Origin of the sequence: Deinococcus hopiensis KR-140 (genome assembly GCF_900176165.1) — a bacterium.
Classification (GTDB): domain Bacteria; phylum Deinococcota; class Deinococci; order Deinococcales; family Deinococcaceae; genus Deinococcus; species Deinococcus hopiensis.
The window spans coordinates 1,168,578-1,223,285 of sequence record NZ_FWWU01000009.1; the positions used below are offsets into that span (position 1 = coordinate 1,168,578).

Here is a 54,708-nt window from a genome sequence, read left to right on the forward strand (position 1 = left end):
TGTTGATCAGCGTGCTGGCGATCACGGCTCCGGGCGGTCCCATTCCCACCAGCACGAACGAGTACAGGCTCATCACGCGTCCGCGCAGAGCGTCGGGGATGGTGAGCTGCACGGTACTGTTGGCGCTGACGAGCAGCGACAGCATTCCGAAACCGCAGCCTACCAGCACGGGCGCGGCCAGGAGCGGCCCCGGCGTGAAGGCCAGCAGCACCGTCGCCGCGAGCAGCACCACGGCCCCCAAGCGCAGGTTCCGCACCGGGTTGGGCTTGCTCGCCTGCCACAGCGCTCCCGCCATCGCGCCCACCCCAAAGGCCGCAGACAGGGCCCCGAAGGCGGCCTCGCGCGCCCCAAACACCACACGGGCGTAATACGGAATGATCACGTTAAAGTTGATCACGGTCAGGCTCAGCAGTCCCACCAGCAGCATCACGTTCCGCACGGCAGGAGTGACCCGGACGTAGCGCAGCCCCTCGCGCACGTCTTCGCCCATGCTCCCGCGGGGAGCGTGCTCGCGGACCGGAAAGGGCAGCGTAGCGATCACGAACAGCACCGCGGAGAAAGACGCCACATTCAGGTAGAAGGGCAAGGCCAGGCGCGCGATATCGTCCGCGTCGCCCCGCGCGAGCAGGGCCACACCCAGGGCGGCCACCACGCCGAACAGGGCCTGGCCCACCGTGCGCGACACATTGAACGACAGGCTGTTGAGGGCCACCGCGTTGGGCACGTCGCTGCGAGGCACAAAGTCCACGACCATGCTCTGCCGAGCAGGCATGTCAAAGGCGTTGGCGGTGCCGCTGACAAAGGCGAGCGCCATCACAAGCGGCAGGGTCACCACGCCGAGGTGCGTGGTGATGGCGAGGGCGGTGGCCGTACACAGCAGCGTGACCTGCGTGGTGAGCAGCACCTGGCGCCGGGGGACCCGGTCGATCACCGCTCCCGCGAACAGCGACAGCAGCAGGCTGGGCAGAAACTGCGCCACCGTGACCGAACCGAGCGCGGCGCTGCTGCCCCCCGACAGCTCCAGCACGAGGTACTGCTGCGCCGTCGCCTGCATCCACGAGCCGACGAGCGACAGCAGTTGTGACAGCCAGTAGCGGCGGTAGTGGGGATGGTGCAGCGCGCGGAACGTCCGCTCCCGCCACACCGAGGCGCGCTCAAACACGCGCCCAGCATATGCCCGTCCTGTTCCTCACGCGCGCACTGTCCCGCACGCTGGAACAGCGGCGTGAGTCGCTCGGGTGATGGATGAAGTTGGGGCCCGCTTTCCAGGGCGGCCCTCTCCAGCGGATGAAGGGTGGCCTGGCGCTGAGGGTGAACTCCCCGCAGAACGGCAGCGGAGCACGGAAAGCCAAAAACCTGTCCGAGCAGGAGTTCTCGCGTCCTCAGTGCCATGAGGGCTTGGCAAATGTGATCTTCATATGTTAAGGTGCGCGTGCTTCAGTTTCTTTGGTGGACCCTCATGGTCTGCCCATCGTGCCTTTTTCACTCTGGGCACCTTCGCGTCGGGTCCCGTGTCCCGGCGCTTCCGCCCCACTGTATTTCGCGCCCTGTGAGTCTGCCTCATGTCCTTGTTTTCCCGCTCCGCTCTGCTTCCCGCCCTCCTGGTTCTCGCCGGGACGCTCTCGACGGCGCAGGCGGCCGGTAACCCAGGAACCCCAGGCTCAGGAAGCGCGACGCTCCCTGGGCTTTCTGCTTCTGCCGCCGGAACGGTGACGGTCCGGGCCGGAGATACGGCCTACAGCCTGGCACGGACCAATGGGCTGACCGTGGACGCCCTGCTGGCGCTCAACGGCCTGGGCGCGCCGGATCTGCAGGTGGGACAGGTGCTGCGCGTGGCCGAGGACAGCACCTACGCGGTGCAGCGTGGCGACACCCTGTATTCCCTGTCGCGGCGCTACGGCCTGACGGTGGACCGGCTGCTGGCCCTCAACGGCCTCGCGCCGGATGTGGTGCTGGAAGTGGGGCAGGTGCTGAAGGTGCCCGGCGCGCCTGCGACCTCGCCCGTCCCCCGGGTGGCGGTGGCCCCGGCTCCCGCTCCCACAGTCTTTGCCGCCACATCCCCCAGTGCCCCCGCATCCGCTCCGGCTGCCCCCGCTCCCGCAGCCACCACTTCCCTGCCAAGCAATTGGAAGGATGCGGCGATGTCGATGCTGGGCATTCCCTACGTCTTCGGGGGCACAGCCACCACCGGCCTGGACTGCAGCGGCTTCGTGCTGCAGGTCTTCTCGCCGCTGGGGGTGCAACTGCCGCGCCGCAGCGCCGATCAGGCGCAGGCAGGCACGCCGGTGGCCCTGGGCGACCTGCAGCCGGGGGACCTGGTGTTTTTCGACACCGTGGGACGGGGGGAGGTCACGCACGTGGGCATCTACCTGGGAGACAACCAATTTGTGAACGCCAACTCCTACAAGGGCAAGGTGGCCGTGGATCACCTGCAGGGCGACGCGTACTGGGCTCCGCGCCTCCTGGGGGCCCGGCGCGTGTTGCCGCCTACCGTATACGGGATGGGCCGGTAAGGCGCCCCTGGTTCTCCACGAGGCGAGCAGCGCAGCTCCTTCAAGGAGCTGCGCTGCTTTTTTAAGGCTTACTCGTCCGAGACGTTCTCGGTGTCCAGCAGGGTGCGGTACTCGTCGATATGTTCGCCCTCGCCCAGTTCGCGGGCGATCTTCTCGATGGCGAGGCGTACGACCTCGCTCTTGCTGATCAGACGCTCGGGGCTGGAGAGCTCATAGGCCGTGCGGGTCAGCAGGGCGTCTTGCTCCTCGCTGATCACCACCTGGAGGCGTTTGCGTTCCTTCTTCGGCATCCCTCTCCCTCTCCCGGCGCGCCCCGCTGGGGGCACCACTGATCTCGCGGGGCAGCGTAGCACGTCACTTGAGTGGCCTCAACATGATGGGAGGCGCACTCCTGTGCAGTTCCTTTCGGGGCGGTGGGCCTTCACGCGGCACTTAGCCGCCTGACCCGGTGCGTAGACGTACGGTGAGCAACGTGTGTAACATGCGTCGAGCTTTGCGCCCGATTTACTCGGCGCGGCTAAACTTCACCCTCCCACACGCCCTCAGGGCGTGACCGAAAGGACCACCATGCAACCAACCCCGCTGCACATCAAAGGAGGCCGGGCGCTGTCCGGCGAGATCGCCGTTCAGCCCAGCAAGAACGCCGCTCTGCCGATTATCGTCGCCAGCCTCCTGAGCAGCGAGCCCGTGACCCTGCATGGGGTTCCCCGCCTCAGCGACGTGCAGACCATCCTGGACCTCGCGCAGCATATCGGGACGCGGCACACCTGGGTGGGACCGCACAGCCTGATTCTGCATACGCCCGAGGTCCTGCATACGGACGCCCCCTACGCCCTGGTCAGCAAGATGCGCGCGAGCTTCATCATCATGGGCGCGCTGCTGGCCCGCGCGGGCGCGGCCACCGTCTCCATGCCCGGCGGCTGCGCGTGGGGGCCGCGCCCAGTGGACCAGCACGTCAAGGCGTTTCGCGCCCTGGGCGTGGAGGTCTCCGAGGACGGCGGCAATTTTGATGCCCGGCGCGCGAGCAGCCTGAACGGGCGCTTCGTGTTCGAGCTGCTGACCGTAGGCGGCACCCAGAACGCGATTCTGGCGGCGGTGCTCGGCGATGGCACAGTCACGCTGGAAAACGCCAGCATCGATACCGACGTGGTGGACCTGATCAATTTTCTGAACAGCCTGGGCGCCGATATCGAGGGCACGGGGACCAATACCCTGACCATCCGTGGTGTGCCCGCGCTGCACGGGGGCGAGTACACGGTCATTCCGGACCGCATCGAGGCCGGGACCTTTATGATCGCCGCCGCGGCCACCCGCAGCCGCATCACCCTGACGAACGTGCGCCCCGATCACCTCCGCGCGCTGAGCAGCAAGCTGATGGAGATGGGCGTGGACATTCTCGAAACGGATGACCGCCTGGTCGTGGACGCCGAAGGCCGTGAGTTGAAGCCGGTGAACCTGACCACCCAGAGCTTCCCCGGCTTTCCCACAGACCTGCAGCCCCAGATGAGCGCCCTGCTCGCCACGGTACCGGGCACCAGCGTGGTGCAGGACCCGGTGTATCCGGACCGCTTGACCCACGTGGCCGAGCTGCACCGCATGGGCGCAAACATCACCGTCAGCGGCTACACCCAGGTGATCCAGGGCGGCCCACTGCACGCCGCTCCCGTCAAAGCGGCCGACCTGCGTGCGGGAGCGGCCCTGTTTATCGCCGCCCTGACCACGCCGGGTGAAACCGTCATCGACGGCGTACAGTACCTCAACCGGGGCTATGAGAACCTGGCTGAGCGGCTGCGCTCCGTCGGCGCGAACGCTGTGCAGCCCCTACCGATGCTGGCGAGCGCGATGGACTGAGGTCGGTGGGGCGGCGCGTCCGGTCTCCTGCTGGCATCTGCGGGCGGAGGTCGGACGCGACATTTTTGGGGCACGTGTGAATGTTGGGCGGTGTTGCTGCCCGGAGAAGAGGGGCCAAAACGCCTCATACGGGTTCCGGATAAATCGTTTGCAACAGGGGATCAAGCAGTCTGCTTTTACCGGCCCCCTCCAGCACTGAAGAGTTCTGGGGCATTTTTCAAACCAGTACCTGCGCGGTAGCGTCGCCGCGCCCAGTTCTTCGCGCTGCTCGCAGAGCAGCGCCCCTTGAAGGAGGTGTTGTCCTTGAGCCGCTATAGCCGGATCACGGCCTACCACCTTCTGGACCGAGACCGGGAACGGGGGCTCGCTGCGTTGCGGGACGGTCGAGAGAAGAACCGTGGTGCCCCAACCCTCTTGACCGCGGAGGAACAACAGCGTCTGTCGGCTCAAATCCATCAGGATTTCGAGCAGGGGATGGTGGGGGAAGGCAAGCGACTGCAAGCCTGGACCTGACAGGAATTCAGCAAGGACGTCTACCTGGGGCGGACCTACGAACTTATGCGTGCCGCTGGCTTTTTACCGCAGAAGTCCCGCCCAGGGCACGTCAAGGGCGATGAGGAAGCCAAGGAGGCATTCTGAACAAAGCGTTAGCGGAGCTTCTCCATCCGCGTGTCTTGCTCTGGGCGATGGACGAACATCGTCTGGGCTTGCTGCCCCCGGCTCCGTACCGTCTGGGCACCCACCGGGCAGCCCCAGGTCCGTCCCGTTCACCCTCGGTACGGGTGGCTCTGCATCTGCGCCTTCGTCTACCCCAAGCGTGGGGAAAGCCGGTTCTGGCGGATGCCGGTCTTGAATAAGGAGGCGTATCCGCTGGTGATGAGCACCTTTGCCAAGCGTGTGGACGCGGGTGAGGACCACCACGTCCTGGTCGTACAGGACGGGGGAAGGTGGCTGTCCCTGCACTGCAGGGACAGCCACCAGGCATCGAAACGGTGACCTTGCCCCCTACGTCCCGGAGCGGCAACCCGCCCTGCGGCGCTGGGCGTTGACCAATTCCACGGCGGCCAATCGCTAGCTTCGACACCTTGCAGGACTTCACCCAGATCCTTGCTCAACGGTGTGCTTGGCTGGAGATCCAACCCGGTCTTCTCTCGCGGCACACCCTCTTCCTGTGGTGGCCTGCGTTAACAAATTACTCCGAGTCCGTATGATACGGCTCATCCCCTACCTCCGCTCCGGTGATTCCACGCCTCTCCGTCACTGTTTTTCCTGCTCGCTCCGCTCGGGTGAACCCGTTGTGAAATAACGGATTCACCCGACTCCGTATTACTCGCCCACCGGGTATGTGTTCGGCAGCTCGCCGGGTTCTCCTTTCCCTGGCGCTGCGTCCAGGGGCACCAGGGCGCCCGTCTCGTCGAAGTGGAGCGCGGCGTCGTACATGTCGCTGAAGTGGGTGTGGACGTAGTGGCTCCAGCGCTCGGTTTCGGGGCGGTAGATTACGCCGATAAAGCGCTGGAGTTGTTCTTCGCGCAGGGCCTCGGCCACCCCTGGCTCGCGCAGGTCCAGCCAGAAGTCGCCTCCCACCCCGTGCAGCAGGTCCTCCACGCTGCCGGGCATCCCCGGGCGCACCCGCTTGGTTTTCGCGGGACTGTCCCAGTCGTCGGAGGCCGTTACCGTGCCGTGGTGGGTGGTCTGGCCCAGGATGAAGGTCTCTTGCGTCCAGCGTTCGCGCGTCAACTGCCCCAGGTTCAACTCGCCGCGCAGCCAGCCCATCTCGCTCGCGCGGGCGTCACCGAGGTGCGAGTTGTGGGCCCAGACCACCACTTTGGGCGTCTTGCCCTGGCCCTCACTGTGTTCGGCGAGCGCTCCCAACGTCTCGGCCATATGGGAATCGCGAATATTCCACGATTCGTCACGGCCCCGGAACATGGAGCGGTAGTAGTTCTCGGCGTTTTTCGCCAGGCGGGCGTTCTGCTCCGCGAAGAAGTGCTCGTCTTCGGCAAGCGGGCCGTGCGCGAGTTCCGGCTCGCGTCGTTGGAGTTCGAGGAGTTGCTGCACGGCCTCGTCCTCACACGGCTCCCAGCGGCCGTACTCGGTAGCGTAGCCGTACGCCTGGGGGTTGTCGCCGAAATGATCAAAGCACGCGTAGCGCTTGCGGGCACGTTCCGCCGCTGCCGGGTCCACGCCTTCCAGGTACTTCACGACGGCGGCCATCGAGCGGTGCAGCGAGTAGAGGTCCAGGCCGTAGAAGCCCACCGCCTGCCCGGGGTGCCGTTCGTTGTGCTCGCGCAGCCACTCCACGAACTGCTGCACGTCCTCGTTGCGCCACATCCATCTGGGGTAGCGCTGAAAATCATTTAGGGCCTCTATGGCGCTGCCGTCCTCGCCCTGGCCGCGCACGTAGCGGTTGACGCGGTAGGCATCGGGCCAGTCGGCCTCCACGGCCACGGCGGTAAAGCCCTTTTCCTCAATCAGCCGCCGGGTGATGCGGGCGCGCTCGCGGTAGAACTCGTGGGTGCCGTGCGACGCCTCGCCAATGAGGACAAAACGGGCGTCGCCGATGCGGTCTAGCAGTGCGTCGTAGTCGGCTGAAGCTCCGGTCAGGGGATGGGCGGACCGGCGCAGGGTCTGGAGGGGTTCGGCTTCGTGCTCGGGCATGGGATCACTCCTTGTGGGCAGAGGCGCGGGTCAGTAGCCCACGCACCTCCGCGTCGGTGGTCTGGCGAAAGTCGGCGTAGAACTGGCCCACGGCCATGAAGTCGGATGGGGTGGTGAGGCAGACGACGTGATCTGCTTCCGCTTCCAGCACGCGGCAGACTTCTCGAGGCGCGACGGGCACGGCCACCACGACGCGGGAGGGAGAGAGGGCCTGCAGCGCCTTTAAACCGGCCCGCAGCGTTGCGCCCGTCGCCACACCGTCGTCGATCAGCAGAACGGTTCGGCCCCGCACCGCGGCGGCCTCGCGTCCCTCGCGGTAGGCCGCCTCGCGCCGGGACAGCTCGGCCTGTTCCCTCGCTTCCACAGCGGCAATGGCTTGCGGGGTTACGCGCAGCCGCCGGACGAGGTCCTCGTTCAGCACCCGTATCCCACCCGGCGCGAGGGCCCCCATCGCCACCTCCTCGTGTCCGGGCAGGCCCAGCTTGCGGACCAGAAACACGTCCAACGGAGCCTTGAGGGTCTGGGCCACCGGAAAGGCCACCGGCACGCCGCCGCGCGGCAGGGCCAGCACGGTGGTGTCGGGCCAGGGGCCGAGCGCGAGCAGATGATCTGCGAGCCGCCGCCCGGCCTCCTGCCGGTTCTGGAAGCCATCTGGAGTCATGGGGCACCTCCCCCCGATTGTGGGAGGAGGTGCCCCGCGCTGCCATCCACCTTCACTTTAGGGGGTTCTGGGAAGGCGCTCATGGCGGGCGGTGTCAGGCCAGCCGCACCAGGCAACTCCTTGCAAACGCGGCCGCTTCGGTCGGGTGGGTGGAACGCCCCATGGTCACGGCGCGGCTGGCCCGGTGGAAGGCGAGCAGGAGCCCGAACAGGGCTGCGCTATGTCCACAGTTCAACGCGGCAGCACTGGCCACCCCCTCCGCCACCTCCCAGCCGTGAAAGTAGGCGATGCTCGCCAGATCCCACGCGGGCGGGCCGATGGCCGCGTCCCCGAAATCGAGCAGCGCAGATAAGCGGCCCTCCTGCCAGCGGAACTGCTCGCGGTGCAGGTCGGTATGGCAAAGGGCCGTTTCGCCGCAAATCACGCCCTCCAACCCGTCCCGCAACCTGGCAATGGGTAGGGCAAGTTCGGGAGCGGTGCCAATCAGTGGGTGTCTCTCCAGCGGTGTCTCTCCCAAAGGCCAGGCGTCCTGAAGCCTCGTTCGCAGTCCGTTCCCAGGCGTCTGCGCCTGACCCACGAAAGCGTCTGCGCGGTCTTCCAGCAGGCCGAAGCCCGAGTGGGGAAGGCGGTGGAGCGCGCCCAACGCCCACCCCAGGTCCGCCCAGCCTGCGGGAGAAGGGCCGCCCGCATCGCCCAGCGCGAGGGTGTCCACGCTGTAGGCCCGTCCGTTCGGCAGCACGCCGACCTCTACCCCTTCGGCCGAGGGGGCCCCCGCTGCACCCAGGGCGGCGCGAATGGCCGCGTCCACCTGAAAACGGACCTCCTTCCCGAGAGGGGGGGCGGAGAGGCGAACCACCCGCCGCCCATCGGTGTACGCCACGCAGGTGGCCCCCGCTGCCAGAAACTGTGCTGGGGAGCTGAGGATACGCTGGGCCAGGAGGAGGTCTGCGGCTGTTTCCGTTCGTGTCATCGGGGTCTCTTGCCCCTACTGCGGAGCCATGTTGACGCGGGTTGGAGGTTTGGATTCGGGCAAGTCCACCCTGGCTCCCCGGTTGCAGGAAGTGCGCCCGCATCCCGGGTTGTGGACACCCTGGTGGAGGCGCTGCTGCCCGCCCTGCACCGTTCGGGCGAAGGCCGCGGCTTCGGGCCGGGGGGTGAGGTCAGCACAGGCGACGTGTTCCGCCAGCTGAACGTGGCCTGGAGCTTTGGCGAAGGTCTGCGCCGGGGTCGGGGTCATCGTGGATGAGGTCTTTGCGGTGGGGGCCGCGCCGCAGGTCCGCTGTAATCCGGATGTGGCCGTGGGCCGCAAGGCCACCCGCGTGAGCGGCGCGGCGAGGGCGCAGGTGGACGGCGTGCGCGAAGGCAGGAGGTACGCGCAGGTGGAGGGTGCGCCCGGCAGATTCGGGCCCGGGTCACCTGACCCTCAGCGGCAGGAGGCCGCGGCGCTGGCGTAGCTCACGCACGAATGATGAACGGGGCCGAGAGGTCATTGTTGTCCACCACCACACCTGCGCGGCGCTGCGGTTGAGCTTCCGCGAAGTACAGGCGGTTGCCTTCCACGTAGCGTCGGTTGGCTTCGGCTTGCGGATCGGGAGACCCGTAGCCTGGCCCACGCGCCGCCCCGCGTGGCACCGACACCTCAAAATCCACCTGCAAGAACACCGAGTCGTCCCACACGTCCTGCAACTCGGGGCGGTGCAGAAACAGGCCGTCGAGAAGCAGGACGCTGTCTGGACTGGCGGTCTGCTCGGGCAGGTGAAGGGGAGAATCGGTCACATGATCGAAGGTGGCCGTCCTGTAGCGCCCGCTGCCTCCCGGCCCCAGCGGGTCCAGCAGGGCGGAGCGCAGAGCCGCATAGTCGTAGGAGTCGCGGTAGAAGCCTTCCGGGTGAGATCGGCCCCGGCGATAGCGCGCCTCCCGCGGGGCGTGAAAGCCGTCCACGGAGGCGCGAATGACCGTTCGGCCACACTCCCCCAAGGCTGCGCCCAGCTCGTCTGCAAAGGTGGTTTTTCCCGCTCCGTCCACGCCGTCTATCGCCACGCGCAAGACAGGGCGGGCAGGCTGGGCGCCCAACCGTTCCGCCAGCGCGCGCAGCAGCGCGATCCGAACGCTCAAAGCTTCAGGTCACCCTTTTCGGTCACGTTCAGGCCCTGGGCCACCTCGCGGGAAGCGGTCTGCCGCTCGCGGTCCAGGTACTTCTGGGCGTGGCCCACCTCACGGTCGAGCACCTGAATGGTTTCCTTGAAGCGGTCCAGCGCCTGGTTGCGGTAGGTGCTGATGGCGTCCAGCGCCCCATACACCTCGCGGAAGGCCGCCTGAATGACCTGGGGGTCCACCGTGGCGCTGCCGGCCTGGCGCTGAATCTCGGTGGACTGCTGGCGCAGCAGGCTGGCGGTGGACCCGATCATCTTGCCGGTGGTGTCGTTCAGGGCCGTCACTTGGCCCAGCACCGCCTGCTGGGTCCCCAGCGCCTGCGCCACCATAATGGCCGTTCGCAGCGCCGAGACGGTGGTGGTGGTGGCCCGGTCCACGCCCTTGATGAGTTCGAGGTTGTTGCGCCGCACAAGATCCAGCGCGAGGTAACCCTGAATGCTCACGGCGAGCTGGGTGAGCAGGTCCGTTACGCGCTGGCGCACGGCGAACAGCAGTTCCTCGCGGACGATGCGGGCCTTGTCGGGGTCCGAGGACTCCAGTTCGTACAGCCGCTGGGTCAGGGCCTCGTCCACGGCCTTGCCCACGTGTGCGTACTGGCGGATCTTCTGCATCGTCTCCCAGAGGTGGACCTTCTCGGTCTCGATGCTGGCGTTGTCGCGCCGCAGTTCGTCCTGGCCGCGGTACAGGGCCTCCAGAATGGCGTTGAGGTGGCTCTGGGCGCTCTGGTAGCGGTCCATCACATTCTGGGCCTTGCGTCCGCCGGGCAGTTTGCCCAGAAAGCCGCGTACGGTGGGCGTGCGGCTGGGGTCGAGTTCCTCGACGGTGTGGCGCAGGTCCGTCAGACCCCTCAGGATGTTGCTGCCCTCGGCCAGCGCTCCGGCCTTGGTGGCCTTCAGGGGGCGTTCGAGCATCCGGCTGGACACCTGCGCCGCCGCGCGCTGCTCGTGGGTGCCCAGCTCATGCACCGCGTCGAGCTTGCGCTTGAAGGTGGGGGTGTGGGTGCCGTTGTTCAGCACGTCCTCCACAAAGGCGCGCGCCATCGCGTCCAGCCGTACGCGGTCTTCCGGGGTCAGCGGCACCATCTCGGGCGCTTCCTGGCTCTGAACGGTGGGCACAGCCTCGGGGGCCTTAAGCAGCGTATCGGGGGGCGTCAGGGGGCCGGGCTTGTCTGCGCTCATGCTCCACAGTACGCGCTCCGGGGGGAAGAGGTTGCATCCGTCAAAAGGCGGAGGGCCGGTGCGGAGGCCGCACAAAAGCCCCCCGCTGGAATGCGGGGGACTGCGTGGGGAGAACAGGGCAAGGGGGCCGGCTGAGCGCTCCTACTGCGTCAGCCGCACCGTCACCGCTGCTGGGCGAATGCTCACCTTGCGGTCCCAGAAGGCGGCGCGCAGGGTGTAGGTTCCGGCGGGCAGCACGTTGCCGTTCTCGTCCTTGCCGTCCCAGCGCACCCCAAGCACGTCCGTCGTCTCGCCTGGTCCGGCCTGGGTTTCGACAATCTGCTGGGTGCAGATGGTGTTCGTGACGGCGGGACGGACGATCTTGCCGGAAGCGTCCAGCACCTCGAACTTCAGGTCACAGGCCCCGTGTTGCAGCTTGATGTCGGTCTGCCCCGTGTTCGTGAGTTGCAGGGTCCAGGTTGCCGCCTCACCGCCTGCCCTGAGCGTTGTGGGCCCGCGCAGGGTGGCCCGGTGCGCCTGCCCCAGCGTGGGGCCAACGGGCAGGGTGGAGGGGCTGGGCTTCACCGAGGGGGGCGTTGCCGTGGTCGGGGTGGTGGCCGGAGGTTTGGGCGTGGGAGCGGGGGCGGGGCCCGGAGTGCTGGGGCGCGGCGTTGGTACCGAGACGCCGGGCGGCAGGGCGGGGATGTCCCTTACGTCGATGGCCGAGGCGAACAGGCCCCCGGTGAGGGCCAGGGTCAGCAGGAGTCTGGGTGTCATACCTCCCAGCCTCGCGTCCCGCGCCTGACGCTGCATGAGGCGCAGTGGGACCGGGCCGTATACTCCCTTTCATTATGGAGACTGCCCCCGTTCACCCCACCATCAGCGAGGCCGAAGTCCAACACCTCGCGCACCTGGCTCGCCTGCAGCTCACCCCCGAGGAGCGCGAGACGATGCGCGAAGACCTGAGCAGCATCCTGGGGTACTTTCAGCAGCTCAGCGCCGTGGAGACGGGAGGATTGGAGGAAATGCAGCGTCCTGTCGCCCTCGTTAACGTTCTGCGCGACGATCAACCCAGCCAACCCTTCCCCCCTGAAGTGTTGGCTGCCCTCGCGCCCGAGATGCAAGACGGCTTCGTGAAGGTGCCGCGCACGGTGGAGGCCGACTGATGCTCGATTTGAAGTTCATCCGCGAGAACCCGGACGCCGTGCGGCGCGCCATTGAGGTCAAGGGCGTGAGCCTGGACTTGGGCGACTTGCTGCAGATTGACCGCGAACTCGTGGAACTGCGGCAGAAGGTAGAAGCGTTGCAGGCCGAGCGCAACGCCAACGCCAAGCTGGTCCCCAAGGCCACGCCCACCGAGCGGACGGCCCTGATCCAGAAGGGCAAGGACCTTGCCGAGGAGATCAAGGTCCTGGAACCCACCCTGCGCGCCCACGAGGACGCGCTGAAGCAGCTGTTGTTGCGCGTTCCCAATGTTCCGCATCCGGAAGTGCCTGTCGGCAAGGACGACGCCGAGAACGTGGAGCTGCGCCGCGAGGGCCGGCCGCCCGCCTTCGCCTTCACGCCGCTGGACCACGTGGAACTGCTGGAGCGCCAGGGCTGGGCGGACCCCGAGCGGGTGGCGCGGGTGTCGGGCAGCCGCTCGTACCTCCTCAAGGGCGAGGCGGCGCTGCTGGAGATGGCCGTGCAGATGTTCGCGATGGAGTTTCTGACTGCGCGCGGCTTCACGCCCCTGACCACCACCGCCCTCGCCCGCCCCGAAGCCTTCGTGGGCTCAGGCCACTTTCCCGGCGGCGAGGATCAGGTCTACAAGATCGAGGGCGATGAATTGATGCTGGCGGGCACAGCGGAAGTGCCGGTAAACAGCCTCTACGCGGGCGAGCAATTGGCGCTGGACCAGCTGCCCATCACGTATGCCGCCCTCAGCGCCGCCTTCCGCAGCGAGGCCGGCTCGGCAGGCCGGGACGTCCGCGGCCTGATTCGCGTCCACGAGTTCCGCAAGGTGGAGCAGTACGTGCTGTGCCGCGCCGATGAGGGGGAAGCCCTGCGCTGGTTCAGTACCCTGCTGAAAAACGCCGAGGACCTGCTGCGCGCCCTGGAACTGCCCTACCGCGTGGTCCAGAACTGTACGGGCGACATGGGTGCGGGCAAGGTACTCATGTACGACATCGAAACCTGGGTGCCCAGCGAGGGGCTGTACCGCGAGACGCACTCCTGCTCGTACCTGGGCGACTGGCAGGCCCGCCGCACCGGCCTGCGCTACCGCGACGAACACGGCAAGCTGGTGTTTGCCCACACGCTGAACAACACGGGCATCGCCACGCCGCGAATCCTCGTTCCACTGCTTGAAAACCACCAGCAGGCCAACGGCACCGTGCGCGTCCCCGCCGCCCTGCGCCCCTACCTGGGTGGCCGCGAGGTGCTGGGGCGGCCCGTACGGGAGGGCGTGACGGCGTAGGGACAAGCGGCTCACGCAAAGCGGAAATATATGCCGGTGGCCCCCTCTCCTGGGGAGAGCGGCGCAGCGGAGAAGGCCCAGCTCAAGATAGGGGTAAGGGGGCGTACCAACGGCGAAATCCCCAACTGGTGCGCCCCCACAGAAGTCGTCCGGGACGCAGCTACGGCGTGAAAAGCCTTCCAGATGCGCGCTTCTCAGCGTTCGCAGCGGCTGGCATGAACCTCATGGCACCGCTTGCGTCTCCACCCCAAGGCCCCGTCCTCTGGCCCCACCACTGGCGCACCGTGGAGCGGTTGCGGGAGCGGTTTGGTGAGGACGCCCGTTTTTCGGCGCTGATCGTCGGCGGCTCGCTTGCCAAGGAGTACGGGCGGGAGGATTCGGACGTGGACGTGGTGTTTATCGCCACACCTGAGGAAGCGCGGCGACGGGAAGCCGCGCAGGACTTCGGCTATTTCGATCAGGCCGATTGCGACTACGCGGGCGGCCATGTGGACAGTAAGGTGGTGGACCTGGCGTTCCTGCGGGACGGGGCAGCGGGCCGGCGCGGGCGGCCTTCGTCGGCGCGTTTCCCGTCTTCTCGCACCTGACGGAGTTACCCGAACTGCTGGAGCGCGTCGCCGCCTACCCGCAGCAGGAACGGGCGGAGAAGATGCGCGACTTTTACAGTCAGCTCCTGATCATGAACTGGTACATCGGAGAGGGCGAAAAGCGGCAGGACCTGTACCTGCTCCGGCACGTCAGCGCCGAGCTGGCCCTGTACGCTGGCCGGCTCTTTCTGGCGCACAACCGCATCCTCTACCCGTACCACAAGTGGTTGATGCGCCGTTTGCAGGAGGCCTCCGACAAACCCGAGGGGCTGGTGGACGCCATCGGTCAGGTGCTGGCCTCGCCCTCGCGGCAAACGGCCCAGGCGCTGCTGGACTGCGTGAACGCCTTTCAGAACTGGGACATCGCCTTTGGCGACGCCACCCGTTCCTTCCTGCAAAACCGGGAGTGGAACTGGCGGACCTTGCGGACGCCGCTGGAAGACCGTTGGCGCATTGGTCAAAGGGAGGACTTCCTTTTGACCGGGCCCGGCGAGCGAACTTGGATGGGCCTTGGGGAGAATGGCGCCCGGGAAGTGGTGGCCCGGCACCGCAGCGGCGTGCCCCGCCGTGACACCCAGGACGGGCTCCTGCGGCGCGACGGCGCCGTCGCTGGACCTGGCGTCCTGCTGGCCCGGATCGCCGGCGTCCGCATCAGCCGCATCGTGGACGATCTGCGGACCTGGCCTGACGCGGGGAGCAACGCCCTGGTCCCGGACGTGCTGGCCGTCAACCGCTCCCCAGCCACTGGAGCCGAGGCGCAGACTGGAGCCGAGATGGGCCGGGTGCCGGACCTGGGGACTTTGCGGCCGCTGCCTGTCTTGCTGGCCGTGTTCAACCGCCTACAACCCCTCCCCGTCCACCCGCCGCGCCAGTCCGTAAGGAATGAGGTGTGGGCGGCCCGTGTCGGGATCGGTGAGCAGGTGTGCCCGCAGACCGAACACGTCGCGCAGGAGTTCCGGCGTCATCAGCTTGGCCGGGTCTCCCTGGGCGTACACGCGCCCATTCGCCACGGCCACCAGTTCGTCGCTGTAGCGCACAGCCTGGTTGAGGTCGTGCAGGACCATCACCACCGTCTTGCCCTGCTCGCGGTTCAGGCGCTGAACGAGGTGCAGCACCTCCAGCTGGTGGCTGAGGTCCAGGTACGTGGTGGGTTCGTCCAGCAGCAGCACAGGTGTGTCCTGCGCCAGGCTCATGGCGATCCAGGCCCGCTGCCGCTGTCCGCCGCTCAGGGCTTCCAGAGGCCGCGACGCGAAGGCGGTCATGCCGGTCTGCGCCAGGGCCCAGGCCACCCGCTCGCGGTCGTGCCCACCCCGCGCGGCCAGCAGGCCCTGATGTGGGTGGCGGCCAAACCACACCAGCCCTTCCACGGTCAGGCCCTCGGGCGCGGTGGGGCCCTGCGGCAGAATGGCGAGTTTACGCGCCACTTCCCGCGCGGGCAGGCGGTGGAGATCCCCGCCGTCCAGCAGCACCGAACCTCCGCTGGGCGCGAGTAGCCGTGAGAGGGCGCGCAGCAGCGTGCTCTTGCCGCAGCCGTTGGCTCCCACGAGCGTGGTGATGCGCCCCGCCGCCACGCTGAGGTTGAGGTCCTGAAGCGTGGTGTGCGGGCCGTAGCCCAGCGTCAGCGCCCGGGTTTGCAGGGAGGGGTGGGTCATGTCGCCTTTCTTCGGTTGGGGAGACACCTCATCCCGCCTTCGCGCTGCGGCGCAACAGGAACAGGAAGTATGGCGCGCCCAGCAGCGTGGTGATCAGGCCCGCCGGAATCTCCAGCGGGGGCAGGGCGGCGCGGCCCACGGTGTCGGCCAGCAGGACCAGCAGCGCGCCCAGCAGTCCGGCGGTGGGCAGCATGAGGAGGTGCCGGGGCCCTACGAGCAGCCGCGCGAGGTGCGGCGCGACGAGGCCCACGAAACCCAGGATGCCGCAGGCACTCACGGCGGCGGCGGCCAAACCCACGGCGACGGTAAGGGCCACGTACCGGGCCAGGGGCACCCTTACGCCGAGCGCGGTGGCCGAATCCTCGCCCAGAGCCAGCAAATCCAGGCGGTGGGCGAGAAGCAGCGTGGCGGGCAGCCCGGCAGCGGCCCACGGCCACAGCCGTCCGAGCCGGTCCCAGTCGGCTCCGTACACTGTGCCCGTCAGAAAGGTCAGTGCAGCCCCCACCCCGTCAGGCGCACGCACGAGCAGGAGTTGCTGCGCGGCTCCCAGAGCGGCAGCCACCGCGATGCCCAGCAGGGCGAGGCGCACGGGCGGAAGGCGCGCACCGTCCCGTGCGAGCGTCAGCACCGTCAGAAAGGCGAGCCACGCTCCCGCGAACGCGCCCCACGGCAGCGCCCAGGCGGGTGAACCCGGAAAGGCGAGCAGCAGCAAGGTTACCGCCAGCCCCGCGCCCGCCCCCACGCCCACCAGGTCCGGGCTGGCGAGCGGATTGCGCGCCACGCCCTGAAGCAGGGCTCCGCTCACGGCAAACATGGCCCCGCCGAGAAGCGACGCGAGCACGCGCGGCAGCCGCAGCTCCAATACGAGTTGCCGGGTCAGGGCGTCGCCTCCGGTGAGTCCGGCCCACAGTTGGGCGGGCGGTGTGGCGACGGCCCCCAACCCCAGTGCCAGAAAGCCGAGGCCGAGCGCCAGAACCAGCAGGGCGAGGGGCACGGCCAGGGCGGGCCGGGCGCGTTGGGCCGGGAGGTGCGTCATGGGCGGAAAGCGTAGTCTCTCGCCGGTGCCTTGTCCCCCAGCAGCCCGCTCTCGATTGCCTGGGCGAAGATGCGCCGCAGCGCGATGGGCCCGCGAGAACGGGTCCACAGGTCCCGGTCAAACTCGTACACGCGGCCCCGGTTCACGGCATTCAGCCCCCGCCACAGCGGGCTTTGCGCCCACTTGCGCGTCAGGGACACCTCGTTCGCGCCCGTCAGCACCACCAGCGTGCCGGGGTTGAGGGCCACCAGCCCCTCCAGGCCGAGCTCGTACTGCGTGTTGCCGCCCTGCGGCTGGGCGAGGTTCCTGCGGCCCAGTTTGCCCAGCAGGCTGCCAATAAAGGAGTCGGTGGTGTGGACGGTGAAGCTGTCCTCCGTGGCCACGGCCACCACCAGCCCCGGTGCGTTTTTCTTCGTAAAGGCGGTGGCCTTCGCCACCAGTCCCGCCTGCTCGCCGAGCAGTTGCCGCGCCCGCGCCTCCCGCCCCGTCAACTTGCCGATGTCCAGCACCTGCGCCAGCACGTCGTCGTAACTGCCCCGGCGGTTCTGGTACACGGCGGTGGGGGCGATGCGGCCCAAAGCGGGCAAAGCCGCCTTCTGCCCCAGGGCGTCGGCCAGGATCAGATCGGGCTTCAGCGTCAGGATGGTTTCGAGGTTGGGCTGTGCCCGGGAGCCGACGGGCTTGACATCGGTCACGAGCGGCTTCAGGTACGCGGGTGCTCCCCGGTCCCCGCCCTGCGTGGTGAGGGCGGCTCCAGTGGCGGTCAGGCCCAGCGCTTCCAGCGTGTCGAGGTACGAGTATTCCAGCGCAATCACCCGCTTGGCAGGCTGTGGCAGCGTCAGCGGTCCGTTCTCCGTCTGGACGGTGATGGGGGCGGCCTGCGCGGAGAGGCCACCGAGGGTGAGGGTCAGGAGGAGGGAAGAGATAGAGATTTTGTTCATCGAGATTCCTTAAAAAGAGGTGTTTTGCAGGCGGCTGAAAACTGGCGACCCTACGCCCTTTGCCGCCGCGCCAGCGCGATAAAAAACGGTGTCCCCAGCGCGGCGATCAGGATCCCCACAGGCGTCTCGGCGGGTTTGTCGATCAGCCGGGCCGCCACGTCCGCGAACGTCAGCAGTGCCCCGCCCAGCAGCGCGGAAAGCGGCAGCGTGAGGCGGTGGTCTCGCCCCAGCAGTCCACGCGTGAGGTGCGGCACCACGAGGCCGACGTACCCGATGGGGCCTGTGAGAGAGACGGCCGCGGCGGCGAGCAGCACGCCCAGCCCACTGACGAGCAGCGTGTCTCGCCGGGTGTTCACGCCCAGGCCCCGCGCCACGTCCTCACCCAGCGCGAGGACGTTGACCCGCCGGGCGAGCACGAAGGCGGCCATCAGGCCGGCCATGATCCACGGCGCGGCCTGCCCCACCTGCAGCCAGGTACGGCCCGCGACGCTGCCCGCGAGGGCGAAGACCGCTCCCTGCGCGCGTTCCTCCCACAGCAGCTGAATGCCGCGCGTCAGGGCGGCGCACAGGGCCGCAACGGCCACTCCGGCAAGGGCCAGGCGAATGGGCGTCAGCCCCGTGCGGGACGCGAAGGCCAGCGTCAATCCCGCCGCGCCCAGACCACCGGCAAAGGCGAGGGGCACGCCCAGCCCGCTGAACCCCGGCAGGAACACCACCGTGGCAAGCAGCGCGAGGGCGGCGCCCGCCTCCACGCCCAGGATGCCGGGGTCTGCGAGCGGATTGCGCGTGACGCCCTGCAGCAGCGCTCCGCTGACCCCCAGGGCCGCACCGGCCAGCAGCGCCGCCACCGTGCGCGGACCGCGCAGGGTCCAGACCACCAGACTGTCACTGCTGTTCCCGGGATGCAGCAGCAGCGACAGCGCGCGTACCGGGTTGAGATTCAGCGCTCCGAAGGCCAGTGAGGCGAGTCCGGCGAGAAGCAGCAGCGTCAGGCCCACCGCGTACCACAGCAGGGTGGGGCGGGGGCTTTCAGCGGGCAGCGCGGTCATCCGTTCTCCAGGAAGCGAACCGAATACTGGGGAGCGGCACTCGTACCGGGCTTGTGGCTGCTGCCCCGGGTCTGGAGATGGTGGGTGATTTCCACCTCTGCGGTGAGGGTGCCCGGCGTGCCGTCCGGCCCCACGAAATCGAGCTGCACGGTGGCCCGGTCCTCCTCGCGTTGCTGCGTCTGCGCCGCCTTTGGGGTGTCCAGCCACCACCACCCCGAGCGGGCGAACGCCTCCGCCTCCGCCACCTGCGCCAGGGGCTCCAGGGCAGACCAGCCCCGGTAGTGGGGGGCGAGGACGCGGTGATCGCCCTCGCGCCTCATCAGCCTGCCGGTCAATTCTGGGGTCATGTGCGCCCAGGTCCGCCCGGCGGGGAGTTCCTGCACCGTCGGAGCAAAGCGGTGCCCCCCGAAGTGTGAGGTGCGCCATACGCGTTTTCCTTCCGGTGTGCTGCTTAAGGCCGCCTCCAGGGGCACCCCGAACTTGCCGCACGCCGCGTCTACCCGTCCGTGGGTGCAGACGTGCCAGTCGGACCCGCTGGGCGTCTGTGCGCGGCGCTCCTCCAGTTCGGGATGGGGAGTATCCAGCAGCGCCGCCTCCATCAGGGCGAACAGCTCTTCGCCGTGCAGCTGGTAATCGGCGCGGTCATAGCTGGCAAAGGCCCCGTGTGGCCGGGTGTAGACGCGCACCCGGCGCAGCCCGCCTTCCCCCCGTTCCAGGCGTGTAGACGTGAACATCAGCAGGCCGTAGCCCAGTCCCGAGGCGCGAACGTGCTCGCCCAGGCGGCCCATCACCTCACGTTGGCGGGCGCTCCAGCCCGCCGGGTCACGCATCCGGTCCCACTCGCGGGGCGTGGCCTCCAGGGCAAAGCAGGTGTTCCAGCGGTGGGCCGTGCCCTGTGGACGCTCGCCGGGAACGGGCACGCCCTCCGAACACAGGGACAGCCGGGAGACAGGAGCGGGAGCCGTCACAGGGGTGGGCGGGCCATGGAGAAGAGGAGGGGGCGAAGGAGCAGACGGCACGACATCACTTCAGCATCCTGACTAACCTGAGTAAGGAAGTCAAGATTAAGGTGTCCAGTGACGGTGGGAATGCTGTCCTCCCTTCCCACCCCTGCTACCCTCTCTTCATGACGCGGCCTCCCACTTCATCCCGGACCGACAAGGGCGTGCGCGGCCATGAACTGGACCTGCACGTAACTTTTGCCCAGCCCCTGCCGCGTGAGGTGGCCCTCGCCGTTCTGCGCTCCGCCGAGGGATTTACCGTGGACCTCTATGCTCCGCATGCGGCGGCGGGCAGCCCTGTTCCCTCGGCCCGCCTGACCGGTCCTCTGCGCGACGCTGAGACGCTGCGCGCCGTCCTGGGCGGCTGGCTGTCGGGCCAGGTCCGCACGGTGGAGGTGGGCCTGCACGGGTTCCTGCGCTCGTCTACGGGCCAGACCGATTGGATGCCCTGGCGGCGCAATCAGGTTCTGTCGCGTGCTCAGGTTGGCGACGTGCGGTTCGAGGAGGGCGTGAAGTACGTGCTGGAGTGAGGGCGGCTCGCCGTCAAAGGGCCCAGCGGTTTTGGACCTGGGCAGAGCGCAGAACTCTTCAGCACCTGCTGCCTGCGGCGCCGCTTCCAGGTCACGCGCAGAGGGGCAGCACCAGGGCGCGGGCCTTGCTCGCCTCACCGGGGGGACGCAGCACGAGGACTTCGAGGTGAACGTCGGGGCGCAGCAGGTAGGGCAGCCAGGTGACGTGCAGGGTGCTCAGCGCTTCCTGGGCGTGGGCGAGGACGTCCAAGACGCACAGGCCGCGCAGCACGAGGACGGCCCGTTCGCCGCCCCCCGCCACCCACACGTCGGCCGTGCCCAATTGGTCCACCCCCCGGTGATCCCGGTACTCGAACTCGTGCGCCCGCTTCAGTAACTGCATTCCTGTTCACTCCCCCGAATCCTGACCCTGCCCCCCGCCCAGATGGTGGGAGCCCACGGCCAAATTGTCTCTACACTTTCAGAGTACGGGCGCGGCGGGTGGCCTTTGTCCCGACGCTGCATCTGCTTGCTCTGGCCCTGCCTGGGGGTTGCCTCACGGTGTTGCGGGCGGCCGTCCCTAGAATGGCGGCGTGAGCAGCGGCGGCCTCAAGGACATGCTCCTGGAGTATCAGGGCTACGTGCTGGCCTACCGCCTCAGAACGGCAGTGGGAGGCCGCGTGACGCCGCCCGGTTCTCTCCTCGCGCTGCCCGAGTACGCGGCGCGCCGGCTCAGGCGGCAAGACCTCGCTGGCCATTTGATTCGCGAGGGCCTGGCACCGGGACGAATGCGCGACCTCGACGCCCTGACGGACGAACTGATGTTCGGGTTCTGGCTCAATCCGGCCCAGGTGGCCGAGTTCCTGCGCGCGGCGTTGCGTCAGGGGGGGCATCCCGCGCTGGGCAGCCTCGAAGCCTTTGCAGCCCTCCTGACCCCCGCGGAGCGTGCGCGCCTGGGCGAGGTGGGGGTCAGGCAGGTCTGCGTTCACCATCTCACTTGCCTGTCGCTGGCCGCGCCGCTGCTGGACCCCGACGCCCTCGGGCGCGTGTGGGAGCGGGTGGAAGCCACCACACCGCCCCTGTTCGTGGACGAACTCGCCCGGGCAGGGCAGGTCTAGGACCATGGGGGATGCTGCCCCGGATGGGAGAGCAACTGGGCCGAGCGCCGGGATTGTGTTCCGCCCGGAGTTGCGCCCCGTGCTGGAATGTGCGGGCCGCCGTGCCAGTCTCCCTCCATCCCCGCCGCGAGCGTGAACGGGGCCACAGTCGGGCCTGCTTGGGAATGCGGTGGCGGCGTCGCTGGGCGTGCCCCGCGTCTGCGCCGCACCCGCGCCAGCGTGCAGCTGCACGGCTCCGAGGTGGACCGGCGATGTGGAGGGGCCTTCTCCGCGGACGCCGCAGGGCCGGTGTGCTTCACGGTGGCGCGGGAAGGCTGGGGGAAGGGCGTTCCCCATGGGCACCCCTCATGAGGCCACGGTAGCGTCAATCTCATGAAGAGGTTCCTGTCCGTCTCCCTGGTCGCCCTGACCTTCGGAACCGCTGCGCTGTTCGGCACGGCGGGGGCGCAGACGCTCGTTCCGCTGAAAGACGCCCGCCTGCCCTTTCGGGTCAGTGTGCCTCAGGGCTGGCTGGGCGTGAATTTCAAGGACGGCACGAGTGGGGTCAGCATGGTCTCGGCCAAGACGCCGCCCGCCGCGCTGATCCGGCTGCTGTTCATGCCCAAGAACGGCAAGCCGGGCGATCCGGCGCAGGAGTTCGCGGGCTTTGAGGCAGGCGTGAAGCAGACCGGCGGCAAGCTCTCCATGCTGGGGACCAAGAGCGTCTCCTACGGGGGAGTACGTGGCATCGAGCGGCAGTACACCCTGACGCACAGCAAGGGCAAGCTGCGGCTGCGCGTCTGGTTTGGCAATGGAGCCAAAAACCTCTATTCCTTTCAGATTACCGATACGCCGGAGCGCTTCACCGCGAGCAACGCGGTGTTCACCCGTGTGCTGGGCAGCGTGAGATTTTGAGAATGGTCGCCCGCACCGTTCTGACCCTGCTGGCGCTGGTGTCCACCGCACAGGCCGGAGACCGCCCGGAGGTGCAGCGCGTTATGTTCACGGCGGACGGCACCCACGCTCTCATCGTGACGGGCGGCGTGCAGGACGGCAGCGGCTTCAGCGACGCCGCGCTCACCGTCCTGGATACGGGAACGGGCCGTACGCTGCTGGAGGCCCGGACCCGTTCGGAAACCCTCCCTGTTTCGGCGGTGGTGCAGGCCCTGCTCACGCGCGAGCAGGCCCGGCTCGCGCGGCTGAGAATCACGCCCAGGCCGGCGGCCCGCGCGGTCTACGCCCGTTCCTGGACCACCCTCTCGCCGGCGTGGTCCGAGGGGCTGGGCGCGGGGCAGGCGGCCACCTTCCCCGTGCGGCTGTGGACCCGTCCCGTGGCGGTGCGGCTGGAGGTTCGGCCCCTGCCTTCCTCCTGCCGCTGGCGCGACACGCTGCCTCCACGCGCGCAGCCCGCTGGGTTCACCCTAAAGGTGGGCAGGCAGGTGGTTCACCTCGACCGGACCCTGCCTCCGGCCCGCGCGTGCGCGGCTCGGTATGCCCTGGACCACGTGTATGTGCAGGGTAACCGGGCCGTGTTCCTCCTGCGGGCCTACTCCCCCGGATTCGAGGGGCCGAATGCGGAAGTCGTGGCCGTCGCGGCGACGCTGAAGTGACGTAGGGAAGGGGAAAAGTCGGCTTTGCACCGCTCCCGCTCAGAGTCTCCCCGCCACCCCCTGCATCATGGCCCGCACGGCGTCCACTTCCTCCCGGCCGATGCTGTGCCCCAGGCCGGGGTAGACTTCGCTCTGCACCCGCGCGCCCCGCTGACGTAGGTGCTCGGCGCTCGCCCGAAAGCGGACCAGGGGAATATGGGCGTCGTCGGGAGCCACGCCCATAAAGATGGGGAGGCCCTCCAGCGGAGCTGTCCCGTCCAGCGTGATAAGCGCCCCACTCAGCGCCGCCACTCCGCCCAGCCTGCGGCCCGAGCGGCTGGCGTATTCCAGCGCCAGGCACGCGCCCTGCGAGAAGCCGCCCAACACCACGTTTTCTGACGGGATGCCCTGCGCTTCCAGTTCGTTCAGCAGCAGTTCCACTGTGGCGAGCGCCTCGTTCAGCTGCGGCTGGTTGTGCTCCACGGGCGCGAGGAAAGACTGCGGGTACCACGAGTTCCCGGGAGCCTGCGGAGCCAGATACGCGAAGGCGCTGAGGTTCAGCTCTTTTTCCAGCGAGAGGATGTCTCCGGCCGTGCCACCCCGGCCGTGCAACAGGACCATCGCCACCCGCGCCTGTCCAGGCGAGCGCCCTGCCGCGTAGACCTGGATGTTCTCGTTGCTGGCGGGCCCTGCAGCTGTGGAGCCGCTGGGAGTGGCAACGGCGTCCTCCGGTTCCCGCGTACCGATGGTCACGCCGTATTCCCGACTGACGATCCGGGGCACGTGCGCCTCGATGGTGGCGCGGCGAGACTCGAACCATTCGGGCAGCTTGAGGTGCCGCCCCAGTTCCTCCACGGGTTCGTCGTCGGCAAAGCCGGGCGCGTCGGTGGCGATCTCGAACAGCACGCCGTTCGGCTCGCGGAAGTAGATGGAATGGAAGTACTGCCGGTCCTGCACGGGTGTGGGGTGGTGGCCTGCCGCCGTCAGGGCTGTCAGGTACGCCTCCTGCTCGGCATCGCCCCGCGTGCGCAGCGCCACGTGATGCACGCTGCCTGCCCCAAACTGCCCGCGGGGTTTGCCGGGCCGTTCCACCACGTCGACGAAGAGGCCCACGCCGTCTCCACTGCCCTGAAAACGGGTTCGCGTGCCTTCGGGGTCGGCCTCGCTGCCCACTTCCGTGAAGCCGAGGTGCCCCACCAGCAGGTCACGCACGCTCCCCGTATCGCGGACCCAGGCCGTCACGGAGTGAAAGCCGCGCAGGGCGTGCTCGGCGGGTACCGGGCTGGCAGGCCAGGGCTGCACCTCCGCACCGTCCTCGAAGACCAGTTCCACCCAGGTGCCGTCGGGGTCCTCGAAGGTCAGGACGGGGTGGCCGAAGCGCTCTCCCCCTTGCGGCGCAAAGCCGTGTTCCGTCAACCGCGCCTGCCAGTAGGCCCCGCTCCCGCGCGGCGCGCTGTAGGCCGTCGCCACCACCTCACCGTTGCCGCGCACGCCCCGGCGCGCACCCACCCAGGGAAAGTGGGTCATGATCGTGCCCGGCTGCCCGGTCAGGTCACCGTAGTAGAAGTGGTACGTCCCCGGATCGTCGAAATTGACCGTCACCTTGACCAGACGCTGACCGAGCGTCTGCGAGTAGAAGTCGATGTTCCGCTGCGGATCAGCCGCCATCACCGTCACGTGGTGCAGGCCCTGGACGGGAGAAGTGCCGGGTGCGGTCTGGCTGGGCTGGGAGGAGCTGGAGGAGGTCATGGAACTAGAATAACTTAACGTTAAACAATATTCCAGCAAAAAAAGAATCCCTACCTACCTGCCTCGCCTCCGTTTCCCTGCATCGGCTCCTGGCGGCTCGGCCTCCCGGTCCGCCAGGGCGCGGCCCAGCTTGCGGCTGAGGGCGGCGAGTTCGCCGAGTTCCTCGGGCGTCAGCACGGTAAAGAGGTCGCGGATACCGCTGACATGGGCGGGCAGCACGCACTCCACGAGCGCGTGCCCCTCTTCGGTGAGATGGACGTTCATCACGCGGCGGTCCTGCTCGTCGCGCTCGCGGCGTACCAGGCCGTCGCGCTCCAGGTTGTCGATCACCATGGTGAGGTTACCGCTGGAGCGCAAAATCTTGTCAGCCAGTTGCCGCTGGCTCAGCGAGCCGAGGTGGTACAGGGCCTCCAGCACACCGAACTGGCTGATGGTGAGGCCGTGGTCCGAGAGGTGACGGTTGGCCGCCACCTCCACGGCGTGCGCGGCCCGCCACAGCTTGATGTAGGCGTCCAGCGCCGTTCGTTCGTCCGGCGTGCCTGCGTAACGGGTGGGCATGGGGGCTATGCTCGGGGGAAAGGCAGCTGAAATCAAGCGCTCCTGCACCGGTGGGATCCGTCCGGCAGGTCGGAGGCGGCCCGGTTTCGGCGTGGCCTCAGGCCCGCGCGCCCCTCGCTTCCTCGGTGGCGAGCCGGATGCACGCCGCTACCACCTGCATCGCCGCCCGCACCTCGTCCACCGGTGGGCGGGTGGGCGCGAGTCGGATGTTGCGGTTCTGTGGGTCTTGCCCGGCGGGGTAGGTGGCTCCGGCGGGCGTGAGGCTGACGCCCGCTCGAGCGGCGAGTTCCACCACCCGCGCGGCAACGGGTTCGGCGGTGTCAAGCGAGATGAAGTAGCCGCCCTTGGGAGAAGTCCACGTCGCGTACTCGCCGCTCTCGCCCAGTTCGGCGCGCAGCACCTCGTCCACGGCCTGAAACTTGGGCGCGATCAGCTGGGCGTGGTTCCGCATCAGGCCCTCGAGGCCGTCTGGATACGCTTGCAAAAACTTGACGTGACGCGCCTGCTCGAACTTGTTGGGGCCGATGCTCTGCGCGTTGAGGTACTTGCTGATCCACGCGATGTGGTCTTCGCTGCTTGCCACGAAACCCAGGCCCGCACCCGCGAAGGTCACCTTGCTGGTGGAGGCGAACACGAAGGCCCGGTCGGGGTATCCAGCGTCGCGCGAGAGCGCCACGAAGTTCACCGCCTCGTCGCGTTCGGTGTCCGAGAGGTGGTGGATTCGGTAGGCGTCGTCGGCGAATATTGTGAAGTCGGGAGCCGCCGCCTGCAGGCCCGCCAGCCGCCGCGCTTTCTCGGCGCTGATCGACTCGCCGCCGGGGTTGGAATAGGTGGGGACGAACAGCACGCCCTTGACCGAGGGGTCCGCCCCCGCCAGCCGCTCGATGGCGTCCACGTCCGGGCCGTCGGGCTGCATGTCTACGGTCAGGAGGGAAAAGCCCAGCGTCTGCAGCAGCAGGAAGTGGCGGTCATAGCCGGGCGTGGTCACGATGATTTTGGGCTGCTGGCCCACCCAGGGGGCGGTGCTGCCCCGCACGCCGTGCAGCAGCGCAAAGGTGAGGACCAGACCCTGCAGCTCCAGGCTGGAGTTGTTCCACACGAGGACGTTCTCGGCCTTCACGTCCAGCACCTGCGCAAAGAGCGCCCGTGCCGAGGGGAGGCCAGCGATGCCACCGGGGTAGTTGCGCAGGTCGGTGCCGTCCATCTTGAACTCGGTCTCGTCCAGCACCGTGATGAGGCCGTTGGACAGATCGAAATCCGCGTCGGCAGGCTGTCCTCGCTGCATATTGAGGTTGAGGTTGCGCGCACGAAAAGCTTCGTAGGCTTGCCGGGCCGCGTCGAGGGCCGGGGAACCGGGGGGCGAGGTCAGGTTCGTCATGCCCCCACGTTACCTGTCCCGGCGCGGGGCGGGTCTGCCTGTTTTGGACAGGGTGTAGACCTCGGGGCACGGAGCGGCCGGTTGCGAAGCAGGTGGGGCCGCACCTCCAGGAGGCGGCAGAAGTCGGCGACGCCGGAGCGTTCCTGCGGCGCGGCCGTGATTTCCCTCCACTTGGCTGCTGCCCGCCCCGTCGCCTCCGTGCCACCCTGCCCCGCCTGCTGACTTTCTCGGCCGCCACTCTCCTCGACATGGAGCGTGTGAACGGCGCAGGGGGCGCTGGCGGAGCGTTTTCCCCCGTGTTGTGCGCGCGAGGACGACGCCCTGCTGGCGGACGTCAACCCGAACGGGGTGCCTGCCGGCTCCGCGGCCCTCCGGAATTCCAGCCCTCGCCTCCGTTCAGGCAACGCTTACCGGGCGGCCAAACTGCACGATTTCTAGCCCCTTCCCGGAGGGCGCGCCCAGGGCGTCGCCCGCACCCTGATGCGCGCCGTGGAGGACTGGGACGGCCTCCGTCCCCCGCGCTACGTCTTTTGGTGTGCGGATGGCCACGACACCGCATCCATCTGGAAGCGCATGGACGACAAATCGGCGGACGCTGGGCAGGGGGACTACCGCTTTTTGATGATCCGCTTCGGGGAGGAGAACACCTGCGTGCCGCATCCCTTCCGTGGAAGCGGAGCGAACTGGTGTACGCCGGGGCCGTGCGGAAACCCCTCCGGTCCGGCCCAGGGGTCCTCCTGCTCGTCGGCTTCACCTCCGCGCTGTTCAGACGCGTGGGGGCGCAGAACAGCTGCGACGGGCCGGAGAGTGGTTTCGGCGGCCTGTACTGAACGAAGGTCTCCGAGCAGGCGGACGCGGACAGGAGACTGTCGGTGAGGCTGCAGAAGTCCGCCCAGACCCTGCAGAAGCGCCCAGCTTGCCTGGGTCGAGCGCCACAACCGCGCGTGCACCCGCTACGAAGACGGTGGATACCACCACCTTTTCTGCATGACCTCCACCACGGGGCGTCAGCAGTGGACGCCAGGCCAGCAAGCTGCGTTGGCGTGCGGCGTGGGCCCTTCACCTGTTGCCCCTGCCTGCCTCCTCCCGCTATCCTGCCCCCATGAAGCGCGCCGCCCATCACTCCGGTCTGGTGATGCCCCGCAGGGGACGGGCTGGTGGCGTGCGGCAACGAATGCCTCTTCTGCCCGGTCTGGTCACGCGAACTCCCAGCGCCTGAGACGTCCCTTACGCGGCTCTCAGGCGTTTTGCTGGAATCTCGCGGCCAGACCGGGTTTTCTTTTGCCTGCCTCCGTCCCCCTGCCGGGGCGGGCCCCCACAAGGAGTCTCACCATGCACGTCACGCTTCCCGACGGTAAACAACTCGATCTTCCCCACAACGCCACAGCCCTTGACGCTGCCCGGGCCATCGGTCCTCGCCTCGCGCAGGACGCGCTGGCCGCCACGGCGAACGGCGAACTCGTGGACCTGATGAGCCCGCTGCCCGACGGCGCGGCCATCACGCTCGTTACGAAGAAGAACCCCGCGGACGCGGCCCCGGTTTTCCGCCATTCGCTCGGTCACGTGATGAGCCAGGCGGTGGGCGAGTTCTACAAGGCCAAGGGCTACGGTCCCGAGGCGGTCAAGCGCGGCGTAGGACCCTCAATCGAAAACGGCTGGTACCAGGACTTTGACCTGCCCGAGCCCCTGCGCGAGGAGGACCTGCCCGAGATTGAGCGCCTGATGCGCGGCGTCATCGGCCGCAACCTCGACTTCTCCCGCCGCGAGGTGAGCAAGGAAGAGGCCCTCGCCCAGTTCCCCCACGATCCCTACAAGGCCGAACTGATCCGCGACCTGCCCGACGACGAGCCCATCACGTTTTACCAGCAGGGCGACTACGTGGACCTGTGCCGGGGACCTCACTTTCCGAACACCGGTAGGCTGCCCACGGCCTTCAAGCTGATGTCCACGAGCGGCGCGTACTGGCGCGGCAACGAGAAAAATCCCATCCTCCAGCGCATCTACGGCGTCGCCTTCGCCACGCAGAAGGAACTCGACGAGTATCTGCACCGCCTCGAAGAAGCCAAGCGCCGCGACCACCGCAAGCTGGGCAAGGAACTTGAGCTCTTCACGATTGACCCGCTGGTGGGCAAGGGCCTGCCCCTGTGGCTGCCCAACGGCACCGTCTTGCGCGAGGAGCTGATGCGCTTTCTACGCGAGCAGCAGTTTCAGCGCGGCTACCAGGGCGTGGTAACGCCCAACATCGGCAACTTGGACCTGTACAAGACCTCGGGGCACTACCAGAACTACTCCGACTCCAACTTCTCGCCCATCACCGTGGACGACGAGGAGTACATGCTCAAGCCCATGAACTGTCCGCACCATGTCCGCATCTACGCGAGCAAGCCGCGCAGCTACCGCGACCTGCCCGTGCGCCTGGCCGAGTTTGGCACGGTGTACCGCTACGAGCAGTCGGGCGAACTCAACGGCCTGACGCGCGTGCGCGGCTTCACGCAGGACGACGCCCACCTCTTCTGCCGCCCGGACCAGCTGAAAAAGGAATTCCTGGACGTGCTGGACCTCACGGTGCTGGTGCTGAGGACCTTCGGCATGAACGACGTGCGCTTCCGGGTGGGCACCCGCGACCCCGAATCGGGCAAGTACGTGGGCGACGAGGCCAACTGGGAGGCCGCCGAGCGCCAGATTATCGAGGCGGTAGAGGAAGTCGGACTGCCCTACGTCATCGAACCCGGCGACGCGGCCTTCTACGGCCCCAAGCTGGACTTCGTGGTCCGTGACGTGCTGGGCCGCGAGTGGCAACTCGGCACCATCCAGGTGGACTACAACCTGCCTGAGCGCTTCGACATCTCCTACACCGGTGAGGACGGGCAGGACCACCGCCCGGTCATGATTCACCGCGCGCCCTTCGGCAGCCTGGAGCGCTTCGTGGGCATCCTGATCGAGCACTACGGCGGCGACTTCCCGCTGTGGCTCGCGCCCCGGCAGATCGTGATCATCCCCATCGCAGACCGCCACAACGCCTACGCCGAGACGCTGGCCGACGAATTCAAGGCGGTGGGCCTGCGCGCCGAGGTGGATGATTCCACGAACCGCATGAACGCCAAGGTCCGCACGGCAGAACTCTCCAAGATTCCGGTGATGCTGATCGTCGGCGATAAGGAAGAGGAACTGCGCGAGGTCAGCGTGCGTGAGCGGACGCCCGAAGGGCACAAGGAGCGCAAGGGCGTGGCCTTCGTGGACCTGATGAAGGAATTGCAGGAGCGCTACCGCGCCCGGGCGTAAGCCGCAAAAAAAGGAGGCCGCCCAGGGGAGCGGGGCGGCCTCCTTTTTTTGCGGCCCAAGGGGCGTCATACGGTTTCCGGATCATCCGTTGCGTCCCCTCCCTTCCGCTTCGGTAATTCTCCTCCCAGCCCTCACCGTTTTTCCTGCTCGCTCCGCTCGGGTTGGCCCGTTATTTCATCACGGATGAACCGGAATCCTTGGGCATTCTCGGCGACCACTGGCGTCAGGTGCACCTGACGCGTCAGTCCTGTGGTGCTGGGCTGCACCTCGGCGCCCAGCCAGCCTTGTTTTTCCAGGTGGTGCAGGGCTGGGTAGAGTGTGCCCGCCTTGAAGGCGAAAGTGCCTCGCGGTACGTTCCTGCACGTCCCGAATGATTCGCAGCCCGTGCTCCAGGCTGGCGAGCAGCAGAAAGTCCAGCGTGCCGCGCAGCAACTTGCCCCGGTCCCCGCCTTTTCCCTGCATGCCTGTGGAGTGCCGCGAGGAAGACGAAGGGTCAAGCAGATGTGGAGCTACAGTCGCCCCCGTACTTCGAAGCCCGCTGCGGCCAGAATGTCGGCGGCGCGCCGCACGTCTTCCGGCGTTTCCAGGCCCAGCCGCATGGCCCCGCCCTCCTCGCGGATCGCCAGCACCTCAATGTCTTTGATGTTCACGCCCGCTGCACCCAGCGCCTGCGTCACCATGCCGATCTGGTTGGGCTTGTCGGGCACCGCCACCACGAGGTCGTGCTTGGGGGGCAGCAGGCTGCGCCGGACCACGGGCAGGCTGTCGCGCGTGCGCTTGCCTTCCTGGGCCGCGGCGAGCAGTTCGTCGGGTTGATCGAGGTCCTCTTCGAGGCGTTCGAGCTGCCGCCGGAAGCGGGCCAGGGCTTCTCGCAGCGCGTCCCGGTTTTCTACCACCATGTCGCGGCTCATGCGTGGGTCCCCGCTCGCCACGCGGGTCAGGTCCCGGAAGCCTCCGGCGGCGAGCAGGCTCAGGCGCTCGTCCCGCGCCACCATGTGCGTCAGGGCCAGGCTGGCGAGATAGGGCAAGTGGCTGACCGTCGCCACGAGGCTGTCGTGCGCCTCGGGGGGCATGACCACGGGCGCAGCCCCCAGGTGTTCGACGAGGCTCCGGGCCCGGCTCAGCGCTGTGAGCGGTGTGTGATCTGTGGGCGTCAGGACCCAGACGGCATTTTCGAGCAGGGCGGCTCGCGCGTGGGTCACACCGCCGCGTTCGCTGCCCGCCATAGGGTGGCCGGGCACGAAGTTCCTGACCCCCAGCGCCTCCATCTCGGCGGCGATTCCAGCCTTGACGCTGCCCACGTCCGTCACAAGGGCTTTTGGCAACAGGAACGGCGCGAGGGCGCGGGCCAGCGGCGCGAGGGCCCGCATGGGCGCAGCGAGCACCACGAGGTCGCACTCCCGCAGCCACTCCCCCGCCGTGGCGCGCACCTCGTCCACGACACCCAGGGCCTGCGCCTCGTGCAGCACGTCGACATTCGCGTCGTAGCCGATCACCCGGCGGGCCAGGAAGCGCTGGCGCAGGCCCAGGGCCACGCTGCCCCCGATCAGCCCCACGCCCGCGATGGCGGCCTGCTCGAACAGGGGCGCGGGCGTGGTGGCGGGCGGGGAAGGGGGCGCGGCGTCCGTCATGCGGCCCACCGTAGCACGGCCCTCATGCGGCCCACCGCCGCTTCCCCTAGCCGCGTTTCCTCTGGCCACCGCCTTCTTTGCGGGATACTGCGGCGTGACCTTCCGCGTTCTGCCCGCCGCCGCTTTCCTGCTGCTGTCCGCTGCCCTGACCCAGGCCCACGCCGCCGACTATTACCCACACACCTCCGGTACCAGTTGGACGTATACGAGCGGAGAAACACAGCTTGTGGGCACCGCCGTGACCTATAAGGGCGTGCGGGTGGTGCCGGTAAACCACCAGTACGGCGGCAAGACCTTTACCCAGGACCTGCTGGAGTACCGCGCGGACGGCAGCGTGTGGCTGCGGGGCCTGAACCTGAGTGGCAAGCTGCTGTGGTATTCCACCCCCCTCAACGTGTATCCGCCCGGTCCCCTCGCTCCCGGCCAGCGCTGGCAGAGCGGCAATCCCACCCTCGGGAGCGCGGGCCGCGTTACCGGCAGCGGGGCGGTCCGCGTTCCTGCAGGCACCTACAACGCCCTGGTGATTCGCACGGATCTGACGGTGGGCGGACAGACCAGCAGCCAGACCACGTACTTCGTTCCAGGTCTGGGGGTGGTGCGGTACGCGCCGGGCAACGGCAGCCCCGTCGATCTGAGGGCGCTGGACCTGGGCAAGTAGTCCGCGTCCTCAGCCCCGCTTCCTCTTGCGCCGCTGGTAGGTCAGCAGGTCCGCGTACATCTTCGTACGCGACTGCACCCCGCGCCAGAAGCCGCGTTTCTTCTCCTTGAGCACCTGCCGCACCTGCCCCAGCTCCACATAGTCCCAGCGCGCGCCCGTCTCGCGCAGATGGTCCGTGATGGGGGGTTCGGGCCAGCGCTCGAAACCCAGGCGCGGCACCGCGAGCAGCCAGTCGCGGCGGCAGGCCCGTTGGCCACTGAGGTGCGGGGTCAGCTTGTTGCCCCAGTCGCTGGCAAAGCTGCCGCCCTCGAAGACGCCGATCGCCATATCGAGGTTGCCGGTCATCACCGGCCTCAGCAGGCATTCCAGATGCCCCCGCGTCAGGCCCAGCAGGTCCGCGTCGAGCATCACCACATACTCGCCCTGCGCGGCCTCCAGCGCCGCCTTCAGGGCCGGCCCCTTGCCTACATTCTCGCTCAGCTCCACGACATTTGCTCCGGCCTCGCGCGCCACCCGGGCCGTGGCGTCGCTGCTGCCGTCGCTGGCCACCACCACGTCGCGCGTCAGCTCACGCGCCACGCGCACCACCTCGCCCACCGTGTCTTCCTCATTAAACGCCGGAATGACGACGGCCACGCTGGGGTGCTGTTGCGGCGAAAGGGTGGACATCAGGGGCATGGTAAAGCCTTTGGCCTTGGGCCGTCAGCCTTTGGGCCAAAGGCGTTAGAAAAACCGGCCCACGTCCCGCACCACCACGAACGCCATCAGCAGCATCACGAATGCAAAGCCCGCCACGTTGATGGCCTGCTCCTGCGCCAAGGTCAGGGGGCGGCCCCGCAGTGTCCCAACGAGGACGAGCAGGATGCGTCCGCCGTCCAGCCCCGGGATGGGGATCAGGTTGAAAAAGGCGAGCGAGAGGTTGAGCAAAATCGCCACCTGCACCAGGGCCCAGCCGCTGACCGCTGCGGCGCGGCTCACCACCTCCGCCGTGCCGATGGGACCGGATACATTCTCGTCAGGGGAGAGGTTGAGCGTCAGGAAGCGGGTAAACAGATTGCCGAACGCCCTCAGCACCTGCGGCACGGCCTGGGCCGTGGTGCGCAGCGAGGTGGCGAGGGCCACGGGCACGGTTGCGGAGCGCACGTCCGGCCCGTACTGGATCCCCAGGCGCTGCTGCTGGCCGCCCACCCGGGCCTGCCAGTCGAAAGTCACGTCCCGGCGTTGCCCCGCCCGCTCCAGGGTGAGGGTTTTGCGTCCGTCCTGCGCCAGCGCGTCGCGAACCGATTCCCACCCAGCGCGGGTCTGGCCGCCCACCGTGTACGTCTCGGGAATGGGACGGCCATCAAGGGCGACGATCACGTCCCCGTTTTGCAAGCCGAGCGCCTGGGCACGCGAGTTCGGCAGCACCCGTTCGACCCTCGCCCGATCTGGGGCTGGAACGCCCTGCGAGGTGAACATGGCCGTCATCAGGCCCACGGCCAGCAGCAGGTTCATCAGCGGTCCGGCGAACAGGACCGCCACCTTGCCGAGGGCGGGCAGCGCCGCGAAGCCCCTGGTGGGCTGGCGGTATACCCCCCCCGGGCCTTCCTGAGGAGCCATGCCGTCGATCTCGACGTAACCGCCGATGGGCAGCAGGGAGAGCCGCCACTCGGTTCCGCCCCAGGGCCGCCGAAAGAGGATGGGACCCATGCCGATGCTGAAAGATTTGACCGCTACCCCCTGCCAGCGGGCGAGGGCGTAGTGCGCGAGTTCGTGCAGGAAGGTGGCGATGCCGATGATGAGTAGCGTCCACAGCAACCCCGCCGGAGTCAGCGCGGCCGCAATTCCCTGCAACACGTTCACGCTTCCACCTCCATTCCCGCCAGTTCCTGCGCGCGGGCCGTAGCCCAGGCGGCCGTTTCCTCCAGCGCCTCCCACGACACCTCACCCCCCGGCGTCTCATCCAGCACCCGCTCCACGATGCGGGGGATGTCCGTAAAGCCGATGCGCCGCGCCAGGAAAGCAGGCACGGCCACCTCGTCGGCAGCGTTGAGTGCAGCGGGGAGCAGGCCGCCCGCCTCTCCGGCCCGGTAGGCGAGGCCCAGTGCAGGAAAGCGGTTCAGGTCCGGCGTTCGGAATTCCCAGTTTCCAGCCAGCGGCCAGCCGAGGTGCCCGGCCACCTCCGGTCCTCGCCGGGCCCCCTGCACGTCGCCGGGGCGCGTCATGCCGGTAGGTGCAGCGTCGATGGCGTAGGCAATGGCGAGCCGCATGTCGGTGGGCCCGAACTGCCCCTTGAGGTTGCCATCCCGGAAACGCACCGCCGCATGGACCACGCTCTGTGGGTGAATGACCACCCCCACCTTCGAGAGGGGTAGGCCGTAGAGAGAAGCGCATTCCATCACCTCCAGCCCCTTGTTCATCAGGGTGGCCGAGTCGATGGTAATTTTCTGGCCCATAGTCCAGGAAGGATGCCGCAGCGCTTGTTCGGGCGTCACGCCGCCCAGGTCCGCCGGGCCCTCGCGGAAGGGGCCCCCGCTGGCCGTCAGGATCAGTTCGGCCACGTCCTCCAACTGTTCGCCCGTCAGGCACTGGTACACCCCGGTGTGTTCGGAGTCGATGGGCACCAACCGCCCACCGCCCCGCACCGCCGCCTGCCAGATCAGGGGGGCCGCCGTGACCATTGCCTCCTTCGTCGCCAGCGCCACCGCCCGCCCGGCTTCCAGCGCGGCCCGGGTGGGTGCCAGACCAGGCAGGCCGCTCATGGCGTTGACCACCACGTCCGTCTCCCGCGCCGCCAGTTCTGCGGGGTCTGCGATCACGGGCACACCCCCCAGGCGGGCGCGCGCGTCAGCAAGCACGTCCGGCGCAACGCTTACCACCTTTGGCCGAAACTCACGCACCTGCGTTTCCAGGAGCGTCAGATTGCGCCCCGCCGCCAGCGCCCCAACTTCCCAGCCCCGCTCCCGCGCCACGTCCAGCGCCTGCGTGCCGATGCTTCCCGTACTGCCCAAAACCGTGAGCTTCACAGGTGCAGCATGGCGCATGGCGCAAGGACGTGTGTGGGAAAACGTCCCTTCTGGCCCCACGCGGGTCTCCTTTACCGCGTAAACACACTGATATTCAGGAACAGGTACGTCGCCGGAACCGCAAACAGCAGGCTGTCGATGCGGTCCAGAAAGCCGCCGTGCCCCGGCAGACTGCTGCCGCTGTCCTTGGTTCTCAAGGCGCGCTTGAGGAGGCTTTCCGAGAGGTCGCCGAGTTGTGAGGCGCTCGCCACCAGAATGGAATACAGCAGGGCTTCGAGCGGGGACCAGATGTGCGTGAGCTGGGTCATCAGCAGCACCACCAGGAAACTGAAGAGCAGCCCCCCCACTGCGCCCTCCACCGTCTTGCCAGGACTCACCTCGGGGGCCAGCTTGCGCCGCCCAAAAAAGTGCCCGGCGAAATACCCGCCGATATCTGCGGCGAACGTCGCCATCAGCGGCAGCGCGAAGTACAGCAGGCCGTCTCCCGCATCTGGGGTATAGCGCAGCATCAGGAAGTACCCCAGCAGCCACGGCACGTACAGCAGTCCGAACAGCGAGTACACGATGCGCTCCAGTGGGCGCTCGCCAGGGCGAATCACTTCCAGCACCAGCATGTAGCCCAGGGCCACCGTCAGCACCACCTCACGCCAGGAGCCGCCCGGCCAGGGCGTCTGCGGGATCATGGGGAGGCTCGCCACGATCAGCGCGGTGGCGAAGACAGCCAGCGACACCCGCCGCACGTCAATGTCGTTGCGGTCCAGCATGCGGATGTACTCGAACAGCCCCATCACCGACAAGAACACCAGCGCCGGCAGCAGCGTGATCCACCCGAGGTACACGATGATTCCCGCCAGGACAAAGCCCACCACGCTGGTGGTGACGCGGCTGCTCAGCGATTCCATGCGGTCTCCTGGAAGGAGACGGGACGTGGGCTGCGGGGCATAGGTTTGTGCCTACGCCTCACAACCCACACGTCACGTTCGGCTTGGGGCGGACTCACCCGAGGATTTCCTGCTCCTTCTTGTGGAAGGTGTCCTCAACGCGCTTGATGAACTCATCGGTGATTTTCTGCACCTCGGCCTCACCGCGCTTGATCTCGTCGTCACCCACGCCTTCGAGCTTCTTGACCTCGTCCAGCGCCTGCTTGCGCAGGTTGCGGACGGCGATGCGGGCGTCCTCAGCGTAGTTGCGGGCGTTTTTCACCAGGTCCTTGCGCCGCTCCTCGGTCAACATGGGCAGGCTGATAAAGATGGTGTCGCCCTTGTTGTTGGGGTTCAGGCCCAGGTCGCTGTCGCGGATGGCCCGCTCGATGGGGCCCAGCGCGCCCCTGTCCCAGGGCGTAATCACCAGCGTGCGGGCGTCAGGCGTGGTGATGCTCGCCACCTGGTCGATGGGCATGGTGGAGCCGTAGTAATCCACCAGCACCTTCTTGAGAATGCCGGGGTTGGCGCGGCCCGTACGCAGCACGCTGAGGTTGTTTTCCAGCGCCTCGATGGCCTTGCCCATGCGCTCGCGCGCGTCCGCGTTGATGGCTTTCATGTCTGCCATGAGAGGGGTCTCCTTTGTGAAGGGGGAGGGGATGACGTGCGGTTCGGGCCGATTGTAGCGGGGAAGGGACTTGCAGAGGGCCGAACGTGGAGGGAGTCTTTACGGCGTGCCCCCCGCTTCGCTTTGGATCAGTGTGCCCACCCGCTCGCCCGTGAAGAGGCGGCGCAGGTTGCCCTCCTGGAAGATGTCGAACACGACGATGGGCAGGCCCTTGTCCATGCAGAGCGTGATGGCGGTGACGTCCATCACTTCCAGGCGCTGTTCCACCACGTCCATGTGGCTCAGGGTGTCGAAGCGCTTTGCGGCCGGGTTCTTCTGGGGATCGCTGTCGTACACACCGTCTACCTTGTTCTTCGCCATCAACACCACGTCCGCGCCAATCTCCAGGGCGCGCAGGGTGGAGGTGGTGTCGGTGGTGAAAAAGGGCGCGCCGTTGCCCCCGCCGAAAATTACCACGCGGCCCTTTTCGAGGTGACGCATTGCGCGGCGGCGGATGTAGGGCTCGGCCACGGCGTGCATCTGAATGGCGGTCATCACGCGCGTGGGCTGGCCTGCGGACTCCATCGCGTCTTGCAACGCCATGGCGTTCATGACGGTGCCCAGCATCCCGATGTAGTCTGCCGTCGCCGCGTCCATGCCCTTGCCGTTGCGTGTGCCGCGCCACAGGTTGCCGCCCCCGATCACCACGGCGAGCTCCACGCCCGTGCCTTCCAGGGCCCCGGTGATCAGCCGGGCGAGTTGGGCGGTGGTGTCGGGGCTGATGCCGAAGCCGGACTCACCCGCGAGGAATTCGCCGGAGAGTTTGAGCAGGACGCGTTTGAACATGGGGGCACCTCATGAGGATTGCGGTTGGGCCGTCAGGCTCAACCCGAGCGAAGCGAGCAGGAAAAACGGTGACGGAGAGGCGTGAAAGCACCGAAGCGGAGCGGAGGTAAAGGGTTGTCCGGAAACCGTACCAGACGCAATCCACCGTAAAAGGGAGAGAAGGCAAGAAAAAGCTCAGCGGGCGTCTGAGGCCGCCGCTGAGCGGAAGGGAGAAGGCGAGCGGCCCGTGAAAAAGGCGGCGCTGTGGCCGCCCTTTTCGTTTACGCGCCGATCTCGAAGCGCACGAAGCGCTTGATCGCGGCGTCGCCGAGGTACTGCTTGACGGTGACGCTGTTGTCCTTCACGAACTTCTGCTCGGGAAGCACCTTGTCCTCGTAGAACTTGCCAATCTGGCCGCCCACGATCTTTTCGACGATCTGTTGGGGCTTGCCCTCGTTCAGCGCCTTGTTGGTGAGGATCTCGCGCTCCTTCTCGATGTCGTCGGCATTCACCTCGTCGCGGCTGAGGTACTGGGGACGCTCGGCAGCCACGTGCAGGGCCACGTCCTTCGCCTTGGCGGTGTTGCCACCCGCGAGGTCCACGAGCACGCCGATCTTGCCGTTCGAGTGAACGTAGCCCGCCACCGTATCGCCCTCGACGTAGGCCACGCGGTTGAGCACGAGGTTCTCGCCGATCTTGCCCGCCGCGGCCGCGACGGTGGTCGCCACAGTCTCGCCGCTGTCCAGCGTGAAGTTCTTGAACTCCTCCACGTCGTTCGTTCCGGCCTTCAGCGCGGCCTGGGCGAGGCTCTCCACCAGGGCCTGGAAGTCGGAGTTACGCGCCACGAAGTCGGTCTCGCTGTTTACCTCGACGATGGCGGCACGGTTGCCGTCCACCACGAAGCGCACGATGCCTTCCTTGGCTTCACGGTCGGCCTTCTTGGCGGCCTTCACAATGCCGCGTTCGCGCAGGAGGGCAATCGCCTTGTCTTCGTCGTTGCCCGCGTCGCTGAGGGCCTTTTTCACGTCCATCATGCCCGCGCCGGTCAGTTCGCGCAGCTTCTTGATCGATTCCATCATGGTTGATACCTCCGTAAGGTGAATTGTCGTCCGAAGAAAGGGGGCGGACCGTTCTGCGCCGGACGCCCCCAAATATGCCTGGTGGGCGGGATTAGCCTGCGCGGCCTTGGCTGCTGGTCAGCTGGGCCGTGTCGCCCTCGCCGCCCTGCTCGGCCGCCGCGATGTCCGCGTTGCCGCCTTCCACGCGCTCGCCGCTTACGTCCTCGCCGCCACCGCGCGCTTCCACCACAAGGTCACCGATGCGGTGCGCGATCAGCTGGATGGAGCGGATGGCGTCGTCGTTGCCGGGCACGATGTAGTCGATGACATCGGGGTCCGAGTCGGTGTCGGCCAGGGCGATCACGGGAATCCCGAGCTTGTTGGCCTCCTGCACGGCGATGACTTCCTTGGTGGGGTCCACCACGAAGATCGCGTCGGGCAGGCGGGTCATCTTGCGGATGCCGCCGACAAAGCGCAGCAGGCGCTCGCGCTCACTGCCCAGGGCAATGCGCTCAGCCTTGGGGCGGTCGTTGATGCGGCCCGACTCGAACAAGTCGTCGAGTTCATTGAGCCGGTCGATGCGGGTGCGCATGGTACGGAAGTTGGTGAGCATGCCGCCAAGCCAGCGGCTGGTCACGAAGGGCATCCCGGTGCGGCGGGCTTCGAGCTCCACGATTTCCTGAGCTTGCTTCTTGGTGCCCACAAACAGGATGACGCCGCCGCGCTCAGACAGGTCCTTGATGTAATCGAAGGAACGGTCGATCTGCTTGAGGGTCTTTTGCAGGTCGATGATGAAAATACCGTTGCGCTCGGCAAAGATGAACCGCTTGAACTTGGGGTTCCAGCGCTTGGTCTCGTGGCCGAAGTGGACGCCCGCTTCGAGCAGCTGCTTCATGGAAATGTACGACACGGTTGACTCCTGAACGTTGATCGGGAAAAAGTTTGCCGTCCTCGCGCCAGCCTCGCGCCACTCCCTGTTGCCAGGTTCTGCACTTTTGCGGCCAGGCCCGCGTGCGACGTTCCAGCACGCGCGGGCAGGGGTCACGGGGGCACCCAAACGTGGAGTATAGCAGGTGGTGGGGCAATCGGTGGCGGGTTGCGCGGGGCTTGCACAGGAGGGAGGGCGTCAGCGGTGGAGCGCTGCCGTTGCGATCTGCGCGACTTCCAGCGTCGCCTCCGCCTGTTCCCGCTCACCTGCCTGCAAATGCCACGCCGCTGATAAGCCTGCGTAGGCCAGAATCCATTGCAGCAGGTGCGAACGGTCCAGCCCCGCCTCCTGCGACGCCACGTCCGCCTGCCGGGCGAGGCGTCCGGGCGTGGCGGCCACTTCCAGGCCGGGATTGCAGAAGATGTTGGCGTAGTCGTAGCCCCGCTCTCCTGTCAGTCCCTTGGGATCAATGGCAAGCCAGCCCCGCTCGCGGCTGTGCAGAACGTTGCCTGAATGTCGCCGTGCAGGACGCGAACATCCTGTTGTTTCCGCAGAAGGCTCAGGGCCGTTTCCAGGGCGTGGGCCAGCACGCCGCCCACGCCTGGCGCCATCTCCTCCAGCCCCCGGAACCAGCGCTCCAGGGAAGGCAGTTCGGGCCCCGGCCACGTCCCGTTCCGGTGCAGCGCGCCTGCCAACCGGCAAAGAATCCGCGTCGCCTCGTCGTCGCGCCCGGCGCTCACCATCTCGGTCAGTGAAAAATTGCCCTCCACCCGCTCCAGCAATACCGCTTCGGCGTCGTGCTGCCAGACCCGCGCTGCGCCCGCACCATCCCACCAGGCCATCACCGCGTTGCCCGTCTTCTCCTCCTCACCCCGCGCGATTTCGAGCATGGCCGCCTGGCCCCCATACCGCACGGGCAGGAGGTCACTGCTGCGGGTGTAAATGGGCAGACCGTCGGAGACGAGGTGCCAGCGCTGCATATACGGGTGGAAGGTCACCCCGCCAGTCTCCACCTTTGGAATGAGTCTGAGCGCCCTCCCGAAGTGTTAGGCTCGCGCGAGTTATGGATTCGCTTTACGCCATTATCCTGGGAATCGTCGAGGGCATCACCGAATTCCTGCCAATCAGTTCGACGGGGCACCTGATCGTGGCGGGCGAACTGCTGCGGGGAATGCAGGCCCATCCGTGGAGCAAGGACATGCGCGACGCCTTCGAGGTGATTATCCAGGGCGGCGCGATCCTGGCGGTGCTGGTGTACTACTGGAAAGACTTCCTGAAAATTGGCACCATCGGCCGGGACCCCACCCAGCGGAAGCTCTGGACGAGCGTACTGGTGGGCTGCATTCCCGCCGTGATTCTGGGCGCGCTGTTTGGCTCCAAGATCAAGCACTTCCTGTTCACGCCCAGTGTGGTGGCCTGGGCACTGATCGTGGGCGGCGTGCTGATCTGGCTGGTGGAAAGCCGCAAGGTCACGCCCACCGTCCACCGCATCGAGGAGATCACGCCCGTCAAGGCGCTGGGCATCGGTGCGGTGCAGTGCCTCGCGCTGCTGTGGCCCGGCTTCTCGCGCAGCGCCAGCTCGATCCTCGGTGGCATGATGCTGGGGTTGGACCGGCCTGCCGCCACGCAGCTGAGTTTTTACCTGGGCTTTATCACCCTGGGCGGCGCGTCGCTGCTGGACCTGATTAAGAGTCGGCACGTGTTGGGGGAGATCGGCGCGGTGAACATGTTGCTCGGTATCGGCGTGAGCTTCGTGGTGGCGTACCTGTCCATCGGCTGGCTGCTGCGTTTCGTCTCCACCAACAACTTCAAGCCCTTTGCGATTTACCGGGTCATCGTGGGCGTGATTCTCCTGGTGCTGATCGCGGCGGGTGTGCTGAGCAACGGGAATATGGCCTGACAGCGCGAAGGGCCGAGGGCAGAAGGACCTGAGTGCTTCGCGCTGAGGAACGCGCGCTGCCCGGTCAGGACCTCCCGCGCGTTGCCGTGGGGTCCGCCCCGGTGCACGGAAGGGGGGGGGGTTGCTGCTGCTCCGCCTGCATAGCGGGCAGTGGACCCTGCCGGGCGCTCACCTCATGCCCGGCGAGAGTCTGGAGGGAGCCGCCCGCCGCGAAACGCAGGAGACGGGGCCCAAACCGCTGGGTCTGGCGCGCTCGGCCGTGGTGTCAGGGCCAGGGGCCTTCGTGCCGGAAGGGGAGAGGTGCAGCGGCTGCGTCACGGCCATGTTCCGGGCCAGCCGCTTCTCCGGCGAGCTGGGGGTAGGTAACGGGAGTTACGGATGTAAGGCGGTTTCTGTCCGCAGGGACCACTTCGACGGTTCGGACCATCGCCCCTGTACTCCGGTCAAGCAGAGGCGTTCCTTTGCGGACAGCGCTTGAAGAGCCCCGCTGGCTACGCTCTGCGACAATACGTCCGTGTTCTCTCGCTCCCCGACGAGATACCGCCCCTTCATTGACGGCAAATACGCCGTCTCAGCCGGGTTGTACCGGTTGGGGGCACAACCGGTTCCCTGGCTGGAGGTTCCCGCCCCGGAACACCACACCTTCGCCTTTGACCGGGACTACGGGCGGTTCGCAGCGAGTAAGGCGGCTGCCCACCATCGGGCACCGCACGAATACGCGGGTGAGGCGGGGTTGACGCCGGACTTGCGCGAAGCGGCCCTCGACTTCATCTCCCGGACCCTCGCCGCCGAGAGTGACGGCGTGGTGACCTGGGACGGGCGGACCTTGCGCAATGAGGCGTTGGGCTGGTCCGCCGAGCTCGGCGTGCGTTGGGGCAGTGTGGAGGGCCTGAAGCGCTTCGGTGGACCGTTCGCTCCTCTCGTCCGGAACGTGGTGCCGCTGAACGCCCTCGACTTCTTGGGGCTTAACGCTCAGGAAGACCTGGCGATCATCGCCCGTGATCCCGCCACCGGGCACGACTGGCTGGCCGCCACGCACGTGCTCTCGCCGCAGCACTGGGACCCACGCGACAAACTGGGGCGGGACTTTGTGGCCGTGCATAGGCCCGTTGCCGGAAGCGGCCCGATGAACGCCACCGCGCCCCGGTTGGTGGACGCGGTGATCTCGCGCGGACCTTTTGTGCGCTTTGCCTGGGGCATCAGCGTCACAGACCGGCTGGACCACCACCCGGCGGCCCCTCCCGACGGGGACCGGGCCGCCTCCACCCGCTTTGATCCCGGCGCCGCCTTCTTGCGCGTCGAGCGGCAGACGCTGACGGGTTTTCCCGCTGCGGGGGGCGCGCTCTTCACCATCCGTCCCCTGACGACGCCGCTGCGGGAAGCGGTGGCCGAGCCAGTCCACGCCTCCGCCCTGGCCGCGGCCCTGCGAACGATGATGCCCGAACAGGCGGCGTACAAGGGGCTGGAGGGCTTGCTGCCGGACCTGCTGGCCTGGCTGGATGAACGGGGCGAAGGCTAAAGGGTCCGTCAGGCCCTGCGCCTTACACTCCAGGCGTGAACGTTCGCCTTTTCCTCGGTCGTGGTGTGCCCACCCTCCTGCTGGGAGCGGTGCTGTTCGCCTGTGATGTACCGGCGGGCAGCACCTCGACGGGTGGGCGCGAAACGCCAATCCGTCCGGAGGCGAGGGCCACCTCACTCGCCCGTGACCCGGCCAGTGGTCTCGCCTTCGTCGCGGTCCGCGGGTTGCCGCCTGAGGGCCAGCGCACACTGAAGCTCATTCGCGCGGGTGGTCCCTTTCCCTACCGCAAGGACGGCGTGACCTTCGGCAACCGCGAGGGCGTGTTGCCGCAGCGGCCCCGGGGCGGGTACCGCGAATACACGGTGCCAACGCCCGGCGAGGGGAACCGGGGCGCGCGGCGGATCGTGTGCGCAGCGCTCAACCCTGCGGACCGCGAGTGCTACTACACCGCCGATCATTACGCCACCTTCCGGAGAATTCGTCCGTGATTCACGTTTTTGCGCAGGCGCCTCAGGGCATTCAGACCGCGCCGCACGACGCCCGCATCCTGGCCGCCGGGCATCAGGTGGCCTTGCGCGAGGTGGACCTCTCCCAGGTGCACGGCAAGGAAAGCCTGATGCTCGCCTTTTTGCGCGGCCTGTCACTGTCGGGTAACTTCGGCCACAACTGGGACGCCCTGTATGACGTACTGACCGACTCCGACGCCTGTCCCGCGCGCTTTGCTCTGGTGCTGTGCGACTACGGGCATTTCCGCACGCGTCACCGCCACCTCGCCGCTCCGCTGGAGGGCGTGCTGATCGACGCCCAGCGCGAGGCCGCTGGGCAGGGCCGCTCACTCTGGCTGCTGGCGGAGGAGCCGGATTCGGACACGGCGCACTGGTAGGCACTCTTCGGCCCGGTGCAGAACCGCGGCGCAGCCCGTGCACCCGCGGGGGGGCACCTGGTACACACCGTTCAGACTTCCGTTTGTGCCAGCCCTGTGTCCGGCAGGAGCAGTCGCAAGTCGGCAGGGCGAGCGGTTCAGCGGCTGGGGGCTTGACGCAAACGCACGGTCGGGGAACGCCTCGAGATTGCCGCCACTCCACCTGGAGAAGGTGCTGCCCGGCCTCGGCCCTTGGGCTTGGCCCTGCTACACTTCCCCGCGATGAGCGCACCGCGTCCCCGGTACATCCTCGGCATCGACACTTCCTGCGACGACACGGGCGTGGGCGTGGTGGAGTTGCTTCTGGGCGGCGGGGTGCAGGTGCGGGCCAACCGGGTGTGGTCCCAGACCGTTCACGCGCAGTACGGCGGCGTGATGCCCGAACTGGCGAGTCGCGAGCATGTGGAGCGTATCGACGCGGTGATGGGGGACGCGCTGGCCGACGCCGGATTACGCGTGGAAGACATCGGCGCAGTGGCCACGACCTCCGGCCCCGGCTTGATGGGAGCGCTGCTGGTGGGCCTAATGTACGGCAAAGGCCTTGCGCAGGCGCTGGACGTGCCCTTCTACGCCGCGCACCACCTGGAGGGCCATATCTACGCGGCGGCAAGCGAGGCGGAGTTGCGCGCGCCGTACCTCGCCCTCGTGGTCAGCGGCGGACACACCCATCTTTTCGACGTGCCGCGCGAGGGCGAATACGTGCTCGTCGGGGCCACGCGCGACGACGCGGCGGGTGAGGCCTTCGACAAAATCGCCCGGCTGGCGGGGTTGGGCTACCCCGGTGGCCCGGCCATCAGTGAGGCGGCGACACGTGGGAACCCGGACGCCGTGCCCTTCAAGGAACCCCTGCAGGGGCAAAAAGGCTTCGATTTTTCCTTTAGTGGCCTGAAGACGGCGGCGCTGCTGGCGCACAAGGCAGGGGCGACACCCGAAGACCTGGCAGCGGGGTTCGAGCGGGCGGCCGTGCGTGTGCTGGTTAAAACTGCGCTGCGGGCCGCGCAAGCGTATGGACGGGAAACGGTGGTGGTGTCCGGCGGTGTGGCCGCGAACCGGGCGCTGCGCAAAGCGTTTGCGGCCAGCCCGGTGCGGGCAGTCTTTCCCGGCAAGGGCCTGAACACCGACAACGGCGCAATGATCGCTCTGGCGGGAGCCGCCGCCATTCAGGCGGGCCGCCTGCCCAGCTCGCTCACTGAGGGCGCGGTGGCGTATGCCCCCCTGGCGAACCCTCAGCCCTAAGCAGCCCCCACCAGCAAGCCCAGAGAGGCCGCCTGGGCGATTGGCGTCCTTGCTCCCGCCACCCCACGCCGAGGGGGAGGCCGAGCCGAGGACGGAGCAGGAGCGCCGCCACGTCCCACCCGACCAGCAAGGTCCAGAAGGACGTTGGCCCCCAGCGGTGCCCAGGTGTAGGGCCGCCAGCCGCCCCGCACCACGTCTGATCAGGATTGCGGTTCATCCGTGATGAAATAACGGGCCGAGCGGCGCGAGCAGGAAAAGCGGTGACGGAGAGGCGTGGAAGCACCGAAGCGGATGTAATGGATGATCCGGAAACCGTATGAGGCGTGCCGCAGCCTCCACCACGAGAAAGCAGAGGGCCGCGAACCGCATGGGACAGGAGGCAAAACGTTGCGTTCCCGCAAAGCAACCGCCTTCGGCCAACTCCCATCAACCCTTAGCCCGCTCCGCTCAAGTTGCTTACGCCGGTCTCACTGAACCCTGTCAGCCCGCTTCCTCATGGCGCGCTATACTCGGCTGTCATGTTCCGTGTCCTGAACAAAGTGTTCGATACCAACCAGCGCGATGTCCAGCGCATCATCAAAACGGTGGTGCAGCCGGTGAACGCGCTGGAAGAAGAGATGAAAAGCGTCGAGAATCTCGCCGAGGCCTTTATGGCCCTTCGCAAGCGCGTGCAGGAGGGAGGCGAGACGCTCGACGACGTGATCGTGCCCGCCTTCGCCCTGATCCGGGAGGCGGGCCGACGTTCCATCGGGAAGCGGCACTACGACGTGCAGCTGATCGGCGGCGCGGCGCTCCACCAGGGCCGCATCGCGGAGATGCGCACCGGCGAGGGCAAGACGCTGGTGGCAACGCTCGCGCTGGCCCTCAATGCGCTCGAGGGCAAGGGCTGTCACCTCGTGACCGTCAATGATTACCTCGCCCGCGTTGGTATGGAGGAGATGGGGCTGCTGTACCGTACGCTGGGCCTCACCGTCGGCCTCGCCAACCGGGATTTGCAGCCCTTTCAGAAGCAGGAAGCCTACGCCTGCGACATCACCTACGTCACCAACAGCGAGCTGGGCTTCGACTATCTGCGCGACAACATGGCGCAGAGCCGCGAACAGCTCGTGCTGCGCGCCGATACGCCGCTGCACTTTGCCATCGTGGACGAGGTGGACTCGATCCTGATCGACGAGGCGCGCACGCCGCTGATTATCTCGGGGGCCGCCGAGAAGGCAACGGACCAGTACTACGTGTTCGCCAAGCTGATCCGCCGCCTGCAACGCGGTGAACCCGCCGAGCCCGGCAAACGTGCGGAGCCCACCGGCGACTACACCATCGACGAGAAGGGCAAGCAGGTCCACATGACCGAGGCGGGCATCTCCAAGATCGAGCGCCTGCTCTCCATCCCGGACCTCTACAGCCCCGAGAACATGGACAAGGCGCACATGATCACCCAGGCGGTCCGCGCCCGGGAACTGTACCAGCGCGAGAAGGACTACATCGTGAACGCGGACGGTGAGGTCATTATCATCGACGAGTTCACGGGCCGCTCCATGCCCGGCCGCCGCTACGGCGAAGGGCTGCACCAGGCCATTGAGGCCAAAGAGGGCGTCAAGATCGAGAACGAGAACCAGACGCTCGCCACCATCACGTATCAGAACTTCTTCCGCCTCTACGCCAAGTTCGCCGGGATGACGGGCACGGCCAAGACCGAGGAAAAGGAATTTCTCGACATCTACGGCAGCGACGTGCTGGTAATCCCCACCAACAAGCCCATCTTGCGTCAGGACGCCGACGATCTGGTGTACCGCACGCGCCTGGGCAAGTACAACGCTGTGGTGCAGGAAGTTCAACAGATGCACGTCACGGGCCGCCCCATCCTGATCGGCACGGCCAGCATCGACACGTCCGAGCAGCTCAGCGAACTGCTGAAGGCCGCGGACATCCCCCACTCGGTCCTGAACGCCAAGTACGAGGCGCAGGAGGCGAGCATCATCGCGCAGGCGGGGCGGTCGGGCACCGTTACCATCGCCACCAACATGGCCGGGCGCGGCACCGACATCATGCTCGGCGGCAACGCCGAGTACGTGCTGGGCGAGGCCATTGAACAGCATTTCGGCCTCAACCGCTTCGAGCCCACGGCCGAGGCGTTTATCAAGGCGATCAGCCGGCAGGACCCGGCAGCTGAGGCGCTTGGGATGCAGATTCCCGGCATGGTGCCCGACTTTATTCGTCAGGCACAGCAGCTCCAGGCCGAAACGGTGGCGGACCGCGCCCGGGTGCAGGAACTCGGCGGGCTGCACATTGTCGGCACCGAGCGCCATGAGTCGCGCCGCATCGACAACCAGCTGCGTGGACGCGCAGGCCGTCAGGGAGATCCGGGCAGCAGCCGCTTTTACGTCTCGTTCGAGGACGAGCTGATGCGCCTGTTTGCCAATGACCGCGTGGTCGGCATGATGGACAAGCTGGGCATGGACGACTCGCAGCCCATTGAGGCCAAGATGGTCACTGGGGCCATCGAGCGCGCGCAGGCGCGGGTGGAAGACCGAAACTTCGGCATCCGCAAGCAGCTGCTGGAGTTCGACAACGTGATGAGCAAGCAGCGCGACACCATCTACGCCCAGCGCCGTGAGGTGCTGCTCGGGCCCGACGAGGATGTCGAGGAAAGCACCGAGGGCATGGTGGCCGACTTCACCGAGATGCAGCTCGCGTACTACGCGCCCATTGACCAGGCTCCCGAGAGCTGGGACCTCGAAACGCTGAAGGCCAACCTCACCGACGCCGTGCCTGCCCTGGAGGAGTACGACTTCGAGGCGCTGCGTAGCCTGGCCCCAGCGGATGTCCACGCCCACGTGCTGACCGCCGTGGCCGACGCCTTCGACGCCCGCCGCGAGGAACTCAGCCCCACCATGATGAACAGCATGAGCCGCTACGTGCTGCTGCAGGTGGTGGACCAGCACTGGAAAGAACACCTGCACGGCATGGACGTACTCAGGCAGGGCATCGGCCTGCGTGGTTACGGCCAGCGCGACCCCTTCACGGAATACAAGTTCGAGGCGACGAACATGTTCAACGACATGATCGACAACATCAAGGGCGAGGTCACCAAGTTCCTGTTCAGGATGGCGTTTTCCCAGGCAGGTTAAAACCAGTGCCAAAACCTCGAGGCCCAAGAAGCCCGGGGCACGTTCAGGGCGGCAATTTCCACGTTGCCGCCCTTTCGTATGGTGAGCTGCACGTCCAATTCCTCCAGCAACGCGGATGGGCCTCAGGTTCTGTCGGGGCGAGAGCAGGCAGCAGTGGCGTTGAGGCTGGAGTGGCGGTTCAAGCCGCCAGTTTCGCACGAGAGCAATTCTCCCCCGTGCGCATTCAAGTTCGCTTGCTCTACCCGGTCAAAAAGAAGTCCTCTTTTTGCCAAATGCTCTAAACAAGAACTTCTGTGGCAGATCCACCTGGAGTTGCTCCAATGTGCGGCCATTCGCGGCCCGAAACGGGAATTGCAGCGTTGTGCTGTTGCCCTGCGGTAACTGCCCTGGGGTCTCAGGCTGAAGAGCCCCAACGACATCTGTCCGAGTGACCGCCGTCAAGCTGTCGTCATTGCCGAGAAACACGTTGCAGGTGTTGTTGTACCGCACGCTGGTATCGGCGCGAGGGTTGTGCTGGTGCCGTTGCTGGGCTGTACCAGCAGGTGATAGACCGGCCCGGTACCACCAGTCGGATCGATGATTGCCTCAACCTCGGTGACGCGCAGACGCCAGATTCCATTAAAAAGCGCTTCGTTTAGGCAGTCCGTGACGCTGGCCTGTTGGCCGGGCCACTGACGACGGTACCGTTCACGCTGACAGTTTGTCCAGCGACGCTGACGGGTCCTGGCGGCGAAGGCCGCTGAAAGGAGAGAAAGCGGTAAGCCGCCACTTAGGTTTTGAGCAGGAAGCTGTTCAGGGGCTCAGGGTAAGAGCAGAGCCATCAAAAGGACGTCGAAGATGCGGCAAGCACGAGGAGGTGCGGCAGCGCCCGACGAAGCCGGAGTCGGTGATGAACAGTTGTTCAAGGACGAAGACCTGAACCGACAAGCGTCCGTTTGCGCCGCTCTGGGGAACTGGGGTGGTTCCATTTACTCTTCATCCAATACGCCATTTGGGGCCTGCGTAGATAAAGAAAAATCCCATCCAAAACAGCAACGGTGCAACCTTCTGCTCTCGGCTGCACTGAGGTGCTGTGCTCTTCTCATGAGTGCCCACTCCCCGCCGCTCAGAGCGCTCACTGCTTCTTGAAGCGCGTTGCTAGGCTGGAGACGCCCGAGAGGCGGCAAACAGTCTCTCTGCCCATCCAAAATCCGTAGAATGCGCTCCTGGAGGCCCTGCGCCGCCTTGAGCCAATTATCAAAAGGAGCGTATAAGAGTCGGGAAAACGACTCTTCAGATTCCTCTGGTGCAACGGAAAAATCAGATTGTCCTTTGTGAAGGGCTCTTTAGGCGTATAGCTGATCTCCCTGTGGGTATCGCCCTACGGTGAGCGCAGGAGGTACATATGACTGGACCTTACAACCGCCCTCCCGTCCCAGCAACTGAACCTACAGATGTTCCCGCGCCACTTCCTGAGCAGATGCCGGGTGGAGATGACACGGGCCCGGTGATGGACCCACCCATAAATCCAGATACCCCTGGTCTGCCCGTCCCAAGCCCCATGGAGAACCCTGACACTCCTGGGCTCCCCATGCCCGTTCCAGCGATGTAGGAGCCGATCTCGATGAGCCGTTTCGTATTGGTAGGGCGCTGGTTTGGCGAAGTGGGCGACCTTAATCGTGTGTTTCGGGGTGTGGTGGAAGAGCCTGCGGACACTGGGCTTGAGATCGGTCATCCCGTAAGTGTGACGTTCGATATGGGGACCCCAACGGTCCGCGTGACGTCACCTCAGGCCCATGGGCGCTACAGCCTGGAGGGGATGCCATCTACAGATTTCGTACTGGTGAGTTTTCTTTGTCAAGACCGGCAGGTGGGTGGAGAAGCCCGGCTGGAGGAAGAGGAGCAACGTTGGGGTGGTGAAATCTACAGGGGGGCTTCAGACTGAGGCCGCAGCTCCCGTCGAGTCGGGAGTGACGCAATAGGGCATTTGTCAAAAAGATGACTTCTTTTTGATCGAACAGAACGAGCTTGAATGTGCATTGGGGAGAATGGATCTGTGAGGGGTGCCCTTCCTCACCTGCGCAGCGCAATTCAGACAAATGCTCTAAACGGCAAAAGCCCCCGCTGAACAAGGCGGGGGATTGTTGTCAAGAGGTGTGTTGTCATCACGAGGGTTTTTGGGTACGGCGACCAATTCGAGGGCCTCGAGGAGTGTCTTCCCGTCCTCGAGTATGCGCCGGGTCTGGCAAGAGCAAAACGTATGGTGATTTATTTGCGGAGGATCACGTCTGCGTGTGTGTAGAGAGTGCCGCCCCTTGCACTCCCTTGGAACGCAACCATACAAACAAAATCTGCTCGGCGTACCGCGCTGGAGGAATTCTGGAAATCCACCACGCCCTTCAGGTAATACACGCCACCCTGCACCAGGTATTCGGGCTTCGTTACTTGCGAGAACTTGGTTATCCGGGGCGTCTTCAGGTTGTCTTTCGTTTCTGCCTGGCAGGCATGCACGAGGTCTTGCGGCGTGGGTACGGTCTTCACGCTTTTGACGCCGATGTACGGATACTGCTTCTCAATGAAGGTGTAGTGGAGGACCGCCGCCAGTTTCTCGCTACGGACAAGTTTTATACCAGCCGCTCCGACGTTGGCAGGCGTGATCTTGAGGGATTTCTGAGCACCTGCACTGACAGCAGCGATGGCGACCAGTAGGGCTAGAGTTGTCCGCATGCCCTCACATTACGTCTTTGCGCGAACAGGAGTGGCACAACGTGCCGCAGCAGGTGTGATGAACGAAGCCCACACCGCGTTAGGACGCCTTCTCGTACTCGTCAGGAATTTTGGTGCTCACGATGTGCTGTACGCCGTCCTCAAACTTGGCGAGAACATTTGCGGGCTTGCCGCCGGACTGGGGAGGATCAGCACGCGGCAGCTGCGGCCCTCCATGCGCCAATGGGAGCGGCGAGGGGAGGGCGTCATGCGTCATTACCTGCTGCGCGAGCAAGCGCGAGCGCTGGCCACTCAGGAAGCCCCATCGTGCATCTCCCGATTCCCTGGAAGCAGCTGTGGGTCAACGGGAGGCAGATGGACCCTGCGACAGCTCGGCTGGACGGGGACACCATCACGCTGCCCTGTGGCACCCACGAGATCGACAAGCGCACGCAGCTAGGGGAGCTGTATGTCACGCCGCGCACTCTCTGAGAAGCCACTTCAGAGGCTGCAGCTCGTCCTTGTGCCTGGCACCACTGGAGAGCTCTACACGCTGGTGCCGGTCACAACGGGCTTCTACGTGATTCTGGTGGTCTACCTCTCACTGGACGCCCACTTCACCGGCCGGGAAGGGCCGGCCATGACCGGGGAACTGCTAATGGTTCGGTAGAGTGGTCTGATAGAGAAGTAGGCTGGGAGATAAGTTTCCCTCCGTAACGTAGATAGTGCAGTCCCAACGCGAAGCCAAAAGGACCCATTCAATTCCCGAAGTACCTCTCAGACCATTAGATCGTCAATGCGTTGTACTTAGCTCTGATAGGGAGAGCCTCTCCAGCAGTGGTTGAGAGGTCAACGTAAACCACCCCTGGGAAGATCAAAAAAACGCGTCATCACTTGGCTTGCCGCAACCCTCCCAAATTCCACGTGCCGCCCGGTAAGCGGGGGAGACGCGGCGCAGGTCACGCGGGTACTGCGCTGCATCCCAGGCGACGAGAAGCGCGCAGGTGCGGCTTGCCAAGCAGCGGGGTGCGGGGAGGCGCGATGTCACGCTCCCCCTTGCGCACCCGCTACGGGTGCGCGATGCGGCTCTTTTGCCAGAAGTCCAGGAAGGTTTCGATCTGGGCCACGAAGTCCTCGAAAATGGGGGCCTTGACGAGATACGAGTTGGCGTGCAGCGTGTAGGCGGCCTGTACGTCGTTCTCGGCGTTGGAGGTGGACAGCATCACCACCGGCAGCAGGGCCAGCTTGGGATCGGCCTTGATCGCTTCGAGCACCTGCAGTCCGCTCATGCCCGGCATGTTCACGTCCAGCAGCACTACATCAGGCTTCACCTTCTGGTGCCGCAGCATTCTGAGGGCTTCCGCGCCGCTCGACACGCAGGTAAGCACGCAATCGGGGCGCAGTTGCTGAAACGCTTCTGCGGCCAGGAGCTGATCTCCCACGCTGTCATCGACGAGCAGGAAACGTAAGGGGAGGTCCATATCCCTTTACTTAGCAAAAAAAGGGCGTGGGTGTCTGTGCTGTAGTCGTGTCCCGGCCCTCTTCCGGCCATTACAGCACCAGCACCCCGTGGTGCTTGGCTTTGTCCTGCGGTTCAACGTGGATGGTGACGCTCGCGCCGGGCATCTCGCTCCGCAGGGCTTCCTCCAGGCGATCGCAGATGGCGTGCGCTTCTTGCACAGTCATCTCGCCGGGCACCACGAGGTGGAATTCGACGAAGGTCATCCGGCCCGCGTGCCGGGTCCGCAGGTCGTGCATCTCCAGCGCCCCTTCCGCGTGCTCGCTCATGGTTTGCCGGATGCGGGCGTCCGTCGCCGCGTCCACCCCCGCGTCCATGAGGCCGCCAACCGACTCACGCATCAGGCCCCAGCCGCTCCAGAGGATATTTCCGGCCACCAGCAGCGCCAGGGCCGGGTCCAACCACGCCAGCCCCGTTGCCTGCGCGAGCACCACGCCGACCACCACGCCCACGCTGGTCATCACGTCGGTCAGGATGTGTCGCCCGTCGGCGAGCAGCGCCGGGGACCGGAGCGCCCGTCCCTGCCGCAGCAGCACACCCGCCCAGGCGGCGTTGATCGCGCTCGCCCCGATGTTTACCAGCAGGCCGAGGAGGGGCGCTTCCACCGCCCTCGCGTGCAGGAGGCCGGGGGCCGCCTCGCGCACGATGGCAAGGGCCGCCAGCACGACCAGGACGCCCTCGGCCACCGCGCTGAAATACTCGGCCTTGGTGTGGCCGTAGGGGTGGTTGGCGTCGGCGGGGCGGGACGCCACGTGCAGGGCGATCAGGGCGGCCAGGGCCGCCGCCACGTTGATGATGCTCTCCAGCGCGTCCGAGTACAGGGCCACGCTGCCGGTCAGGGCGTAGGCCAGAAACTTGAGGCCCAGCACGGTGGCGGCCACCACCACGCTGAGCAGGGCCAGTCCCGTCGCGCGCTCCATACGGCCAGCAGCCTAACAGGCCTGGGGGCGGAGCTGAGCACATCGGGCGGGCACCACCGGGGGCAATGCGGGCAGTACCGCAGCGGGAACGGGCGGCGTACAGTGAAGGGGCGCCGCTCCTCCCGCGCCTGCTGGGCGGCCTCCTCGTGCTGGCGCTGTCTCTCGGGGCTGGCGGGGGAGATGGACTTGCGCATCTCCGCTCCTGTTGTCCCCGTTCCGGTGAGCGTTTCTCCCTCTGGACTCCGCCCGGCGAGAAGGTGGGCGCCGGGAATTGTGGAGCGAATGGCGGAAACGCCACTGGACGGAGGGAAACAGAGAGGCGCTCGGCTTCATTACGCCCTGTACGTAACCACCCCTGATACAATCTCCCGGTGACCCTCGCGCCGGACCTGCCCGATTCCCCCCTGCTGTCCCAGCTCAACCCCAACCAGGCGCAGGCCGCCAACCACTACACTGGCCCGGCCCTCGTGATCGCGGGGGCGGGCAGCGGCAAGACGCGCACGCTGATCTACCGTATCGCGCACCTGATCAACCATTACGGCGTAGACCCAGGCGAGATTCTGGCCGTCACCTTTACCAACAAGGCCGCCGCAGAGATGCGCGAGCGGGCCAAGCACCTGATTCATGGGGCCGACCGGTTGTGGATGAGTACCTTTCACTCGGCGGGCGTGCGCATCCTGCGGGCCTACGGCGAACACATCGGGCTGCGCCGGGGCTTTGTCATCTACGACGACGACGATCAGCTCGACCTCCTCAAGGAGATCATGGGGACCATCCCCGGCGTCGGCCCCGACACCAACCCCCGCGTGCTGCGCGGCATTCTGGACCGGGCCAAGAGCAACCTGCTGACGCCGGGAGATCTGGACCGCTCACCTGAGCCCTTTATCAGCGGCTTGCCCCGTGCCGCCGCCGCCGAGGTCTACCGCCGCTACGAGGCGCGCAAGAAGGGCCAGAACGCGATTGACTTCGGCGACCTGATTACGGAAACGGTACGGCTCTTTCGGGAAGTGCCCGGTGTGCTCGACCGGGTGCAGGACCGAGCCCGCTTTATTCATGTGGACGAGTACCAGGATACGAACAAGGCGCAATATGAACTGACGCGGCTTCTCGTAAGTAGAGACCGGAATTTGCTTGTGGTAGGCGACCCTGATCAGTCGATATACAAATTTCGAGGTGCGGATATTCAAAACATCCTCGACTTTCAAAAAGATTATCCCGATGCCAAGGTGTACATGCTGGAGCACAATTACCGTTCCAGTGCCCGCGTGCTCGGACTTGCCAACAAACTGATCGAAAATAATTCAGAGCGTCTGGAAAAGACGTTGCGGGCCGTCAAGGAAGACGGTCACCCCGTGATGTTTCACCGA

At 66.8% G+C, this 54,708-nt stretch carries 59 protein-coding genes and 2 pseudogenes (2 of these 61 running past the window's edge); 27 read left to right on the forward strand and 34 right to left on the reverse strand.

What is annotated here, in order from left to right; genetic code table 11:
- Positions 1-1,162: the 5' portion of an MFS transporter gene (locus B9A95_RS19225; protein WP_084048757.1), read on the reverse strand. Its footprint begins 164 nt before the window's first position; 1,162 of the gene's 1,326 nt are visible here — the first part of the coding sequence; the start codon lies at positions 1,160-1,162; its stop codon lies beyond the left edge, outside the window.
- Positions 1,163-1,562: 400 nt separating this feature from the next.
- On the opposite strand from B9A95_RS19225, the gene B9A95_RS19235 reads away from it, so the two are divergent.
- On the forward strand, positions 1,563-2,513 hold the full coding sequence (locus tag B9A95_RS19235) for a C40 family peptidase (RefSeq protein ID WP_084048759.1): 951 nt from the start codon (positions 1,563-1,565) through the stop codon (positions 2,511-2,513).
- A 68-nt stretch (positions 2,514-2,581) separates the two neighbouring features.
- On the opposite strand, the gene B9A95_RS19240 is transcribed toward B9A95_RS19235, so the two are convergent.
- The gene (locus B9A95_RS19240; protein WP_084048760.1) at positions 2,582-2,803 is read right to left on the reverse strand and encodes a transcriptional regulator; all 222 of its coding nucleotides are present in this window, start codon (positions 2,801-2,803) and stop codon (positions 2,582-2,584) included.
- A 277-nt stretch (positions 2,804-3,080) separates the two neighbouring features.
- On the opposite strand from B9A95_RS19240, the gene murA reads away from it, so the two are divergent.
- The 3 genes and pseudogenes from murA to B9A95_RS37240 form a co-directional block, all read left to right on the forward strand.
- On the forward strand, positions 3,081-4,364 hold the full coding sequence (gene murA, locus B9A95_RS19245) for a UDP-N-acetylglucosamine 1-carboxyvinyltransferase (RefSeq protein WP_084048761.1): 1,284 nt from the start codon (positions 3,081-3,083) through the stop codon (positions 4,362-4,364).
- A 303-nt stretch (positions 4,365-4,667) separates the two neighbouring features.
- The gene (locus B9A95_RS19250) at positions 4,668-4,877 is read left to right on the forward strand and encodes a hypothetical protein (protein ID WP_139806890.1); all 210 of its coding nucleotides are present in this window, start codon (positions 4,668-4,670) and stop codon (positions 4,875-4,877) included.
- Between the two features lie 15 nt (positions 4,878-4,892).
- A pseudogene (locus tag B9A95_RS37240) lies at positions 4,893-5,003 on the forward strand (helix-turn-helix domain-containing protein); the annotation flags it as partial.
- Positions 5,004-5,690: 687 nt separating this feature from the next.
- On the opposite strand, the gene B9A95_RS19255 reads toward B9A95_RS37240, so the two are convergent.
- The 4 genes from B9A95_RS19255 to B9A95_RS32510 all read right to left on the reverse strand — a co-directional run bounded on the left by B9A95_RS19255 (position 5,691) and on the right by B9A95_RS32510 (position 8,920).
- Positions 5,691-7,022 (reverse strand): erythromycin esterase family protein, encoded by a 1,332-nt coding sequence (locus tag B9A95_RS19255; RefSeq protein ID WP_084048763.1) that lies wholly within the window; start codon positions 7,020-7,022, stop codon positions 5,691-5,693.
- Positions 7,023-7,026: 4 nt separating this feature from the next.
- Complete coding sequence (locus B9A95_RS19260) at positions 7,027-7,683, reverse strand: phosphoribosyltransferase (RefSeq protein ID WP_084048764.1); 657 nt, start codon at positions 7,681-7,683, stop codon at positions 7,027-7,029.
- Positions 7,684-7,777: 94 nt separating this feature from the next.
- Complete coding sequence (locus tag B9A95_RS19265) at positions 7,778-8,653, reverse strand: phosphotransferase family protein (RefSeq protein WP_084048765.1); 876 nt, start codon at positions 8,651-8,653, stop codon at positions 7,778-7,780.
- Between the two features lie 15 nt (positions 8,654-8,668).
- Complete coding sequence (locus B9A95_RS32510; protein ID WP_139806891.1) at positions 8,669-8,920, reverse strand: hypothetical protein; 252 nt, start codon at positions 8,918-8,920, stop codon at positions 8,669-8,671.
- A gap of 1 nt (position 8,921) precedes the next feature.
- Here B9A95_RS32510 and B9A95_RS19270 point away from each other — a divergent pair, with 1 nt between their 5' ends.
- Entirely contained in the window at positions 8,922-9,137 is a 216-nt protein-coding gene (locus B9A95_RS19270) for a hypothetical protein (RefSeq protein ID WP_084048766.1), read from the forward strand.
- 1 nt (position 9,138) lies between these two features.
- Here B9A95_RS19270 and B9A95_RS19275 read toward each other — a convergent pair whose 3' ends face one another.
- The 3 genes from B9A95_RS19275 to B9A95_RS19285 all read right to left on the reverse strand — a co-directional run bounded on the left by B9A95_RS19275 (position 9,139) and on the right by B9A95_RS19285 (position 11,771).
- Positions 9,139-9,798, reverse strand: coding sequence for a nucleoside/nucleotide kinase family protein (locus B9A95_RS19275; protein ID WP_170928715.1), 660 nt, complete (start codon positions 9,796-9,798; stop codon positions 9,139-9,141).
- Positions 9,795-11,015, reverse strand: a complete 1,221-nt coding sequence (locus tag B9A95_RS19280; protein ID WP_084048767.1) for a toxic anion resistance protein — start codon at positions 11,013-11,015, stop codon at positions 9,795-9,797. Before B9A95_RS19280 ends, B9A95_RS19275 begins: the two co-directional genes overlap by 4 nt.
- Before the next feature lie 141 nt (positions 11,016-11,156).
- On the reverse strand, positions 11,157-11,771 hold the full coding sequence (locus tag B9A95_RS19285) for a FlgD immunoglobulin-like domain containing protein (RefSeq protein ID WP_084050842.1): 615 nt from the start codon (positions 11,769-11,771) through the stop codon (positions 11,157-11,159).
- Positions 11,772-11,845: 74 nt separating this feature from the next.
- On the opposite strand from B9A95_RS19285, the gene gatC reads away from it, so the two are divergent.
- The 3 genes from gatC to B9A95_RS19300 all read left to right on the forward strand — a co-directional run bounded on the left by gatC (position 11,846) and on the right by B9A95_RS19300 (position 14,039).
- Positions 11,846-12,160: an Asp-tRNA(Asn)/Glu-tRNA(Gln) amidotransferase subunit GatC gene (gene gatC / locus B9A95_RS19290; protein ID WP_084048768.1), complete on the forward strand. Its 315-nt coding sequence runs from the start codon at positions 11,846-11,848 to the stop codon at positions 12,158-12,160.
- Entirely contained in the window at positions 12,160-13,452 is a 1,293-nt protein-coding gene (gene serS / locus B9A95_RS19295) for a serine--tRNA ligase (RefSeq protein WP_084048769.1), read from the forward strand. The genes gatC and serS overlap by 1 nt, the downstream gene beginning before the upstream one ends.
- A 224-nt stretch (positions 13,453-13,676) precedes the next feature.
- Positions 13,677-14,039, forward strand: a complete 363-nt coding sequence (locus B9A95_RS19300) for a nucleotidyltransferase domain-containing protein (protein ID WP_139806892.1) — start codon at positions 13,677-13,679, stop codon at positions 14,037-14,039.
- A 5-nt stretch (positions 14,040-14,044) separates the two neighbouring features.
- On the opposite strand, the gene B9A95_RS19305 is transcribed toward B9A95_RS19300, so the two are convergent.
- The 6 genes from B9A95_RS19305 to B9A95_RS19330 form a co-directional block, all read right to left on the reverse strand.
- Positions 14,045-14,236 (reverse strand): hypothetical protein, encoded by a 192-nt coding sequence (locus B9A95_RS19305; RefSeq protein WP_139806893.1) that lies wholly within the window; start codon positions 14,234-14,236, stop codon positions 14,045-14,047.
- A 642-nt stretch (positions 14,237-14,878) separates the two neighbouring features.
- Positions 14,879-15,691 carry an ABC transporter ATP-binding protein gene (locus tag B9A95_RS19310; RefSeq protein WP_084048772.1) on the reverse strand — a complete coding sequence of 271 codons (813 nt, stop codon included), beginning with the start codon at positions 15,689-15,691 and terminating at the stop codon, positions 14,879-14,881.
- 28 nt (positions 15,692-15,719) lie between these two features.
- Entirely contained in the window at positions 15,720-16,727 is a 1,008-nt protein-coding gene (locus B9A95_RS19315) for a FecCD family ABC transporter permease (RefSeq protein WP_084048773.1), read from the reverse strand.
- Complete coding sequence (locus B9A95_RS19320) at positions 16,724-17,668, reverse strand: ABC transporter substrate-binding protein (protein WP_084048774.1); 945 nt, start codon at positions 17,666-17,668, stop codon at positions 16,724-16,726. Before B9A95_RS19320 ends, B9A95_RS19315 begins: the two co-directional genes overlap by 4 nt.
- Before the next feature lie 50 nt (positions 17,669-17,718).
- Positions 17,719-18,717 (reverse strand): FecCD family ABC transporter permease, encoded by a 999-nt coding sequence (locus tag B9A95_RS19325; RefSeq protein ID WP_084048775.1) that lies wholly within the window; start codon positions 18,715-18,717, stop codon positions 17,719-17,721.
- Entirely contained in the window at positions 18,714-19,637 is a 924-nt protein-coding gene (locus B9A95_RS19330; RefSeq protein ID WP_170928716.1) for a sucrase ferredoxin, read from the reverse strand. Before B9A95_RS19330 ends, B9A95_RS19325 begins: the two co-directional genes overlap by 4 nt.
- Before the next feature lie 206 nt (positions 19,638-19,843).
- Between B9A95_RS19330 and B9A95_RS19335 the strand changes: the two genes are divergently transcribed.
- On the forward strand, positions 19,844-20,248 hold the full coding sequence (locus B9A95_RS19335) for a hypothetical protein (protein ID WP_084048777.1): 405 nt from the start codon (positions 19,844-19,846) through the stop codon (positions 20,246-20,248).
- Positions 20,249-20,339: 91 nt separating this feature from the next.
- On the opposite strand, the gene B9A95_RS19340 is transcribed toward B9A95_RS19335, so the two are convergent.
- Positions 20,340-20,630, reverse strand: coding sequence for a hypothetical protein (locus tag B9A95_RS19340; protein ID WP_084048778.1), 291 nt, complete (start codon positions 20,628-20,630; stop codon positions 20,340-20,342).
- Between the two features lie 190 nt (positions 20,631-20,820).
- Between B9A95_RS19340 and B9A95_RS19345 the strand changes: the two genes are divergently transcribed.
- The 3 genes from B9A95_RS19345 (at position 20,821) to B9A95_RS19355 (ending at position 22,934) form a co-directional block, all read left to right on the forward strand.
- Complete coding sequence (locus tag B9A95_RS19345; protein WP_245808386.1) at positions 20,821-21,345, forward strand: hypothetical protein; 525 nt, start codon at positions 20,821-20,823, stop codon at positions 21,343-21,345.
- Positions 21,346-21,717: 372 nt separating this feature from the next.
- The gene (locus B9A95_RS19350) at positions 21,718-22,239 is read left to right on the forward strand and encodes a hypothetical protein (protein WP_084048779.1); all 522 of its coding nucleotides are present in this window, start codon (positions 21,718-21,720) and stop codon (positions 22,237-22,239) included.
- A 2-nt stretch (positions 22,240-22,241) separates the two neighbouring features.
- Entirely contained in the window at positions 22,242-22,934 is a 693-nt protein-coding gene (locus B9A95_RS19355) for a DUF2259 domain-containing protein (RefSeq protein ID WP_084048780.1), read from the forward strand.
- Positions 22,935-22,973: 39 nt separating this feature from the next.
- Here B9A95_RS19355 and B9A95_RS19360 read toward each other — a convergent pair whose 3' ends face one another.
- The 3 genes from B9A95_RS19360 to B9A95_RS19370 form a co-directional block, all read right to left on the reverse strand.
- Positions 22,974-24,662 (reverse strand): VOC family protein, encoded by a 1,689-nt coding sequence (locus B9A95_RS19360; protein WP_084048781.1) that lies wholly within the window; start codon positions 24,660-24,662, stop codon positions 22,974-22,976.
- A gap of 54 nt (positions 24,663-24,716) precedes the next feature.
- Positions 24,717-25,220, reverse strand: coding sequence for a MarR family winged helix-turn-helix transcriptional regulator (locus B9A95_RS19365; protein ID WP_084048782.1), 504 nt, complete (start codon positions 25,218-25,220; stop codon positions 24,717-24,719).
- Positions 25,221-25,317: 97 nt separating this feature from the next.
- Positions 25,318-26,598, reverse strand: a complete 1,281-nt coding sequence (locus B9A95_RS19370; RefSeq protein ID WP_084048783.1) for an aspartate aminotransferase type Ic — start codon at positions 26,596-26,598, stop codon at positions 25,318-25,320.
- 701 nt (positions 26,599-27,299) lie between these two features.
- Here B9A95_RS19370 and B9A95_RS36365 point away from each other — a divergent pair.
- Both B9A95_RS36365 and thrS read left to right on the forward strand, forming a co-directional pair.
- Positions 27,300-27,428 (forward strand): hypothetical protein, encoded by a 129-nt coding sequence (locus B9A95_RS36365; protein ID WP_281255882.1) that lies wholly within the window; start codon positions 27,300-27,302, stop codon positions 27,426-27,428.
- 502 nt (positions 27,429-27,930) lie between these two features.
- Positions 27,931-29,880, forward strand: a complete 1,950-nt coding sequence (gene thrS, locus B9A95_RS19375; protein WP_084048784.1) for a threonine--tRNA ligase — start codon at positions 27,931-27,933, stop codon at positions 29,878-29,880.
- Between the two features lie 131 nt (positions 29,881-30,011).
- Here the strand turns inward: thrS and B9A95_RS37245 are convergent, their stop codons facing one another.
- Together B9A95_RS37245 and B9A95_RS19385 are read right to left on the reverse strand one after the other, a co-directional pair.
- Positions 30,012-30,377 (reverse strand): helix-turn-helix transcriptional regulator, encoded by a 366-nt coding sequence (locus B9A95_RS37245; protein ID WP_425429962.1) that lies wholly within the window; start codon positions 30,375-30,377, stop codon positions 30,012-30,014.
- Between the two features lie 12 nt (positions 30,378-30,389).
- Positions 30,390-31,511: a prephenate dehydrogenase gene (locus B9A95_RS19385; protein ID WP_084048785.1), complete on the reverse strand. Its 1,122-nt coding sequence runs from the start codon at positions 31,509-31,511 to the stop codon at positions 30,390-30,392.
- A gap of 94 nt (positions 31,512-31,605) precedes the next feature.
- Here B9A95_RS19385 and B9A95_RS19390 point away from each other — a divergent pair, with 94 nt between their 5' ends.
- Positions 31,606-32,169 (forward strand): hypothetical protein, encoded by a 564-nt coding sequence (locus tag B9A95_RS19390; RefSeq protein ID WP_245808387.1) that lies wholly within the window; start codon positions 31,606-31,608, stop codon positions 32,167-32,169.
- Between the two features lie 9 nt (positions 32,170-32,178).
- Here B9A95_RS19390 and B9A95_RS19395 read toward each other — a convergent pair whose 3' ends face one another.
- From B9A95_RS19395 to B9A95_RS37250, 9 genes and pseudogenes are all read right to left on the reverse strand, one after another.
- Entirely contained in the window at positions 32,179-32,838 is a 660-nt protein-coding gene (locus B9A95_RS19395; RefSeq protein WP_084050845.1) for a glycosyltransferase family 2 protein, read from the reverse strand.
- A gap of 54 nt (positions 32,839-32,892) precedes the next feature.
- A complete protein-coding gene (locus B9A95_RS19400) occupies positions 32,893-34,011 on the reverse strand; it encodes a M50 family metallopeptidase (RefSeq protein WP_084048786.1) in 1,119 nt (372 codons plus the stop codon).
- A complete protein-coding gene (gene dxr, locus B9A95_RS19405; RefSeq protein ID WP_084050846.1) occupies positions 34,008-35,174 on the reverse strand; it encodes a 1-deoxy-D-xylulose-5-phosphate reductoisomerase in 1,167 nt (388 codons plus the stop codon). Before dxr ends, B9A95_RS19400 begins: the two co-directional genes overlap by 4 nt.
- Before the next feature lie 71 nt (positions 35,175-35,245).
- Positions 35,246-36,076, reverse strand: coding sequence for a phosphatidate cytidylyltransferase (locus B9A95_RS19410; protein WP_084048787.1), 831 nt, complete (start codon positions 36,074-36,076; stop codon positions 35,246-35,248).
- 94 nt (positions 36,077-36,170) lie between these two features.
- Positions 36,171-36,722, reverse strand: coding sequence for a ribosome recycling factor (frr, locus tag B9A95_RS19415; protein WP_084048788.1), 552 nt, complete (start codon positions 36,720-36,722; stop codon positions 36,171-36,173).
- 99 nt (positions 36,723-36,821) lie between these two features.
- Positions 36,822-37,547, reverse strand: coding sequence for a UMP kinase (gene pyrH, locus B9A95_RS19420; RefSeq protein WP_084048789.1), 726 nt, complete (start codon positions 37,545-37,547; stop codon positions 36,822-36,824).
- A 260-nt stretch (positions 37,548-37,807) separates the two neighbouring features.
- Complete coding sequence (gene tsf, locus B9A95_RS19425) at positions 37,808-38,605, reverse strand: translation elongation factor Ts (RefSeq protein ID WP_084048790.1); 798 nt, start codon at positions 38,603-38,605, stop codon at positions 37,808-37,810.
- 91 nt (positions 38,606-38,696) lie between these two features.
- Entirely contained in the window at positions 38,697-39,494 is a 798-nt protein-coding gene (gene rpsB, locus B9A95_RS19430; RefSeq protein WP_084048791.1) for a 30S ribosomal protein S2, read from the reverse strand.
- A gap of 216 nt (positions 39,495-39,710) precedes the next feature.
- A pseudogene (locus B9A95_RS37250) lies at positions 39,711-40,492 on the reverse strand (aminoglycoside phosphotransferase family protein).
- A gap of 83 nt (positions 40,493-40,575) precedes the next feature.
- On the opposite strand from B9A95_RS37250, the gene B9A95_RS19440 reads away from it, so the two are divergent.
- The 9 genes from B9A95_RS19440 to B9A95_RS32515 all read left to right on the forward strand — a co-directional run bounded on the left by B9A95_RS19440 (position 40,576) and on the right by B9A95_RS32515 (position 50,141).
- On the forward strand, positions 40,576-41,412 hold the full coding sequence (locus tag B9A95_RS19440) for an undecaprenyl-diphosphate phosphatase (RefSeq protein WP_084048792.1): 837 nt from the start codon (positions 40,576-40,578) through the stop codon (positions 41,410-41,412).
- A gap of 121 nt (positions 41,413-41,533) precedes the next feature.
- The gene (locus B9A95_RS19445) at positions 41,534-41,890 is read left to right on the forward strand and encodes an NUDIX domain-containing protein (protein WP_084048793.1); all 357 of its coding nucleotides are present in this window, start codon (positions 41,534-41,536) and stop codon (positions 41,888-41,890) included.
- A gap of 36 nt (positions 41,891-41,926) precedes the next feature.
- A complete protein-coding gene (locus B9A95_RS19450) occupies positions 41,927-42,931 on the forward strand; it encodes a heme-dependent oxidative N-demethylase subunit alpha family protein (protein WP_084048794.1) in 1,005 nt (334 codons plus the stop codon).
- A gap of 35 nt (positions 42,932-42,966) precedes the next feature.
- Positions 42,967-43,419, forward strand: a complete 453-nt coding sequence (locus B9A95_RS19455) for a guanyl-specific ribonuclease (RefSeq protein WP_245808389.1) — start codon at positions 42,967-42,969, stop codon at positions 43,417-43,419.
- The gene (locus tag B9A95_RS19460; protein WP_084048796.1) at positions 43,416-43,814 is read left to right on the forward strand and encodes a barstar family protein; all 399 of its coding nucleotides are present in this window, start codon (positions 43,416-43,418) and stop codon (positions 43,812-43,814) included. Before B9A95_RS19455 ends, B9A95_RS19460 begins: the two co-directional genes overlap by 4 nt.
- A 261-nt stretch (positions 43,815-44,075) precedes the next feature.
- Positions 44,076-45,089: a tRNA (adenosine(37)-N6)-threonylcarbamoyltransferase complex transferase subunit TsaD gene (gene tsaD / locus B9A95_RS19465; protein ID WP_084050847.1), complete on the forward strand. Its 1,014-nt coding sequence runs from the start codon at positions 44,076-44,078 to the stop codon at positions 45,087-45,089.
- A gap of 518 nt (positions 45,090-45,607) precedes the next feature.
- A complete protein-coding gene (gene secA / locus B9A95_RS19470) occupies positions 45,608-48,217 on the forward strand; it encodes a preprotein translocase subunit SecA (RefSeq protein ID WP_084048797.1) in 2,610 nt (869 codons plus the stop codon).
- A 1,384-nt stretch (positions 48,218-49,601) separates the two neighbouring features.
- Positions 49,602-49,808 (forward strand): hypothetical protein, encoded by a 207-nt coding sequence (locus tag B9A95_RS35595; RefSeq protein WP_084048798.1) that lies wholly within the window; start codon positions 49,602-49,604, stop codon positions 49,806-49,808.
- A gap of 12 nt (positions 49,809-49,820) precedes the next feature.
- Positions 49,821-50,141 (forward strand): hypothetical protein, encoded by a 321-nt coding sequence (locus B9A95_RS32515; RefSeq protein WP_139806896.1) that lies wholly within the window; start codon positions 49,821-49,823, stop codon positions 50,139-50,141.
- Positions 50,142-50,464: 323 nt separating this feature from the next.
- On the opposite strand, the gene B9A95_RS19480 is transcribed toward B9A95_RS32515, so the two are convergent.
- Positions 50,465-50,923: a hypothetical protein gene (locus tag B9A95_RS19480; RefSeq protein WP_084048799.1), complete on the reverse strand. Its 459-nt coding sequence runs from the start codon at positions 50,921-50,923 to the stop codon at positions 50,465-50,467.
- A 79-nt stretch (positions 50,924-51,002) separates the two neighbouring features.
- The gene (locus B9A95_RS33970; protein WP_170928717.1) at positions 51,003-51,179 is read right to left on the reverse strand and encodes a hypothetical protein; all 177 of its coding nucleotides are present in this window, start codon (positions 51,177-51,179) and stop codon (positions 51,003-51,005) included.
- Between the two features lie 50 nt (positions 51,180-51,229).
- Between B9A95_RS33970 and B9A95_RS33975 the strand changes: the two genes are divergently transcribed.
- The gene (locus B9A95_RS33975; RefSeq protein ID WP_170928718.1) at positions 51,230-51,394 is read left to right on the forward strand and encodes a hypothetical protein; all 165 of its coding nucleotides are present in this window, start codon (positions 51,230-51,232) and stop codon (positions 51,392-51,394) included.
- The gene (locus B9A95_RS32520; RefSeq protein WP_139806897.1) at positions 51,372-51,572 is read left to right on the forward strand and encodes a hypothetical protein; all 201 of its coding nucleotides are present in this window, start codon (positions 51,372-51,374) and stop codon (positions 51,570-51,572) included. Before B9A95_RS33975 ends, B9A95_RS32520 begins: the two co-directional genes overlap by 23 nt.
- A 397-nt stretch (positions 51,573-51,969) precedes the next feature.
- On the opposite strand, the gene B9A95_RS19485 is transcribed toward B9A95_RS32520, so the two are convergent.
- Together B9A95_RS19485 and mntE are read right to left on the reverse strand one after the other, a co-directional pair.
- The gene (locus B9A95_RS19485) at positions 51,970-52,383 is read right to left on the reverse strand and encodes a response regulator (RefSeq protein WP_084048800.1); all 414 of its coding nucleotides are present in this window, start codon (positions 52,381-52,383) and stop codon (positions 51,970-51,972) included.
- 70 nt (positions 52,384-52,453) lie between these two features.
- A complete protein-coding gene (gene mntE, locus B9A95_RS19490; RefSeq protein WP_084048801.1) occupies positions 52,454-53,341 on the reverse strand; it encodes a manganese efflux transporter MntE in 888 nt (295 codons plus the stop codon).
- Between the two features lie 371 nt (positions 53,342-53,712).
- Between mntE and B9A95_RS19495 the strand changes: the two genes are divergently transcribed.
- Positions 53,713-54,708: the start of an ATP-dependent helicase gene (locus tag B9A95_RS19495; RefSeq protein WP_084048802.1), read on the forward strand. The gene runs 1,239 nt beyond the window's last position; 996 of the gene's 2,235 nt are visible here — the first part of the coding sequence; its start codon is at positions 53,713-53,715; the stop codon falls past the right edge of the window.

Excerpts from the sequence above, each read along its gene's own strand:
- B9A95_RS19235 (WP_084048759.1), top strand. The coding sequence starts at position 1,563 with ATGTCCTTGTTTTCCCGCTCCGCTCTGCTTCCCGCCCTCCTGGTTCTC.
- B9A95_RS19240 (WP_084048760.1), bottom strand. The coding sequence starts at position 2,803 with ATGCCGAAGAAGGAACGCAAACGCCTCCAGGTGGTGATCAGCGAGGAG.
- murA (WP_084048761.1), top strand. The coding sequence starts at position 3,081 with ATGCAACCAACCCCGCTGCACATCAAAGGAGGCCGGGCGCTGTCCGGC.
- B9A95_RS19255 (WP_084048763.1), bottom strand. The coding sequence starts at position 7,022 with ATGCCCGAGCACGAAGCCGAACCCCTCCAGACCCTGCGCCGGTCCGCC.
- B9A95_RS19260 (WP_084048764.1), bottom strand. The coding sequence starts at position 7,683 with ATGACTCCAGATGGCTTCCAGAACCGGCAGGAGGCCGGGCGGCGGCTC.
- B9A95_RS19265 (WP_084048765.1), bottom strand. The coding sequence starts at position 8,653 with ATGACACGAACGGAAACAGCCGCAGACCTCCTCCTGGCCCAGCGTATC.
- B9A95_RS32510 (WP_139806891.1), bottom strand. The coding sequence starts at position 8,920 with ATGACCCCGACCCCGGCGCAGACCTTCGCCAAAGCTCCAGGCCACGTT.
- B9A95_RS19280 (WP_084048767.1), bottom strand. The coding sequence starts at position 11,015 with ATGAGCGCAGACAAGCCCGGCCCCCTGACGCCCCCCGATACGCTGCTT.
- B9A95_RS19285 (WP_084050842.1), bottom strand. The coding sequence starts at position 11,771 with ATGACACCCAGACTCCTGCTGACCCTGGCCCTCACCGGGGGCCTGTTC.
- gatC (WP_084048768.1), top strand. The coding sequence starts at position 11,846 with ATGGAGACTGCCCCCGTTCACCCCACCATCAGCGAGGCCGAAGTCCAA.
- serS (WP_084048769.1), top strand. The coding sequence starts at position 12,160 with ATGCTCGATTTGAAGTTCATCCGCGAGAACCCGGACGCCGTGCGGCGC.
- B9A95_RS19300 (WP_139806892.1), top strand. The coding sequence starts at position 13,677 with ATGGCACCGCTTGCGTCTCCACCCCAAGGCCCCGTCCTCTGGCCCCAC.
- B9A95_RS19310 (WP_084048772.1), bottom strand. The coding sequence starts at position 15,691 with ATGACCCACCCCTCCCTGCAAACCCGGGCGCTGACGCTGGGCTACGGC.
- B9A95_RS19315 (WP_084048773.1), bottom strand. The coding sequence starts at position 16,727 with ATGACGCACCTCCCGGCCCAACGCGCCCGGCCCGCCCTGGCCGTGCCC.
- B9A95_RS19320 (WP_084048774.1), bottom strand. The coding sequence starts at position 17,668 with ATGAACAAAATCTCTATCTCTTCCCTCCTCCTGACCCTCACCCTCGGT.
- B9A95_RS19325 (WP_084048775.1), bottom strand. The coding sequence starts at position 18,717 with ATGACCGCGCTGCCCGCTGAAAGCCCCCGCCCCACCCTGCTGTGGTAC.
- B9A95_RS19335 (WP_084048777.1), top strand. The coding sequence starts at position 19,844 with ATGACGCGGCCTCCCACTTCATCCCGGACCGACAAGGGCGTGCGCGGC.
- B9A95_RS19340 (WP_084048778.1), bottom strand. The coding sequence starts at position 20,630 with ATGCAGTTACTGAAGCGGGCGCACGAGTTCGAGTACCGGGATCACCGG.
- B9A95_RS19350 (WP_084048779.1), top strand. The coding sequence starts at position 21,718 with ATGAAGAGGTTCCTGTCCGTCTCCCTGGTCGCCCTGACCTTCGGAACC.
- B9A95_RS19355 (WP_084048780.1), top strand. The coding sequence starts at position 22,242 with ATGGTCGCCCGCACCGTTCTGACCCTGCTGGCGCTGGTGTCCACCGCA.
- B9A95_RS19360 (WP_084048781.1), bottom strand. The coding sequence starts at position 24,662 with ATGACCTCCTCCAGCTCCTCCCAGCCCAGCCAGACCGCACCCGGCACT.
- B9A95_RS19365 (WP_084048782.1), bottom strand. The coding sequence starts at position 25,220 with ATGCCCACCCGTTACGCAGGCACGCCGGACGAACGAACGGCGCTGGAC.
- B9A95_RS19370 (WP_084048783.1), bottom strand. The coding sequence starts at position 26,598 with ATGACGAACCTGACCTCGCCCCCCGGTTCCCCGGCCCTCGACGCGGCC.
- thrS (WP_084048784.1), top strand. The coding sequence starts at position 27,931 with ATGCACGTCACGCTTCCCGACGGTAAACAACTCGATCTTCCCCACAAC.
- B9A95_RS19385 (WP_084048785.1), bottom strand. The coding sequence starts at position 31,511 with ATGACGGACGCCGCGCCCCCTTCCCCGCCCGCCACCACGCCCGCGCCC.
- B9A95_RS19395 (WP_084050845.1), bottom strand. The coding sequence starts at position 32,838 with ATGTCCACCCTTTCGCCGCAACAGCACCCCAGCGTGGCCGTCGTCATT.
- B9A95_RS19410 (WP_084048787.1), bottom strand. The coding sequence starts at position 36,076 with ATGGAATCGCTGAGCAGCCGCGTCACCACCAGCGTGGTGGGCTTTGTC.
- frr (WP_084048788.1), bottom strand. The coding sequence starts at position 36,722 with ATGGCAGACATGAAAGCCATCAACGCGGACGCGCGCGAGCGCATGGGC.
- pyrH (WP_084048789.1), bottom strand. The coding sequence starts at position 37,547 with ATGTTCAAACGCGTCCTGCTCAAACTCTCCGGCGAATTCCTCGCGGGT.
- tsf (WP_084048790.1), bottom strand. The coding sequence starts at position 38,605 with ATGATGGAATCGATCAAGAAGCTGCGCGAACTGACCGGCGCGGGCATG.
- B9A95_RS19440 (WP_084048792.1), top strand. The coding sequence starts at position 40,576 with ATGGATTCGCTTTACGCCATTATCCTGGGAATCGTCGAGGGCATCACC.
- tsaD (WP_084050847.1), top strand. The coding sequence starts at position 44,076 with ATGAGCGCACCGCGTCCCCGGTACATCCTCGGCATCGACACTTCCTGC.
- secA (WP_084048797.1), top strand. The coding sequence starts at position 45,608 with ATGTTCCGTGTCCTGAACAAAGTGTTCGATACCAACCAGCGCGATGTC.
- B9A95_RS35595 (WP_084048798.1), top strand. The coding sequence starts at position 49,602 with ATGACTGGACCTTACAACCGCCCTCCCGTCCCAGCAACTGAACCTACA.
- B9A95_RS32515 (WP_139806896.1), top strand. The coding sequence starts at position 49,821 with ATGAGCCGTTTCGTATTGGTAGGGCGCTGGTTTGGCGAAGTGGGCGAC.
- B9A95_RS19480 (WP_084048799.1), bottom strand. The coding sequence starts at position 50,923 with ATGCGGACAACTCTAGCCCTACTGGTCGCCATCGCTGCTGTCAGTGCA.
- B9A95_RS33970 (WP_170928717.1), bottom strand. The coding sequence starts at position 51,179 with ATGACGCATGACGCCCTCCCCTCGCCGCTCCCATTGGCGCATGGAGGG.
- B9A95_RS32520 (WP_139806897.1), top strand. The coding sequence starts at position 51,372 with ATGTCACGCCGCGCACTCTCTGAGAAGCCACTTCAGAGGCTGCAGCTC.
- B9A95_RS19485 (WP_084048800.1), bottom strand. The coding sequence starts at position 52,383 with ATGGACCTCCCCTTACGTTTCCTGCTCGTCGATGACAGCGTGGGAGAT.
- mntE (WP_084048801.1), bottom strand. The coding sequence starts at position 53,341 with ATGGAGCGCGCGACGGGACTGGCCCTGCTCAGCGTGGTGGTGGCCGCC.